Source organism: Halobacteriovorax sp. RT-2-3, assembly GCF_047085075.1.
Taxonomy (GTDB): domain Bacteria; phylum Bdellovibrionota; class Bacteriovoracia; order Bacteriovoracales; family Bacteriovoracaceae; genus Halobacteriovorax_A.
In genome coordinates, this window is the sequence record NZ_JBKIYF010000002.1 from 57,672 (window position 1) to 113,773 (window position 56,102).

The following is a 56,102-nucleotide window of genomic DNA, read 5'->3' on the forward strand; positions in this document are numbered from 1 at the left end:
GTTATTGAACTCCCACTTATTTACATTTAATGACGAAGCAAAGAAATGTGAGATCCCAACCAAGGCTTCACCACGAACAATTCGATTGGCCTGTATACTTGAAATAATTTTTTGAGCACCACTAGTAAACTCTTCTTGATACTTGTCACGAAGAAGTACTTCTCTTTGATGATATAAGAGCGCAAGGAAAGAGATTCCTAAGACAAGAATTGTTAATGAGATTTTTGACAGGCCAAGTTTCACAGTAAACAAATCGTCTATGTTTACTGCGAACTTAACTTAAGATTATGACCTGATATACGCCATTATTTTTAACCAAACTTTACCTACGACAAGATATATTCGTAACAGCACTTACTTGTGGGTATGAGCCCTCAATTAAGCCCTCTAAAGCTTTTGACTGAACTGGAAATTTGAAAACATTACCTAATGTTAATTGAATTTCAGTTTTACCAATACGTGCGTTTTCTAAGTCTCCACATTTCTCAATGGCCGCTTCAAAAATCTTATCCTTCAATTCAGCTTCCATATTAGAGAAAGAACCAACATATAAATTTATCGAACTTTGTGGAATAACAACAACCTCTGCGTAAACAGCTTTAGAAAAACACAGAACAACTGCAAGACCTAAAATTAACTTTTTCATAATACTCTCCTTAATCCAACCCCAAATCATTTTGAGTAAGAAGACTTTAGTTAATTCAATTTAATAAAAAAAATGAATAGATTCGATTGCTGGAATAAGAGTTTTTCATGATGCTTCGCAAACCACTGGATATTACATAAAAACAAAAAACCTATTAGATATGACTAATTTTAAATATTAGACAACTTAATACTACTACCTTATAACATTTATACACACACAATAATGAACACTTGGAGAATTGAATGTTTAAACTTTTAATTGTATCCGCACTTTGCTTATGCGCATACTCATCAAGCAACCTCGAAAAGGCCAAAGAAATCCTAGCAAGCTCAGGATCTTCTGATGGTATTCGCTATGAACTTGAAAGACTAACGACAAAAGGTCACACGAAGAACTCTTATAAAGTTGCAAGAAAGCACCTTTTTGGAAATCTTCACCTAGAAAGAGACAATGGAAATAGCTTATATATTCGCGATGTATACTGTGACGAAGTATATACAAACTCAACTCCAAGAATTGGAAAAATCGCTAAGGGCACAATCCCTAACCACGAGGTAGTAAATTGTGAGCACACTTGGCCACAATCTAAATTTGATCGTGGTGCTCTGGCAAAATATCAAGTAGGTGATCTTCACCACCTATACCCTTCTCAAAACAGAGCAAATAGTACGCGTGGTAATTATAACTTTGGAAAAGTAGACGCAAAGAACTCAAGACTAGACTACTGTCCAGCATCTAAATTTGATGGAAATACATACGAGCCACCAACTTACCACAAAGGTAATGTTGCAAGAGCAATGTTCTACTTTTCTATTCGTTACGACCGTAAAATCAGCACGGAAATGGAAGAAACTCTTCGCCAATGGCATGAGCTAGATCCTGTTGATGAAGATGAGCGTGTAAGAAATGATAGAATTGAAGACATTCAAGGAAATAGAAATCCTTTTATCGACGCTCCAGATTTAGTTTCAAGAATTACTGACTTCTAGAATTAATTTACATAGATAAAATACAAGGGCACTTATTAAGTGCCCTTTTTTATTTTTAAAAACTTTGTGAAAAACTAAATGCAAGGCCATCGAGCTTCGCTGTAGGAAGCACAGTTAACCAGTAAGGCTTATTATACTCCACATGATTAAAATAAATTCCCCATCCATAACTTAAGCCTATAGTCATTCCAGCAGTAACATCATGTAGATAGTGCCAACTATCATTTAAGCGACTAAAAGAAATAAAAATAGCGGCCAAGTGTGCTGCAGAACCCCAGCCCCAGCCATGTTGTGCAGTTACAACAGAAGCAAATGCAAATGAAGCAGAAGCATGACCAGAAGGAAACGAGTCATTTTCGTCGGGATATCCAGGTCTTGTTTCATGAACGGCAGTCTTTAAAGCAACTGTTGTTCCAACTGTGTAGGCAGTCGCTTGTAACATATGTGAAGCACGCTCTTTACCAAGCCTTCCGCCCCAAAAATATTGTCCAATAATATAGGCACCATTTAGAACACCATAACCAATATCTCCACCAAATTGACCAAGATCTTTAAGGTGGTTTTTCTGAGCAGCACGTTCTTGAATCTCATCAATTCCTTTATATTCTTTTAGCAAACGAAGTCCGAGTGTAATCCCTGTCCCGGTCCAAAAGATGTACTTAGCATCCGTACAAATAGGTGCCGTAAAATCAGAAAGAAAGCTGCCGCATTCATTGGCGTAAGTTTTTTGAAAACTTAATATCAAAATAAGTAAGATTAACTTTTGTTTCAGCTTCATTACTTATCAATGTGTAGAATTTTACTTCTTGTATAATCTCTTTCTTCTTTTGATAGTATCTGTGGTTCTACTTTTGGCAGACCAGAATCAAGATCAAAGAAAGAATTAGGCTTTGTTAATCTAAGAATTGTGCCCAAAGAAAGAAGTTTTAAAATAAAAAGTCCCGCAAGTTTTGAAAATTTTTCGAAGCCATTTTTTGGCCACTCACTAGATTTAAAAGAAGAAAACTTCATCATATTATAAGACTGGATATCCCCTAACGCTGACTTATCGCCTGTAACAAATGCACAAACAAGTCCATTAAATGGAATTTTTGCACCTAGAGTATTAACCATTGGAAAATTACAACATCCTGCATACCAGCGGTAGAGGCCTTTTGGAGATAACCTTAAACACGAAAGATGTTCTTGGCCTTTCGTGATTTTTATATAGCGAGGCGCAGTTTGAAAAAGTTCCGTACCATTAAACTTATCAAGAAGATCTTTTCGACCTAAATACTGTGCATACGTCTGGCAGTCATCACAACAGCAAACGACATGATTATTTAAGCTTTTATTTATTGTTAACTCACCTTCAACTGAGCCACACTCACACTTTAGAGAAATTAATTTCCTACCCACCTTTCTTATCCTTTTAGTAAATGCGTTTACAAGAGGCAGAGCAATCTTCAAAATTTTGAATATCAGCTCGTTGACTTAAGTGAAGCCCATGTATATTGGCCAAAAGATCTGCCCATTCAGCATGGCCACCACCAAAGAGATCATAAATCTCTTTTGCAACACCAATGACAGCAGAAGAGCTAACACCACATTCGATACCAACAATACATGAAACACTACAGTGTCTATACTTATCTACTTCTAAGTTTTGTGACTCAAGAACTCTCTTATAATATGTTGCTGATTCAACAGCACAAAGAAGTCCATCTAACCTTTTATTAGAGTTGGCCGAAGCGTAGGATAAATTCATCAAGAAAATTGCTAATAGCATTAATACGCATCGCATATAAAAACCTTTTGTAATTGAAGTTTAATTATAAGAACTTCAAAGACGTTCTGGCAAAAATCAAATTCAAAAACATAAATAAAAATTAAAGACATTAATAAGCATTTTTCATATATAATTTAAGAAAAAATTATTTACTCATCAAAGGAGCATTAATTATGTGGGGAACTAATAATAACGATTGGTGGCCAGAGCGCCTAAGACTTAACATTTTAAGACAACATTCTGAACTCGCAAATCCAATGGGAAAAGATTTTGATTACACAAAAGAATTTAGCTCACTTGATCTGAGTGCACTTAAAAAAGATATCTTTGCATTAATGACAGACTCACAACCATGGTGGCCTGCAGATTACGGACACTACGGTCCTCTATTCATCCGCATGGCCTGGCACGCTGCCGGTACATATAGAACATCTGACGGACGTGGAGGGGCCAATACAGGTAACCAACGATTTGCACCACTAAATAGTTGGCCAGACAATGGAAATCTAGATAAGGCCAGAAGACTTCTATGGCCAGTGAAACAAAAGTACGGAAATAAAATTTCATGGGCAGATCTATTTGTACTTGCAGGTAACTGCGCTCTAGAGTCAATGGGATTTAAAACATACGGCTTTGCTGGAGGACGCGAGGATATCTATCAACCAGAAGAAGATGTTTACTGGGGAACAGAAGCACAGTGGCTTGGTGACAAGAGATACACAGGGGAGCGTGAACTTGAAAAGCCTCTCGCAGCAGTTCAAATGGGCCTTATTTATGTAAATCCAGAGGGACCAAACGCCAACCCAGATCCTGTTGCATCAGGAATTGATGTACGTGAAACATTTGCTCGTATGGCGATGAATGATGAAGAAACAGTTGCACTTGTTGCTGGCGGGCACACTTTTGGAAAGTGTCACGGGGCAGCTCCAGACTCAAACCTTGGACGAGAACCAGAAGCCGCTCCAATAGAGCAAATGGGACTTGGATGGAAAAATAACTTTGGTACAGGAAAAGGTGGTGACACGATTACAAGTGGTATCGAAGGTGCATGGAAGCCAAATCCGACAAAATGGGATCATGGCTATCTGACAACTCTATTCAAATACGAATGGGAAAAAGTTAAGTCCCCTGCAGGTGCATGGCAGTGGCTTGCAAAAGATGTTGCTGATGAAGATATGGTAGTAGATGCACATGATCCTTCAAAAAAACACAGACCAATGATGACAACAGCTGATCTTTCTTTACGATTTGATCCTGCTTACGAAAAAATTGCTAGACGCTATATGGAAAACCCTGAAGAGTTTAGAGAAAATTTTGCAAAAGCATGGTTTAAGCTTACACACAGAGATATGGGACCTAAAGCTCGCTACCTTGGGCCAGAAGTACCAAGTGAAAGCCTGATTTGGCAAGACCCAATTCCAGCTGTTAACCATGAGCTTATTAATGAGATTGATATCGCTGAATTAAAAAATCAAATTCTAAACTCACCTCTTACGATCTCTCAAATGGTAAGAACGGCTTGGGCATCAGCTTCAAGCTTTAGAGGTTCAGATATGCGTGGTGGTGCCAACGGTGCACGTATTCGCCTTGCTCCTCAAAAAGATTGGGCAGTAAATATGCCAAGCGAGTTAAGTGAAGTTCTAGCAACACTAGAAAAAATTCAAAAAGATTTTGATAAAACCGTTTCCCTTGCAGATGTTATCGTTCTAGCAGGTTGTGCAGGTGTTGAAAAAGCTGCAGCTGCCGCAGGAGTAAAAATGGAAGTTCCATTTACACCAGGACGTATGGATACAACACAAGAAAATACTGATGTTGAATCATTTGCAGTTCTTGAACCAGAAGCAGATGGTTTTAGAAACTACTTAAAAACAAAGTTCACAGTAGCAACAGAAGAGCTTCTACTTGATAAGGCGCAACTATTAACTTTAACTGCTCCAGAAATGACAGTTCTAATTGGTGGGCTTCGTGTACTTGGAGCAAACCATGACAATTCAAAGCATGGTGTATTCACTAATAAAGTTGGTGTCCTTTCTAATGACTTCTTCACAAATCTTCTTGATATGAAGTATGAATGGAAAGCAAAAGATAGTAATAATGAAATTTTTGAAGCTATCGAACTTTCTTCTGGAAAATCAACTTGGACAGCAACTCGTGCTGACTTAATCTTTGGTTCTAACTCAGAGCTTAGAGCAATTTCAGAAGTATACGCTCAAAATGATTCAAAAGAAAAATTTGTAAATGACTTTGTTACGGCCTGGAATAAAGTGATGAATCTTGATCGATTTGAATTGAAAAAATAAATATACTGAAGGTCTGCCTAACTAGGTAGACCTTCTAATTTTAAAATGCTCTCTAAGTTATCATCCCAATTTGCCTTACTTTTAATAAAAAGATGTGCTCTAGGTTTAATATCAACAAGAGTATCTAGGCATCCGGCCGGAATGACCACAAGCTTCCCTTCGCTAAAAACTCCTGGAACGGCCGAGCCACAAGTCTTACAAAAAGATTTAGAGTGTCTCGTCTCAGGTAATTGGTAAGATTGAATATTATCTTCCCCACTAAGCCAGTTAAACTTCAAATTACCTGCAAAAAGATTTGCAGCATGTGCAGATCCCGTATCTTTTTGACAGTACTTACAATGGCATAGAAAGAAATTATCAAAAGCCCCTTCCGCTTCAAATTCAATGGTGCCACATAAGCATGAACCTTTATGTAAATTACTCATTTAAACTCTCCCTTGGACTAATGTAGACGTGCTCCATTTGGCACATCTTTATCCAGGTTAAATAGGACGATATCGTTATTTGAATCTGAGAATCCCATAACAAGAACTTCCGACATGAACTTTCCAATTTGCCTTGGAGGAAAATTAACAACGGCCAAGACCTTCTTTCCAATCAGCTCTTCCTTCTTATAGTGGACAGTAATTTGAGCACTTGATTTTTTAACACCTACACCTGGGCCAAAATCAATTTTGAGTTTATAGCTAGGCTTTCTTGCTTCTGGAAAATCTTCAATCTCAAGAATCTCCCCTATTCTCATATCAACTTCTAAAAATTTACTAAAATCTATATCAGTAAGCGCCGGCGCGCTCGGCTCAAAATCCAAATGCATAAGTATCCTTTCTTTTATTACTATTTAAATTATACAAGAAAAATAAGTGGTCACCAAATAATTAAAATTCACACAAAATTGACAAGGTACTAACCACAGAATTTTCATTTGAAAAATACAATAGATGTAATGAAAAAATTTAAATTAAGCTTAATCATCTCTTTCTTACTTCATACTCTCTTGCTCTTTTCATATTCAAAGAATGATCAAATCAAAAAAATTACACAAAGAGAACCAATCAAAATGAAAGTAAAATCCTTAAAACAAAAAAAGAGCTCTATACAAAAGAATTTCTCAAAAAACTATAGAGCAAAGGGATTAAAGCTTTCAGACTTCTCCATTAATCCAAAACACCTAAACATAGACGATGCCAAGATTTCAACGAACTCGAATATTGGAATAGCAAAAGCAAATCAAATATTTTCAAAAATTGAACAAAACTTAACCTACCCAGAAGAACTCGTTGAAATTGAGGCCCAAGGACATTTTCAAGTCACATTCTATCTGGATAAGAACGCACAATATGAGGAGAAGCGAACTAAAATTTCAGTTGGTTCGAGATTCTTGAGGGCCTATATTGCTAAAGTGCTAAGAAAATCACTAAAGAATATAGATCAAAAAGATTTGAAACTTCAAAAGCTAACAAAATTTAATGCTGTCTTTAAATTCAACCTAACAACATCAGCCACTGAACTTGGTCAGTCGCAACTCTTAAAAGATCGCTATTTCTTTTATCGTCAAAGGTATGGTGTCTCTACTGGCAGAGATAGAGTTATGAATGGTGTCACAAAAACGCTTACAGGAATTACAAATATTCTTAGTCTATTAGAGTATTTACCAGATAGTGATGCAACAAAACTTAGAAAGAAAAGAGTCTTAGAAACTTATATCAAAGACCCATTCTATTAAAGATTTTTTTCAAGAATTAACTGCTCTATTTGATTTTCCTTGATTCTCGTATCAACTAATCTAAAACCAAACTTTTCATTGAGTTCAATCATTTCTGGATAGCGAGCATCAGTGTGAGTACGAACCTTTGTGAAGCCTTGCTCTTTGGCCCACTCATGTTGCCTCTCCATCAATTTTGTCGCTAATTTTTGACCACGATAAAATGGCACAACACCACCTACCCAGCTGTAGAAATAATCACCACAATCATAGCCAACTTTAAAGGCGATTGGCTGGCTGCCATCAAAGTAAAATTGTGCAAGAAACTTAGTGCAGTCTTTTGTTTTTGAGTACATTCTGTCGACACAATACGGCGTACTAAAGATCTGTGAATTCGTCTGGGAAACGATTTCGAAGACCTCATCAGAGATTTGCGAATATTCTTTATACTCATAATGATTCATAAGGACGCAGAATATATCATAAAATTTTAAAACGTACACATTTAGATTGTTAAATTTCAATACTTTACAATCAAAACCCTCTAGGCCCTTGTAAGTAAATATTATCTAGTATCTTTGCACATCATGTCACTTTCGCTATTTAAACAAAAAACAAAAATTTCGCAGGGAGTAATAAATGAAAGGTCTTCTATCTTTTCTAGTTTTAATTTCACTATCAACAGCTGTCTCAGCTCAGTCTGATTTTCTATCCAAATCAGAAGCAAAAGATATCAATGACTACATGGGTGATATTTGTATGGATACATACTGTGGTGGCGATATAAATTGGTATACACAAGGGATGAACTGCAGCGGTGATCAGTGTACAATTTCATACGAGGCCTATACTTGGAAAGATTCAGCTGATTCATTTGATGCAGATCTTCTGAAAGCACTAGATGGAAAGACTAAAGATTATCGTCATTTAAACTCATCGCTTAAATTTGAAAATTTCCAACTAGTTAGACAAGGCAGAGCATTTGTAAATATCTCATGTACTATGTACGGACTTAATAATGAAACTCTTGCTGAATACGATAATGACAAACAAGAATATCTATATATGACTATTCTCGAGTCATGTATTGATCCTGTTGAATCACTAATTCTTGCTTACTAAGAATATATAGGGCCAATTAAGTTGGCCCTTTTTATTCTTCATTTTTTTACGACACACCAACGTTTGCTACCAATACACTTTTGCATCTCAACACGATATCCATCGGGACAACTTTTACCATCTTCAAGAATGATAGATTCAGATGACTTGGCATTTCGTACAGAGCTTTCGCAGCAACTATTACCATTGCACTTTTTTATGTACTGATCGTAGTATTCTTCAGAATTCGATTGGCAACTTAGACTAAGAATAAGTGTCGCTAAAGTAATGAGATATTTCATGACCTAATTGTAGCATAACCCTTTCAAAATATAACTGCCATGAGTCCAAATCAAGGCTCCACCAACACTATCAATTACTTCAGCTGTAAAATTAGAATTTCTTTGAGTAAGAGTCTCTCCAAAATCTGGTGAATGAACTGGGCTATAATCATGTTTCCCATATAGATGGAATACGTCTGTTGTAACTTCTTCAAGATTGAAGCCCCAAGGAGATAAGCACATAAATAGGTCTTGATAATAAGACTCAAATGAACTTCCAATCCCTTCTTGAAGACATTCGCCATACATCTTCTTATATGAATCTTGCGTATAGACCTTCTTATCGACTTCAGAAGATGTTCCAATAACGAACTCTATAAAACCATCCAGATTGAAAGTTTTTTGAAATTCATCGCATGTTAATTGGCCACTACTTACAGAGTTAACAAAACCTTTCGTATTCTCATCAAGTAACTCATAAGTACTTTTATAATGTAGATCATCTTGACCAGAAACTATGACGGCCTTTTTAACAATCCCATGCAAGCACATATGGTACAAAAAAGGCGCACCTTGAGAGAATGCGATAGCGTCAATCTGATCTAACTTAAGCTCTCTTAATAACAATTCTACTGATTCAGTGATACTAGAAAAAGACTTATCTTCATTGAAGTCCGACAGACCAAAGCCTGGCCTATCAATCGAATAAAGCTTGATATTATTATCCAAAAGGTCTTCTTGATAGAAATTTAAACTTCCACTCATCCCTGCACCATTTATATAAAGGACAGGTTTCCCAGATTCTGCTCCACTTACCCTAAAGCATGTCTTTAAATTATCTTTTAAAATATATATGTCTTTCAATTATTAATACTCCATACCAATTTATTTGATATTTGTGACAAGCCAGTTGGAAAAATCATCCACTTCACTATGATGATCTTGAAAGTCCTCTTTAAGTTTATTCAAGGTATCTTGAACAGCATTAACATCATAAGCAATGCCTTTTAGTTTTTCAGCAAAAGACTCAATTAAAGGTGGGTGTAAGCAGTCACTAAAGATTGTCACTTCTTCCATTATTCCTTTATTTGAATTTATATGAACTTCAACACCACCCCAGTCAAAGCGTTCATCAAATTGATGATTAAACTTCGGCGTTTTCCCGTAAAGCCAATTCCAATCCTTTAATTCCTCATAGTATTCATTAACTTTAGGAACAGACTTTAAGAAGTCGTAGTTTAAAACCTCTATCTGTGTTTGGGCATCGTAGAAACGACAAAACTCTTCAACAATGGCCTTTGAAAGACTCTCATGATTGATTTCAGAGTTAAGTTCTGAAAGGTTCAACACACGTGCACGTGCTGACTTGATCCCCTTTGACTCTAGTTTTTTCTTATTAGGGTTTAAGTAGTTAGCAAGTTTACTTAGATCAGCATTAATTAGAAGTGTTCCATGATGAAAGCTTCGATCTCTCTTTACCTTAAAGGCCGAACCAGAAATTTTTCTTGATCCTTCTTCTTGTGCAATTTTCACTTCAATATCATTTCTTCCATTAGCAAAGGCTTCAACCCCAAACGTTTTTAAAGCATTTGTAATGATCTTATTATTGGCGTCCTTATCGTATGACTCTTTAGATGACATGAAAGTGAAATTAGTATTTCCAAGATCATGAAAAACCGCCCCGCCACCACTTTGGCGTCTAGCAAGTTTCACCCCGTCTTCTTCCATCTTACTTGTAATACACTCTGTCCACGGGTTTTGGTGCTTTCCAATGACAACAGTTTCATCATTTTGCCAAAGAAAGAGAACATGAGAATCCGTGTCCATATCGTTAAAAATCCAATTCTCTGTCGCGAGATTAAAATATGGATCATATTGTTCAGCTACAAAAATTTTTACTTTCTTACTCATATTATTCCTATTTATAAATCTGTTTTCTCAAATCGCAGGCCATTACAATCATCGTAGTAATCTTTCTCGATTTCAGTTTGTTTAAAACCAAATTTCTTATATAAAGCAATTGCCGAATAATTATCTTCTCTAACAGTCAAAGACAAAGGCATTTGAGCATGATTTTTTAAACATTCTTCAAGTAACGTTGAGCCATGACCCCTTCCTTGAAAATCTTTTGAGACTGCAATATCAACTAGCTCGATATTTCCGTCCTCTTCCACGGTACAATAAAATCCGATTACCTCTGAATCTACTAGTACCTTAAGGTCATAGCCGATATAGTCTTCTGGAAATTCAACTAGGGCCTGAAAAGTTTCTTTCTCAGTCGCCTCTTGCTCACCATAGTTTTCTAATTCGATTTGAAATAACTTATCTACGTCTGACAGACTAGGCGTTCTAATATTCATTGTGGCCTCACTATATCTAAAAAATTTTAATTATTATAGTTTAGACCAAGAAAGATTACTATAATGATAAGTAAAACCAGTATTTTTACTCTTAGAATTATCAATTATTCGAAGTTCTGAATTTTCTGAATCAAAAGATATCGTCGAATTAAAGCTACGATAGAATTCCTCTTTAGTAGGATGATCATCGCAAACCAGATTAAAATCTTCATTACTAATATTGTGACCAATTGCGTAGTGTAAAAATGCAGCAACATCACTTGTGTGAACTAGATTAACATTAGTTTTTGACTTTGATAGCTTTGACATTTTCTTAGAAAAGAATTTTGGATGGCGTTTACTATCAATAAGGCCACCTGGCCTGACAATTACATAATCATCCAACTGTGATATCAATTTTTCGCACTCAATAAGCTCTTTAGCATTTCTTGTATGACCAACTTTCATACTATCTTCATTTATCTGGCCTGTGCCGAAAACCGAAGTCGAACTAATAAAAATAACTTTATTTAAAGGCCTTAAATCATCTAATAGTTTTTGAAGTTTAAGAGAGTATTCTTCGACAGGTGGAAATGAAATGATAATAACATCAAAGTCCTTTGAAGCTTTCCAGCTCTCACCTAAAGAGAATTCGATGAGATTAGTTTCTAATTCATCTGACTTTCTTCTTGTTCCAATAACTTCGTGTATTTTATTTTGGGAAAGAAAGTGCTGTCCTAAATGTCCAAGTCCTAAAAAGAGAATTTTTTTCATAAGTTAATTATAGTTAGATATAATTCGCTATAAAAAGGCAAAAATGCACTTAAACGCAGTAAATATGATTAAATTAAAGAAATTACTTAGATTAGTGCGTCGTTTAACGTATATTGATTGCTATGACAAATAATATACCATTTGAAGACTTTAATTTAAGCGCAGGCCTCCTTGAATCCATCAAAAAATGTGGATTCACAACAGCAAGCGCCATCCAAGAACTAACAATAGATCCAATTTTAGAAGGTAAAGACATACTTGCTCTTGCTGAAACAGGCTCTGGAAAGACTGCATCATTTGCAATCCCGATCATCGAACATATCATTCATGATGACCTCGTGGAAGTTGATGAGGTTCATTACGTTGTCCTTTCTCCGACAAGAGAGCTAGCGCAACAAACTGCAAAGGTCTTTAAAGATCTAGGTAGTGACTCTGGAATTAAAACAGTTTGCGTTATTGGTGGTGAAAGCCTCGAAAAGCAAAAAGAGCAAATAAAGAAGGGTGCTCATATCATTATTGCAACCCCAGGACGTTTAGTAGACCTACTTAAGCAAAAAGCCGTCCTCATTGATCGCACTTACGGAATCGTATTTGATGAAGCTGATCGATTATTTGATATGGGCTTCCAAAGAGATATTGAATACACACTTGGCCAAATGCCAGATGATAGACAATTAATCATGGTATCGGCCACGACTAATATGGCAGTTCTAAATACGGCCTACAAGTTCAACTCAACTCCAATTGAGATCAAGCTAAATGAAGACAATATGGTTGTTGATCACATCGATCATAAGCTAGCAATGATTAATGAAAATGAGAAGATGGGACTTCTTGTCAACCTCATACGAAATCATGAAGATGCATACGCCCTAGTCTTCTGTAATACTAAATTTCAAACACATTTAGTTGCTGAATGGCTGATCGCAATGGATTTCAAAGCAAAGGCAATTTCAGGTGGCCTTTCTCAAGTTAAGAGAACAAAGCTTATCAAAGACTTTAAATCGAAAGAGACGACAATCCTTGTTTGTACAGATGTTGCAGCAAGAGGTCTCGACATAAAAGATGTTAATCTTGTTATCAATTACGATCTTCCACAAGATGCCGCAAATTATGTTCACCGAATTGGTCGAACTGGTCGTGCAGGCTGCGAAGGAGAAGCAATAAGCTTTTGTTCATTTGATGACTGTGAATACCTAGACCCTATTCAAGATTTTATTGGTGATAAAATTCCAAAGTTAGACGTTGGCCCAGAAGATATATCGAAAAATCTTTCAAAGAAGCCATTCATTGACCGCAAAACTTTTAAAGTTGTCGATAGAACAACTGGCAAACCATTAACACAAGAGCAAAAAGATCAGCGCAAGAAACCTCAGCGCCAAAGAACTCAAAAGAAAACTCAAGAAAGAGTTAAAAAGACAGTTCAAAGAACTGATGCACCAGTAACAAAACCGATTAAGAAAATAGAAAAGAAACCAAATACACCAACGTTTACGATTCAAGCAGACTCTCAAGAAAGTGCGAAGGCAGCCGCTCTTGCATTCTTTAAGATAAAGTATGATTCACAACTAAGCCTTGATGAATCGACACAGGGACGCAAGAAGTTCTTCTTATTTGGAAAGAGGCTTACAAAGTTCACTTATAGCCTTAGGCCAACGTATAAAAAAATCGTGATGCCATTTCTAATTAATCTTATTAAAAAGGCAAACTTGAAGCTATTTGCAAAGTTCTCATTTAATGGAAAGGATATTAAGATCTTCTTTTCTGGAGCAGATGAGAAAATGTTAACAAGAGATAATAATGAACTACTCCAAGCTCTTGAGCACCTGACAAGACTTCACCTTTACAACAGTGTTGAAGTTCCTAGAGAAGTTAGACTAAATTTCAAGTGTAAGGGTGTAAAGAGTCAGGAAGACAGTCTTATTAAGATGGTTGAGCGTGAGACAGCTAAAGTTCTAGACTCTCGCGAGCCAGTAACACTAAAAGCATTAAACGCATCAGATCGCAGACTTGTTCATCAACACCTTGATAAGCATAAAGAAGTTAAAACAGTCTCAATTGGTGAAGGCCGAATGAAGAAGATTAAAATAACATTGGCCTAATCTTTTGTTCCAGGTACTTTTCACTTGCCGTACGTAAAGGAAGAACACCTGGAATGCATATTCTATAAATAGGGCCTTTGATTCTTTTTATTCCATCATGAGGCTTTTCAATAGACTTTCAACCCATTTCGATTTTTTGCTTCTATATTCATCTTCATTAAGATGAGAAGAACTTCGTTTGAGCTCATTATATTCTTCGACGAGAGAAGGTTTGGTAGACAATAATTTTTTAAATTTCAAAAAGTCTTCAAATTCACTTCCATTCTCCACTAACTGTATTGCTACATCATGATTATATTTTTCTGTAACCAGCATGCAAAGCTGAGGAGTTCTTAAAGTGCCCTCTTTCTCAACGTAGCCAAGGTTCTTAATTGTTACTAAACTTGATTCGAAGTCTTTCTTATCCACTCCAACAAAAACATCTAAGTCTCCTTTAGAGACAGCACCAGGGATTGATGATGCTCCAATATGAATAATTCGAACATTAACAAGATGTTGAGATAGCTCAGACTCCAAGTCTTTAAAAATTTCATTCACTTTATCTTGATAGTCTTGTGCTTCATAAAATTTCATACTACTTCTTTCTTACAAGATAAGACATATCCATTTGTTGAATATTTCCATTTTTCCATGTTTCTCTATGAAAAACATACTTATCTCCCATAGTATAAAGCCTAAACTTAAAAATCATATCCTCATGCTTCCCCTCTAGATAATATACATTCCCCTTAACAATCCCCTCTGCTCTGAAAGGTCCTTGTGACATGATAACTTTTTCACCTTTAACTTCTAGGCACATATCCTTAGTTAAATCTTTTCCGTCTCTAAACCCATGCGCCGTGATAGTAATGACATGCTCACTCTTACCAACCATCGTTTCAGGATAAACTTCTCTTTTGACTTCTTTTCCATTTGAAATTTCAAAGCTAATATTATCCCACTCGCCAATAAGAAAACCCACCAATGGGTTATATAATTCTTTTGTCCTCATAAAGTGAACTCCTTTCTTTATATGCCTCTTCTAATAGCTCTGAGATAATCTCTGTTTTTGCATTTGAGTATTCACTTCTTGGTATATCCAAAGATTTTTTAAGCTCTTCATATCTCAATGCTGCACTTGGATTGGAAATAAGATAATCTTTAAAAATAATATGGTCTTTAAATTCCTTACTACCTGATTCAAAGATGTGAAGATGACAAAAGCCTTTTGTCTTTTCGAAGTTATAGAGAACAGAATATCTCCTACCTTCGATCCCATATTCACCTTTATATTCGTAACCGAGCTTCTCAAGTAACTCTTTCTTTTTGTCTAACTCCTCTAAACAAGAAGTCTCACCAACGATATCGATTATTGGTTTTGCGACAATATTTGGAATTGCAGTGCTTCCGCAGTGGTGTAATTTTAACGAATTAATATTTAATGAATCAGCAATTCGTTTAGATTCAAACTTGAAGACATCACGCCATTTATTATTATGATCAACAAGACGAACTTTGTTATCCCTTTCCAGGCCCAGGCCGTGCTCCTCAAAAACGGTAAAAACTTTTTGCATGAACTTATTTTAGTACGATAAGGTGGAAAAAAGGCAAAAAAAAAGCTACTTCAAAGAAGTAGCTTTTTTATGGTGCCCCGACGCGGATTCGAACCACGGACACAAGGATTTTCAGTCCTTTGCTCTACCAACTGAGCTATCAGGGCATAAATGATTTGGTTCCATTAAATTAATGGTTTATGTTTCTTTCGTCAATAGAAAATTAAAAAGTTTTTTAATTTTAATTTGAGATATCTTTAATTATTATGTTTGCTATGAATGAAAAGTTTTTAAGCATCGATAAAATTATTTTAACTCAAGGATCAACAACGGTTAATGCCCTACTCTTTAGACCTCCTAGTGAGAAGCTAAAAGATACGGGATACGCCATTTTTACTCATGGTTACACATCTCACAAGATCAGTATTTTCTCATGGGCACAAAAGCTTTGTGATGACGGAATCCCAACAGTAATCTTTGACCAACCAGGTCATTTTACTGGCTCATTTCATGACGTGGCATCTTTTGATGACTTTAAAAATGACGCGCTGATGTTATTTATCCATGCACTAAATAAATTAAAAGAAGCTTACCCTTCTCAACAAAATAAACTTCTCGTTGGAGGTCACTCTTTAGGTGCCCTGACTTCGATTCTTGCGGTTCAAAAGAACTATTTTGAAGGCTTTGATGTACACCACTGTGGCGTTGGCTTTGGTGTCACACCAGAAGGTGTCACACACGTTTTTGATACGCCATTTTACCAAGCGACAGTTAAAGCACGAGCGGAACTTGTCTCAAAACACTTAGCACCAGAAATTATGTTTCCTTGGATCAAAGATCAAAAGTTTCACCTAACTCTAACAGGACACAAAGTGCATCTGATCTCAGGGGAAGATGATGTGGTTGTTGGAAAAGAAGGAATGGAAAACTTTGCAAAGATTTTAGAGAACCTTGGCAATATCGTTACAATGGAGAAGCCAGGTAAGCTTGGCCACCACCTTCCAGATATGGCCGGTAGTTTTATCAAGAAGCATGCAAAGAGGATTGGGCTACTTTAGCTTCAAATAAAGCCTTAGATTCTTAAGCATTCCCACTCTTCCAGTACGTTCAAGTGGAGTACCTTTGAAGATACGACGGTATTCACGATTACTCATTTCTTCCAGATCGCAGAAGATATCTTCTAGGGGTCTCATTAAAAAGAAGTCGATGAATTGTTTCCCATTTTCTTTGAAGGCAGTTGAGTCGGCCTCAAGCTTTCTTTCCAGTCGCCTATTCCATGGACATACATCCTGACAAATATCACAACCGAAGATTTCACCATTTGCATTTTCGATCCCACTTGGAGGAAAGACTTCTTTAAAATGTTCAATAGTGAAAGTTGAAATACACTTATCAGCAATAATCGTTCTTTTATCGATATCAATTGCACCCGTTGGGCATGCATCACCACAACGCGTGCACTGGCCACAGTGATCTGTTTCAAACTTCTCACTAGGTGCTTCTAATTCCTTATTTAAAAGAAGTGAGCCAATGATAAAGTAGCTTCCAATGTGGCGATTGATTAGCATGGAATTCTTTCCATACCAACCTAGCCCTGACTGATAGGCAAAGTCGCGCTCTAGAATTGGTTGGGTATCAAGAGAGAACTTAAAATCTAGCTCAGGATCTAGCTTCTGCAGTTCTTCTCCGATTGCTTGAAGCTTATCTCTCACTTCATAGTGATAATCGCGCCCCTTGAAGCCTACTACATAATTAGCTATTTTAAGCCCGTTGCTCTCACCACTCTCATAAAACTTCTTTGCACTACGAGCTATGTGAGAATAATCAAAAGCGATAACTAGTGTTGACTTAATATCAGGATAATAATTTTTAAGATCTTCTCTTTTGATAGCGCGTTCATCGGCGAGGTAGCCAAGAGCGCCATGAAGTCCATCTTTAATCCAAGCTTTGAAACGTTCTAATGATTTAGGTTTAGATTCTGTGACGACACCCCAAACTTCAAGATCTAGAGTTCTTAAAATATTTTGAATGTCGTCTTTTTTGATCATGACTTGTCGATAATCTCAATTGCACCAGTTGGACAGACTCGAATACATTCGTAATCAAGCGTACAGTGTCCAATTTGATCCTTATTAAGCTTTGTCAGTTTTGTCTTCTTATCTGCAACCCAAATCTCATGAGGGCAAATTGAAACACAATTCTGACAAGTAGAGCAGATATTATGATCTAGCAGGATTCTTTTTTTTTTATCTTCTGCAACTTCAAAAGTATCTTTATTAGCATCTTCGTGAGGAGCTTCTTTGATAATCTCAACCTTAACAGAGTTAGAATATCCTTTCGAGAAGATCTTCCCATCACCTAGCGTCACAACAACTTTGTCACCATTATAAAGACCCATTCTCTCTTTTGCCTGGTTAACAACATACTTAACGTATGAGCCAGTATCTTGTACCTCTTCATCAACAAGATATGGGTAAACTCCCCAGTATAAGCAAATACGTCTTGCTGTACGAAGGTTATGAGTTACACCAGCAACAGGAGTTTGCGGCCTAAACATCGAAACCTTACGACAAGAATTTCCACCTTCTGTTACGGCCAGAATTCTCTTTGCTTCAACTTTTTCTGCAATCATTGAAGCGGCAACCATTACAGATGAGTTCACTGAAGACAAGTCAATATTTCTTAACAGCGGACGCTCTTTAGGAGTCTTCTCCGCTTCAAAAATAATATCATTCATCATCTGCACGGCTTCAACAGGATACATCCCCGATGCAGATTCTCCAGATAGCATTACAGCATCAGTTCCATCCCAGATAGCGTTTGCAACATCACTTGCCTCTGCTCTAGTCGGAGTTGGAGCATCAGTCATACTCTCAAGCATCTGTGTTGCAGTAATAACTGGAATCATGCGGTCATTACATTTTTGAATGAGCTCTTTTTGGATTGAAGGAACTAAATGGTTTCCAACTTCAACACCCATATCTCCACGAGCTACCATAATAACATCAGTAACATCTAGGATTTCTCCAATATTATCTAATGCTTGAGGTTTTTCGATCTTAGAAATAATTGGCACTCTAACTTTTAATTTATGAAGTAAGGCCTTTACCGTCATAATATCTTCTTTCTTACGTACAAAAGATAGAGCGATATAATCAATATTATGTTTTAGAGCAAACATTAAGTCTGCTTCATCTTTGTCAGTAAATGCAGGAGCAGATACTTCACAATCAGGAAGATTAATCCCTTTATTAGACTTTAGCTCTCCCCCAACGATAACTTCAATTTTATAAACATCACGATCTCGTGTTATCGCTTTCGCAATTAGCTTTCCATCATCAAATAGAATTCTTGCACCATCGTGACAATCATCAACAAGTTTTTCATAGATAGTAGGGATATAGCAGTCTTTATATTCAGGGTAGTCCGCTTGTTTAGAAGATGGTCCAATAACCCAAGTTTCACCGTTTTTAAGTTGTAATCCATTAGGTAGTTTATCTGTACGAATCTTTGGACCTTGAAGGTCAATAAGAACAGCTACTTCTCTTCCAATATTTTTTGAAGCCTGACGAATATTTGAAATAAGCTGGGCATGAGCTTCATGAGTACCGTGACTCATATTTACTCTTGTTACATTTACTCCTGCAATGATTAATTTCTCAATCATTTCTACAGTATTTGATGACGGCCCTAATGTCGCAACAATTTTAGCACGACGGACTTTGCCCATTCCCATTATCTCTCCCTGAATTTTTATAAGCTTTTTCTTTTTTTAATAATTAAGCTTTACGAGACTCTTGTTGATCCGTAAACATACCGCCACGAATTTCACTCGATCTCTCTTCTAAAGCTTCAGCATTTGCCGCACGAATTTCTTCCATACGGTTTTCATACTGATTAATTAGATTTGATCTTTCAAGTTTTGAGTTCTCATAAAGAGTATTGTATTGATTCTCAAGTTCAGTAACTTTGGAAACATACTTTCTCTGTGACTCATCTCTTTCTCGAGCAATCATATCTTCATAATACTCTACCATTCTTTTAACTTGAATGTCTGCTCTTTGTTTAACCTGAGATAGCCTCTTATCGAACTCACCTCTCAAGTTAGCTAGGTTACTGTGATTTTCACGATCTTTCAATGCTATTGCATTTCTCGTTTCTTCTTTTAGTTGATTAGACTCTAGACTTTGAGTTAATCGAATTCTTTCAATCTCTTTTGCATTTGCTTTCTTAAGTCTGTTTAACTTTGATTCATAAGAAGAGATTAACTTATCGTTTGTTTCTTCTAATTGTTCGATCTTCTGTGTTAGTGACTTAGCAAGCTTATCCTTACTTTCAATAAAGTGTTCTTTTGCTTCTTGCATCTCTTGAGAATGCTTCATATGAGTATCTTGAATAAATTTCTTTGATTCATCCGCAAAGTCTGCCTGCATCTGAGAAACAGCTTCCGTATTTCGATCACTCATTTTTTGAACTGTCTCGCCAAACTGTGCTCTTTGTCTTTCAAGAATTTTCTTTGATTGCTCTTTATCATTATAAGCTTCTAGCTCTTTTTCTTTTACTTGGCGCTTGAAGTTACCTTGTAGCTCTTCAACATCTTTATTAAGCTCAATATTAATATCACTTAGAGTATCACTCTTAAACTTGGCCATATCTTTTTCAAGATCAGCAATATACTCAGATGATTTTTGTTTTTGAGAACGAAGTGCTTCTTTTGTTGATTGTGAGCGACGTCTTTCTTGGATATCAGCATTAAAGCGATCCGTATCAATTTGATCACGAATATTTTTAATACGTGTCTCATATCCCCTTTCCGTTTGCTCTAACTTATCGTTGAAGACATCTTCACGACTTCCACCAGATAACTTCTGATTCATCTCTCGTCTTGCTCGATATAATTCCTTCGCATGACGATTCTCAAGATCCTTTGCATTTTGCGAAGAATCTCTTTGCTCCACCTGTCTTTTTCTTGAGTTTCGATCATTGATCTCTTCAATAGAACTCTTGAAACTTTTTTGGTTTTCAGCAAGTTGCTTATCTTTTTGAGCAGTCATATCTGAAATGCGCTGCTCTTGATAGTCTTTAAGAGACTCTTCTCGACCCTTATGATTCTTTCTTAAGCTATCAACATCATCATTAAATCTTTCATAAAGACGTGCGCGTTTCTCACCACTTTCTTTTAATTGATCCCTGATTTCATTTTCATAATTTGATATCAACTGACGGCGATCTTGCTTTGTTTCTAACTCATGATCGTGTGCCGTATCACGAGCGTCACGGTAAACCTTATCAATTGTCTCATTGAAGTGGTCATTCATCTTGCCCATAGTTGAATCGAATCTTCTTTGTTGTGATGAGAGACGATGATCCATATTCGAATTTTCTGCCAATGTTTTTGACTCATAGGCTTCGCGAATATTTTTAAAACGTGTATCGAATTGATCCTTAATATCCTTACGATCGCGTTCGAACTCACGCTTATTTCCATCTAACTTACTTAGATAATTTTTTTGTTGTTCTTCAATTTTTCTTTTTGTATCTTCCGTGGCCGTTTCTCTGAATCGATCTTGCCTTTCTTCAACTTTATTAAGTGAGTTATCATAGGCTTGACGCTGCTTATTTAAGCGATATTCTTGAGTGTCTTTTAACTCACCTACTTCACGTTTATAATTCTTTCTCTGCTCATCAATTGTCTGCTGAAAGTTCTCGCGGTGTTGTGAAAGTCTCTTTGAATAATCTCTAACGTCCATATTTTTTCCGATTTAGATGCAATAAGATATTATATACCCCCTCTATTCTATCAATTATGCACAATATAAAAAGGCCGGGAATAAATGCCCCGGCCTCTTAATTATCTGTTTTTCCGACTATTTTTATAATGTATTATGCGAATTATTTACCTAATTCTGAATCAATAAGCTCTTTAAATACTTCAAATGGTTGTGCACCATTAATTAGCATACCGTTCACATAAAAAGTTGGAGTTGATTGTACACCAACGTCAATCCCTTCTTTAACTGTAGCATCAACTTCTGCTTTCATACGTCCAGAATCAAGACACTCATCAAATTTCTTTTGATCTAAACCAACTGTCTTTGCTTTAGACTTAAGTCCAGCAACAGAAAGTCCAGATTGATCTGCAAACATTGAATCGTGTAGTTTCCAAAATTTATCTCCAGCTTGCTCATTTGCACATAGTGCCGCTTCAGCAGCTTTGGCCGCATCTTTATGAAAGCTTAATGGGAAGTTCTTGAATACAATTTTAACCTTATTACCATAAGTCTTCTTGATCTGATTCATGATCTCAACACCCTTAGCACAGTAAGGACACTGGAAATCCGAATATTCAGTAATAACTACGGCCGCATCCTTTCCACCAAACATTGGCTCTTTTCCTGTCACAGGAATTTCAAAACGTGGTCTTTTAGGTCTTTCTAAGTAAATTTCAACTGGGCTATTCTTCGTTTTCTTAGTTAAGTATGCTTCGATAGCTTCACGCTTTTTCGAGTTTCTTAAGAAGTCTACAATTCTAGCTTTTAACTGAGGATTTACATCAGGAATATTTCTTTCTTTTGCAAACTCGTTAATTTCTTTATCAGATACTTTTACGTCCTTAGCAATAACAACATCAATGAATTGCTCCATTGTCATTGAACTTCTTGCAGGGTCTTCATTTTTAAAATTCTCTAAAAGATAGGCCTTAACTTTACCTAGTTTTAGTTCATATACTTTTAATTGGGCTTCATATAACTCTGCTTCTGAGCCTTTAAAAAGCTCATCATGACTAACTTCTTTGCCATTGAACTTAATCACTGCAGTGGCATTTGGTGCCTTTTTAAATAAGAAATTTGGTTTTGAATTTACTTCGCTCGTACATGCAACTAGTCCAATTGCAGAAATAGCAACTAGGCCAAGTGCTAGCTTGGATTTTTTAAACATAATGATCTCCTTACATCAATTTAAACTAATTATATGTAAAAAAGAGAAATAATGCATTAGTGTTCACGTCATTTTTTTGTCAATTCGATAATTGCTTCACAAAGAGATCATATTGCGGCGAACTATTTTTCAATTCTTCATGCACACCTTTTGCAATAATTTTTCCACCTTCCATAACAAGAATCTGTTGGGCATCAAGTATTGTTTCAACTCGATGGGCCACGATAATTGTAACGGCCTGCTTTTGAACAAAGAGAATCATTTTACGTAGAGCTTCTTCAAGATCACTATCTAATGAAGAAGAAATTTCGTCGAATAGAACAATAGGCTTCTTTAAGTAACAAGAGCGAATCGCCGATATAAGCTGCTTTTGACCAAGTGAGATTTCATTTTGATCAAGGACTGTATCAGGCTTTATTCCCCATCTCGATAGATAAGAAATCTGTTCACAAACTTCACTCCAGAAAGCATCAAAACTTCCAAAACCTGCTTGCCCCATCGTAATATTAAATTCAACTGTTTCTGAAAAGATATGCGAATCTTGCGAAACAATCCCAATCAATTCACGATACTCGTTGAAGTCATCAATATAATCAAAATTATACTCTTTCTTAACTCCGCTATGATTTTCAACAAATACCTTCCCTTCATCAGGAATAATATTAGCGGCCATGATATTTAAGAGAGTCGATTTTCCACTTCCAGATAATCCGACAATCCCAATAAGATCACCTTGGCGACAATCAAAAGAGATATCTTCTAAAGTAAAGGGTGTTGAATTCTCACCTTTAGCTGGATACGTAAATTTTTGGATTTCAATATGCATCTTTTCAACATCATACTGGCGTCTTTTTGTATTGATATCTGAAGACTTCTCCTTGTCTAAATCAACAAGAAATTCATTAATACGCCCTACTCCTGTTGCTGCTCTTTGAATATTTGCAACTTTCGAAGAGACATCTTTAATAGGATTAATCGAGCGCTGAATTAAATCAATTAGAGCAAAGATCAATGCGACTTGAGTAATACCACTATTTGGAATGATAAAGATTGCGCAAGCTAAGAAGACTGGAAAAAGAGACTCGGCAAATGAGTAGTATGATGCGTCCCAAACGTTTGAAGATAGGATCTTTTTAAGAAATTCATCAAAGACAAATAAGGATTTCTTCGATGTATACTGATCTGCAGGGTTGTAGTAATTCTCACGAACACCGCCAATAAGATCCGCAACAACGCGGTAAAGTTTTGCACGTGAATTTCTCACGCTTAAGAAAACTGCACGCATATACTTAGAACACCAAATTAAAATAAAGCAGGCTCCAAATTGGATTACTGCAAGATACACTCCGGCAATTGCATTTAAGCTTACAAAACTGATCAGAGAAGCAACTACGAAGAAGATATCAATGACAATTCCAAAAGTTCCAGAAGTAACAAGCTCCCTTAAGCTTTCCGTATCGCTCATAATACGCGCTAAGACCTCTCCTTGAGGGTAGCGATCATTGCGGTTTTCTTTCGATGTTTGAAGCTCCACACTTGAAAGCCACTTACCATAGCAATGAGTGCGGACGAATTGAACAAGGCCTACAACATAACGATTAATAATCAGGTTATAAACAGCACGGTTTATGGCCGTTGCCAAAAAGATAAATGTCATAATTCCAAGAGTCTGACGATAAACCTCTTCGACTTCATAATTTGCAGTAAGTTTTGCGATTAATTGTGGTAGTGCTGCACCAAGAGCACTTGAGATAATAAGACATACAACCATGCTTAATAAATATTTACCACTTCCTTTATATACTAGGAATTTAGATGAGTTGTTTTCTAAAGTGCTCATAAATTCCTCCTTCTTGTTTTTGTGTAAAATCGATAACACTTGACTCTTCTCTTAAGCCTTCACTTTCACAGATTAAACTTAAGTGATCACATTGAACCGCTGTCGTGTACCTGTGTGTCGACATAATGAGCGTGCGACCTTCAAAAATATTCATAGCATTGAGCTGATTCAAAATTTCTCTTTCAAGCACGACATCAACTGATGAGAAAGGGTCATCCCAAATAATAAACTCACTTTCAAAAAGTAATGACTTAATCAAAGAGACTCGCTTGATTTGTCCACCAGATAATCTCTTTCCGTTTTCTCCAACAACAAGGTTAAACAAACTCTTGCGATCTGAAGCTAAGTAATCGAGTCCAAAGATCTTCAGTAGATCATAAGCTTTCGCTAGTTGTTCTTCATTGAAGTCTCTACCCAGGGATAAGTTTTCTAGAATTGTTCCATTATAAAGATACGGATCTTGAGCGACATAACTCGTACTTTTTTCTTGGATCTTTAAAACCTCAGAAATTTTAACGAGTAACTCAGACTTTCCACATCCAGTTTTTCCGACAATTGCATTCTTTGTATTTTTCCAAATTTTTAAATTGATATCGTTGTCCCAAAATGGAAGCTGTAATTCAAAAGACTCTTCTTTTTCTTTAAAAGAAAATTCTCTTTTAAGCATTGTCTCAAGTTCACTCTCTTTATCAAGTACAGCAACAAGCTCTCTTACTCTTGCCCACGCTCCAGCAGAGCGAGTGAAGACAACTCCAATCCAAGCGAGGAACATAATTGGTTCTAAAAATAGATAAACAAAACCTGAGAATAAAATCAGTGAAGATGCACCAAGCTGTTGCGTAAAAATGATATAGGCACCCCAAATTAATGAAAGACCAACTCCAGTTGGCATAAGTGGGATAGAGATGCCAACACGCTTGCCTGCCTCATAAAAATTCTCAAGCTCTTCCATTGACTTCTTAGCAAAGAGATCAATAAATGCTTTTTCCGCATGGAAGTTTTTAATTGTCTTTTTACCTGCGTAAGTTTCAATAATGATATTTTGAACATCACCCTGAAGGTCTTGTGTTTGGCGATAGAATTTACGGTTCGTTGAAACAATTGCACTGAAGAGAACAAACGCCACAAGCATCGGTAGTAGCGCAATAAACAGCTCTTTATTGAAACTTAATAGCTTTGGAACAAGGATCGAAAGAGCAATGATGATATTAGCAATTTGTAAAAGAGCGAAACCAATTAATGCTCTTACGTGCTCAAGATCTCCACCAATAATTTGAAAGATTTGACCTTTCGGGTATTCTTTATAACGAGAAGGACTCACTTTTTCTAATTTCTTCATGAGATCAAAGCGTAAGATCTTTTGTAAGACACGGGCCGGATAGAAAAAGAGAAGTCGCGAAGATGTTCTAAAAACAATAATTCCTAAGGCCAATAAGAAAAGATGTCCCACTGGAATAGAAATTCCTTTTGAAATTTTCTCCGCTAAATCTTTTGCAATAAAAGGAAGTTCACTTTGAATCTTGTGAGTTAGATAGAGACAAATGAATGCCCCAATATAGTAGTACCAGTAGTGAACAAACTGCGTCATTACCAGCGATGTTAACTTTTTATTAAGATAGTCTTTCATTCCAGCAAGTCTACTTGAATTCCAATCATCAGTCACGTTTCTGTTTAAAGGAAGGCCCAGTGAAATGTGAAAAAACATTCTTAATTTAAGTTAAATTTACCTTCTCAAACTTGGTTATGAGAATAAAGCTAGCTAAAATCCTACAAAATTAATTGGTTTCATAAAATACGAAGTTTTAAGAAAAACGTTTTTTAAGGAAAGAAAGTGATCTATCTCGTAAGTCTGCTGATGATATTAATTCTCTGTTCTATTATGGTTATTACTCATCAGGCCATTAAGATTAAACAGCTTGAAGTTGAAGGTCGCGACCTTTCGCGAAGGCTCGAAGAAAAACAACATTTACTCTCCGTTTTATTTCACGATCTATCGAACTCAACAACTCTCCTTTCTCTACTAAGCGACTCTTCCCTACTTGCCATGAAAGACAAAGACGGTATCTTGCAAAACCTAGGACGTGTCAGCGGAGTTATCGAAAATATGGCAGAACTGATTCAACATATTCGAAAAATACAATCCATTGAGTCAGGCAAATCAAATATAAAATTAGAGCCTGTTCCATTAAAAGAATCTATTGAAAATTCAATTCAGCTTATCCGAAAAAGATTAGAAAAAAAGAGTCAACATATCCGTGTTGAATTTGATGACCACAGTATCCAGGCCATGGCAGAGCCTTCGTCACTATGCCACAGCGTCTTTAGTAACCTTCTAACTAATGCATCAAAGTTTTCACCAGAAGGATCTGAAGTTGTTGTCAGGGTAACTCATCAAAACTCAGTTATCCGTGTGGATATAACAGACCAAGGAATAGGAATCCCAGAGTCAATGATAAAAAGCCTCTTCTCATTCACTAATGAAACTCACCGCGAAGGAACTCATGGCGAAGAAGGGTCAGGTTTTGGCCTTCCAGTTGTAAAAAAATATATGAAATTCTACGGAGGAAATATAAAGGCCTTTAATAATATTGATGGTATTGGATCAACGTTTACAATGACATTCGTTAACGCATCAACGAGCAATCAGGATACAATTGAAAAAACAGAGTCTAAGCCTAAGAGAAGGCCTTTAAGAGAAGCGAATCAATAAATAGATTGAGAAAAAGATGGTAGGACTATGCAGATTCGAACTTTACAACCTGCGATCAAAAGATGCCCAAAGGCATGTTTTGGCGCTGAGTTGATATCGGTATCAGCAAACTAAATCATCAAGCAATGTAATTGAAAGTATCAAAGATGGTAGGACTATGCAGATTCGAACTGCAGACCTCTACCATGTCAAGGTAGCGCTCTAACCAACTGAGCTATAGTCCTACAAGTGTCTTAAAGTAGAAAAATAATATTCTAATTCACCAAACTCGTCAAAAGATAAAATTGACGCACAAACCTAAGCAACATCGTTGCAATTTTGCTAGTATAACTAAAAATCATGGAGGAATAATGAAAAATATTATTATGATATTAATTCTATCTAGTTGTGCTGTTTCAAAAACAAAACTAACTCCAGCTGGAGAGAAAGTAAAAGTAACATATCAAAAGCCACGTCATAAAAGCTGTAAGCCTTTTACAAATGTCGTTGGTGAAAATGAAAATGGTATCAAGGATCTTGCTGTTAACCATGCCGTCAACTTAGTTGCTGATGAGGGTGGAGACACTATCTGGATCAAAGAATCTGTAAACGAAGGAAACACTTGGAAAGTTTACGGACTTGGTTACCACTGCAAATAAGAGTAAGGAATTCGAATGATTATTTTAGATAGCGCAAAGAAAGCAATTGAGAATTTTTCAATGCCTGATCACGTGGGATTTGGAAAGGTCCTACTACCGATTATGGCGACTTGTGAGTATAAACGTGGAGAATGGGGAGAGCTTGAGATCAAGCCTTATGGTAAATTAGAACTCGATCCAACTTGTAAAGTTCTTCACTATGGACAAGAAATTTTTGAAGGAATGAAAGCCTATAATTTTAAGGGCAATGGCCCAAACCTTTTTAGGCCACTAGAAAACTTCAAACGCTTTAATCACTCAGCAAGACGTATGGCCATGCCAGAAGTACCAAAAGATATCTTTACTGCAGCTGTAAATACAGTCACAAAGATGGGTGAAAACTATATTCCGAAACGTGGTGGTGAATCTCTTTATATTAGGCCATTCATGATTGCCACAGAAAACAATCTAGGAATTAAGCCAAGTGAAGAATTTCTTTTCATGGTAATCGCCTCACCTGTTGAGTCTTACTTTTCAGGAGGAAGCTATAAACTTTTAATTGAAAGAAATATGATTCGTGCGTGCCAAGGAGGAATGGGAACGGCAAAGACTGGTGGTAACTACGCCGGTGCTCTTAACGCAGGTGTAAGAACACTAAAACTTGGACTACACCAAACACTATGGTTATCAGCAACTGATCGTAAATCGATTGAAGAATTAAGTGGAATGAATTTCTTTGCTGTAATTGATGGTGAAATTCACACTCCAGAATTGACTGAGACAATTCTAGATGGAATTACTCGTCGTTCACTCATCGATATTGCACGTCACAAGGGTTACAAAGTTGTCGAGAGAAAGATTAGCATTGATGAATTAATTGAAGATATTAAGTCTAAGAAATGTACTGAGTGCTTCTCTTGCGGAACGGCCGCAATCATCACCCCAATCTGCTCTTTACATGAAGAGTCTGGTGAATTTTATAATATTCAAGAAGAGTTTGGACCAGTGTCAAAAGAGCTTCGTGAAACACTTCTAGGTATCCAAGAAAAAACAATTGAAGACCCATTTAACTGGGTAGTTGATCTATAAAAAGGGCCTCAGATGAGGCCCTTTGTATTTCTACTTCGCTAAATTTGGAAGAATTTGAAACATAACCATTGCAAGGATTGTTGGGAAAAGTGCTCCAAGAAGAAGCTTACCTGGGTTAATCCCATCTTTTCCAAAAGTACCTTTAAGGATACCAAAACCAGCTGGGTTTGGAGCGTTAGCAATAACAGTTAAACCACCACCGGCAACAGCACCTGCAACTAGGTTATACTTTGCAGAATCAGTTAGATCAACAAGTGTTCCTAGATATGTAAGAGCAGCGTTATCAGTAATAGCAGTAAGTGAAGTTGCACCTACGAAAAGAACAAAGTCACCAAGTTTAGATAGAATTGGTTGTAGCCACCAACCTTGTTGTCCACCAAGTGTAACAAGACCAGCTAAGAAGAAACCTACAAGAAGTGATTCTTTTAACTTGATTTCGTCTTGGTACTCTTTTGTAACAGTTGTGAAACCTAGGAAGAATAGGAATAAACCTAGGAAGAAAACCATATGGTGAGCAGAGAAAACAACTAATCCCATGAAGATGATATGAATTAAAGTCATCCACCAAGTTGGTGCCATCCAATTCTCATGCTTTTGTTTAATTTCAAGTTTACCTTGTAGTTCATCTTTAAACATGAAAGCAATTATAAGAGTTCCAATAATGATCGAAATTGTTGCTTTGTAACCAAAGTTTGTAATCATGTGAACAAATCCCCAGTGCCATTTTGAAGCAACCATTAGAACAGGAGGTGCAGCAAAGTGAGAAAGAGTTCCACCGATTGAAACGTTTACAAAAAGTAGACCAATCGTTGCATACTTAAATTTTAAACTCATTTTCTCGTCTGAGAAGAAGTAGTCTAAAAGGATAAGAGCAGTAACTGTCATTGCAGCAGGTTCAGTAATGAAAGATCCTAGAATCGGCCCGATAATAAGAGCTGAAACGTAGAATGCCATTTTACCAGGCATTGGGATAAGTTTTGCAATCATCCCAATGATTTTTTCTGCAAGCATAATAATTGGTCTCGTCCCCGCCATACACATAATAACGAATACGAATGCGGCCTCTGTGTAGTTAACATCTTTCTCAAGATATTTGAGTGCTCCACCAACAACTTGGTGTGCGCTATCATAAACTGCAAATCCTTGTGTAGCACTATAGTACACAATAAATGCAGCTGCCCACATTCCGAATACCGCTTCTACTTCACCTAAGAAGTGAAGAAGGTTCTCCATCATTGATCCTTCTGGATACTTGTGAGCTAAATGTTGAATTTTAGAAACTAAGAATGTGTGCAAAATTGCACATGCAAATAGAATCGTCCCTACGAGCTGTAGATTTGTTGGATTCATGAAACTTCCTTTGTAAATGTGATCTACCTTATTTTATTCCTGTCGGCAAAGGTGCGCAAGTACTGAAATTTTAAGACACTTAAAATAATTTACCATTTTCGTAAACTTTTTCTAAACTGCCACCGATAAGAATTTGTGTTTTTATATAGATTTGCTATCTCTATTCTCACTTTCTCTGTCGTAGTCAATGCTTTGGCCATAGAGCCTAGTTTTTTTAAGGAAGAGATAGAAGTTAATGGCAAGCAAATCAAGGCCAAGGATCTTGTCAAAGATATCGTAAGAATTTCAAAATCAAAGTCACCTAAATATATTCCAGTTAGGCATGAAGATGCTGTTTCTGACGATATTCCGAGGCATAACAGTGGGGCCTCAGAGTTGTGTATCGAGTGTAGAGATATCGCCGAGCTCGCTTCTAATATTTCAGATATCGTGGCCAAGGCCAATGAAAATTCTCAAGAACCGAGTATTAAGGTCAAACAAAAAGCACTAAAACTTAAGGCCATCGCAACTTATATCGAAACTGTTGATAAGGTTGGAGAAATTAGCTGTCTTAAAAGTGATTTTGACAGCGGAAAAGAGCGCTATAACACAAGAGATTTTGATGACTTCGAACTAGTTTTTACTTCAGATATTGCTCTTAGTGAATTCTCTTCCCTATCAATTGCTCCTCGTTCAGGAACACTAACTAGAATAACTTGGTTTCGATCTCAAGACGAAGTTGGCGAAGATATTTTTATCAAAGTAGTCTTTATAAAAGATCAAGAACCATACTTTCAAATCTACTACCCACATGACACTTTTGTTGATCCAACAAAGCCTACAGATGTTGAAAGAAATATTCCTGAAGGTGTAACTCTTGAGACAAATTATGATTCTGAAATGAGTCTAGTTAAGGATCAAGAATACGATACCTTCATTGGAAAAGTTAAGATTAATAAAGCACTGCTACTTGAGCAGAGTTATTATGTTCCTACTTCATTAACATTAATTGAGATGGAGACAGAGAGTAAGCTTGGAGAAGAAACTAAACTTACAAGCAAGGTCGAGATTAATGACCAAAAGCAAAGAATAAACGTTAACCTCAACAGTAAGCTAACTGAAGACACAACGCTAAACGGTGAAATTAATATCAAGCCAAACAAGCAGCAATTAAACCTTAATCTTTCTAATCGCTACAGTGATGATATTACAATTGATGGCAATGCCGATATCTCTTCAGATAGCCAACAAATCAACCTAGACTTAAAACATCAAGGGAAGTCGACAGCAAGGGCCTTGGCCAAAGCTGATGGCTACTTTCTAGCAGGAGTAACTGTTGCCTCTCCAGAGTTTAGAAATTTTGATATTGAAACTGATATGAGTTACGACACTAATCAGACGGCAACGATTGCAAATGATTTCAGATTCCAAGGAAAAACGATAATTAAAACTGGAACTGTTATCAATGCTCAAGGTGAAGTTGACTTCAGTGCAAAAAGGTCATTTGGGGTATTTGAGAATGCTACTGTGACTATGGAGTTAAATCACTCAACGCAAGACAGAGGTATCGATTACAACCGCACCTCTGCCTATATTTCTTTTGATATGAAATTCTAATTAAATTAATTAGCCATCATTACCAATTGAAGCAACTGGACAAGCATCCATTTGCTCTTGGCATAGCTCTTCTTCTTCAGGTGTTGATGGTTGCTTAACAACGTATGCATTTCCATCTTCATCTTCAGCAAAAAAGTCTGGAGCACCTGTGTAACATACGTTACATGCAATGCATCCTTCGCCGTTATCATCATCTGGATCTGTGCAATACCACTTTCCAGCAACATTTTCTTTATGTTTCATTTCTTTATTTGCCATGTTAACTCCTTGATTTTATTAACACACAACACAATATTTCATTGATTATATTTTGCCTAAGTCTACTAGATTTGAGAATATAGCACAAGATACTCAAATATAAATTTCACAGGAGAATACTGAAATGACAACGAGCCTTGAAAAAGCAGCTCAATGGGCAAATAACTCATACTTTGATGAGGAATCACGTCAAGAGATTCAAAAGCTAATTGACGCTGATGATATGAAAGAGATCGAAGAAAGATTTTATAAAGATATCGAATTCGGAACAGGTGGGCTTCGCTCAATTCTTGGTGCCGGAAATAATCGTATTAATAAATATACAGTTCGCCGTGCAACGCAGGCCCTTGCTGGAGAAGTACTAGATCACAGCTCTAAAACTGGGATCACAAATCCATCAATTGCTGTAAGCTATGACTCACGTAAATTCTCTTTTGAATTTGCCAAAGAAGTTTGTAGCGTTATGGCGGCCAATGGAATTAAGTCTTATATCTATAAAAGACTAAATCCTGTTCCAATGCTTTCATACTCTGTTAGGTACCATAAGTGTCAAGCTGGAGTTATGGTAACAGCTTCTCACAACCCTCCAGAATACAATGGTTACAAAGTTTATTGGAATGATGGAGCGCAAGTTACTCCTCCAAACGATAAAAATATTATCAATCGCTACTATGATATTACTTCATACGATGCTGTGAAATTCATGGAATTTTCTCAAGCTGAATCAGAAGGATTTATCACATGGGTTGGAGAAGACGTTGAACAAAGCTTCTATAACGACATCCTCTCAAAAACAGTTAACCCTGAAATGTGTAAAGAATTCGGTAACGAATTAAAGATCGTTTACACACCTATTCACGGAACAGGATTAATTCCTTGTACGACAGCTCTGGCACAGCTTGGCTTTACTAATGTTGAAGTTGTTAAAGAGCAAGCACAACCAGACTCAGCTTTTCCAACAGTAAGCTCACCTAACCCAGAAAATGCTTCGGCAATGAAGATGGCAGTCGATCTTATGAAAGAAACTGGTGCAGATATAGCATTTGGCTCTGATCCAGACACAGATAGACTTGGAGTTGCTTTTGAGCATGAAGGAGAGATTCAGTATATCAACGGAAACCAAATCGGAATCCTAATGCTGTACTACATGCTTCACAATCTAAAAGAAAATGGCACAATGCCAGCAAACCCATATTTTGTGAAAACAGTTGTAACAACTCCACTCCAAGAATTAATCGCTGATAAGTACGGAGTAAAATCTTACTCGACACTAACAGGATTTAAGTGGATTTGTGGACTAATGAATAAAATAGAAAAAGAAGATCCATCGGCAAACTTCCTATTTGGAACAGAAGAGTCTTTTGGATATCTTCCGCATAATTTTGTTCGCGACAAAGATGGTGTTGCTTCAATTACTTTTATGTCTGAAGTAACTCTATACTTCAAAAAACAGGGGCTAAACCTTATTCAGGCCCTCGATAAAATTTACGAAGAATTTGGCTTTAGTGAGGAAACTCTCCTAAATCTTGTTTATCAGGGTAAAGAAGGGGCCGAAAAAATTACACGAATCATGAGTCATTTTAGAGACTTAGCTCCTACAAGCTTGTGCGGACAAGAGATTCAAGCTATAGAAGATTATCAAACAGGTATTGTGAAAAACCTTGAGTCTAATGAAGAGTCGAAACTGGATTATCCAGTAAGTAACGTAATTGGTTACCACTTCAAAAATGGAAACCGCCTCTACCTTCGTCCTTCAGGAACTGAGCCGAAAATTAAGTTCTATATTATGATTCAAGAAAAAGAAGGAAGTCTAGCTGAGAAAAAAGCAAAGGCAAAAAAAGTTACTGACGAAATCCTGGCATTTATTAACGAAACGGCCGAAGGACTATAAGTCAGTAGATTAGGAGTTATATTTTGAAAAGTGATAAACTTGCAGTTGTATTAGTTAGTGGTGGTATGGATTCGTTAGTTTGTGCTGCAATTGCAAATGAGAAACATGAAAACCTTGCGTTTCTTCACCTTAACTACGGACAAAAAACAGAAGAACGTGAATTGGATTGTTTCCAAAAAATCGCTGACTTTTACGGAGTCGATAAATCTCTACGTAAAGTAATTGATGTCTCATTTCTAAAGCAGATTGGTGGAAGCTCGCTAACTGATGATGGAATTGATGTAAAACAATATAAAGGTGATTCAGAAGAAATCCCTGATAGCTATGTACCTTTTAGAAATACTCACATCATCGCAATGGCCGTTTCTTGGTCAGAAGTTGTTGGTGCAAAGAATATTTATATTGGTGCAGTTAACGAAGACTCATCTGGATACCCAGACTGTCGCCCAAGCTACTACGCTGCATATAACGAGCTAATCAAGCAAGGAACTAAAGATGGTGATATTGAGATCATCACTCCTGTAATTGATATGGCAAAGAATGAGATTGTGCAAAAAGCGGTCGACCTAGGTGCACCACTTAAGTTTTCTTATTCTTGTTATGCTCGAGGAGATAAAGCTTGCGGAGTTTGTGATTCATGCGCTCTAAGGCTTAGAGGCTTTCAGAAGGCAGGAATTGAAGATCCGATTGAGTATGATCAAAGACCAAATTACTTATAAAAAAAGGCTCCGATAAGGAGCCTTTTTTATTTATACTATTCTTGTACTGCTTCTTCTTGAGTTTCTTCTACAGCAGGCTCTTCAACCTTAACAGCTGGAGCTGTAATAAGACCAGCATCTAGAAGAATTTTAACTTTTTCTTCTTTGTTTACGAACTTTCCATTTGCAGCTTTAACAGCAAAACGTCCCGATCTTTTTTTTACAATTGTGTACTCGCCTACTTTTTTAACAACTTCCATGAATTCTCCTATAATAATTCTTTGCGTTTGTTATCTTTTAAGTGTTGAACAATTTCTTTTACTCGTTGTGAATCATCTTTTGGCACAATCATTACGGCCCTATCATTTGAAACCACAACTAAGTCTTGAACATTAATTAAAGAAACATGCTTATTAGGAGCATAAATAATATTTCCTGTCGCATCCTTTAAGAAAGTTCCGTTACTATCAATTATAGTGTTTCCTTCGACACGGTCAACTACTTGTTCAAGTGCTTCCCATGATCCAAGGTCATTCCAATCAAACTCAGCTTTTACTAAACTGATTCGGCTTGATTTTTCCATAATGGCATAGTCAATCGAATCTTTTGGAATCTTATTATATACTTCTTCAAGCTTGGCCTCCTCGTCAAGAGATGCCTTTAATTCTTCATAGAAAGAAAACATTTCAGCAGAGTGGGCCGCGAACTCTTCTTTAAAAACACCAAGTGGTGCCATAAACATTCCCGCATTCCAAACATACTTTCCAGTCGATAAATACTCTTTAGCCTTTTCAAAATTTGGTTTTTCAACAAATTCATCAACCTTAAAGCCATCACCTACAGCTTCACTTGTTTTAATATAGCCATAACCAGTGTGAGGAAAATGTGGTGGTATTCCGATTGTTGTAATTGTTTGCGTATCACTTGATAGTTTAACGGCTTTATCAAAGCTGGATTTAAAGCCACTCTTATTTAAGATCACATGATCAGAAGGCATAACTGCAATAATGTCTTCATCTTTTGCCCCAGCTGCCTCAATGGCCGCAAGAGATAAGAGAATACAAGGGGCAGTATTTCGCCCCGCAGGTTCATAGATTATATGTTCTTCTAAAATTTGATTTTTTGAGCAAGAGATAGCTAGTTCAGATTGATCACGCGTTGTGATAATAAAGCGATTTTTCAAATCTACACTTTCCTCAAAGCGCTCAAGAGTTTGACCTAGTAAAGTTTCATTTCCAACCAGTGAAAGGTATTGTTTTGGTTTTGATTCTGTTGATTCAGGCCAAAGGCGTGTTCCCTTTCCACCGGCCATAATTAGTGTGTAAATATTCATAAAAAATGCCCTCAAATTGTATAAGGGCATCGTATCATAAAAAATGTAAATGTTCTAAATGATGAGTTAGTCGAATTTTGTAAAGAAATAATCACGCCCTGCAAAAAGAGAAGGATGCTTCTTAACATATTGCTTCGCTTCAATACTTCTCTCAAATGCCCCAAGGCTTACGCGAAAACGATTTCCCTTACCAGGTACTTCTTTTTCATTAACAATTGGGCTAAAACCAAGAACTCGAAAACCTTCTGCAAATTCCTTTGCGTCATCAATTGACTCAAATGAACCAACTACAATTGTGTATTTTCCAGTATATTCATCTGTCTTAGAAGCTGACTCTTGAACAGTCTCACTTTCAACTGCTGGTTGCTGAACAGGCTCTACAACCTTCTCTTCTACAACCTCTTGTACTTGCGTATCTTGAACACCAACATCATTGAAATCTTTATTTTCACTTGAAAACTCATTAACCATCTTCTGCTTTAAAGATTCTTCAATTCTCTTATTTAATTCTTCTTTAGAAACTTTCTTGGTCTCTTTATCTTGAACTATTTCTTTAACCTTCTCCTCTTCTGGAGATGTTAGCTCAATCTTCTGTTTTTCATCCAATGGCTCAACAATCGCCTTCTCTTCCTTATTGCTAAGGCCAGCTTTTTCAAAAGCATAATTAGATCCAATCTTTAGGCCAAAGAAGAATGAAGTAATGGCAACCAGGATGACAAAGATGACAACCAATAAGATTTCTTTTTTCTCAAATACGTAGAAGTTACTTTTATCGTTCATAAGGATATTTTAATCTCTCCACAATTATTAGCAACTTGCTGAAAATACTAGGAAAAATAATCCTTTATTTCATATGTGAAATATATCCCGACATTCTAACTCAACTTAAAGACTCTGCACTTTTTCTATTTTATAAACCCAAAAATCTTATGAACTAGGTTTAACAGGGAGAAAAATTATGAAGAAGATTTTAAAGAATAATAAAGGCCAAGGCGTAATGGAATATATGATCATCACAAGCCTAGTTGGAATTATTTGTATTACTGCTGTTAAAACACTCGGAACTAGAGTTCAAAAAAGACTTGAAGACGCATCCGATAAAATCACAAAGAGTATCAAAGTAAATTAATAAACAATCATGAAAATACTATCTTACGCTCTTAGCGTTACTCTAATTGTTTTTGTCTTTCTTGTGAGCAGTGCAGTTAGTGAAAAGTATCGTTGCAAAAATAGTATTGTTTTTCAAGCGTATGTACATTCATTAATAAAATCACATGATGATAAAAAATCAGTAAAAACATTCTCTTGTAAAAGTCTCCTCTCTCTTGAGAGGTGGCTTGATTCAAAAACACGGATTAAGTTTGTAAAAAATAAAAATGGAAAATACCTGAAGTATCGAAGAGAGAAGCATAGCTTAGGATTTTCAAATGGACTTAAATGAAAGAGGAAGTACTTCCTTAGTCGCTATATTATTTTTTATGGCCTTTATTGCCATCATATTCTCTAATATGGCCCGTTCTTATGAAGAGCTACAAATTATAAAATATTACAATAAGTCATATATCTGCTCAAAAAAAGTCATTGTTGAATATAAGTCATTTTATAAAAGAATTTCTTATATAAACGTAGGGCTTAAGAGTATCTTTTATGCACAGTTCTTCCCTTTAGCCGCATGGCTTAAGCCATTCATGAAATATGGAGCAAAAGGCTTGCAGTATATGCAAAGCGCTCTTCGATACTTTCTACGCTTCAAACTCTTAACGATAGATGAATGTGAGGCAACAAATATTTTAGCTCTTCTAAGAACAGATCCGCTAGGAAGCAAGCTCTGGAAGATCAGGAGAAGACTCGATACATCTGCAGTCTTTGAAAAGAAATGGAAGGCTTTTATGCCCTTTCACTATACTGGGAGCAACCTATCAGAAAATCATTCTTTCGTGATTACCCTAAAATTCAAACTAGAAGAGGGAAGACTTTTAGACGATTTCACTCTCTCGTCAAAGCACATGGCACCAAAGGGTATTCAACAATTGAAGGACTATTATGGACTTCAATTTTTGTAAGTACATTAATTCTTATGATTAACCTGGAGATAAAAATTGAAAATTCTAAACAACGAGAAATCCAAAACTTCATCAAAACCTGGAACTCAATCAAATAATGAGCCAACTTCCTCACCTCTGCTTTTTAACAAAGAAAAAGAAGAGAAGATGAAAAAGGCGCTTTATCTAAGATTCTGGGTTGCGCTAGTTCTAACTAATATATTTACATACATTCTTTCAATGCCATCGGTACAGGAAGTTCCAGAAAAGCATATTTCAGTAGCTAAAGATGAAAGACTTCTAAAACTTAAAATCAATGAAATGACTAATCTTGTAGGTAGTGAAGAATACGTGTCCCTATATGCAGGCGCAACACACATCACCAATAAGGCAAAGATCGTAAAAAAACTCAACGATGAGGAGATACCTATCTATCTCGTAAAAATTTCTATTTCAGATTTGAATAGAATTGCTCCATACAAGACTTTAGAGCTAGATTCCTATCCAGTTACTGATCTACCTAAATCCAAAGGAGGAGCTTATGAAATTGAAATTTAGCCTTATTACAATCCTACTAGTTACAAGTATTCAAGCACGTGAAGTAATTGTTTATACATATGACTCTGAAAAGAACCACATGTTTGAAGTTTTAAACGAGTTAATGGCAAAAAATGGAGTGAAAAAAGAAGACTTCCGATTTATTAAAAAGAAGAATCCATGTGAAGACATCTATAAGAGTGCCCTACTTCACGTATGTTTTAAAGGCGAGGAAGCTGAACCATTTATTGTTAGACAAGACAAAAGAGTTCTTCAGAATACCTTTGGACAATAAAAAAGGGCCAACGTCTTGGCCCTCTTTCTATATCTGAAAAATAATTAAATATTAATCTAGATGAATTTTAAACTTAGGAGTAGTTCCCTTGTTTCTGTTATGCGCTTTTCTTTTAGCACCCATTTTTGTTTTTTTAGCATTACGCTTGTTTCTTGTAATACGAGTTCTTGATACCATGATAAATCTCCTCAATATATTTAAATCTAAATTAAAAACAGTTTTCGAGTATAGGTTTTTACTAAGTTTCTTGCCTTTTGTCAAAGTCATTGGCCTAGTATCAGTCGTAAATTTCAATATTTACGCTACAGGCCTGAAGCAAATTACCCTAGGCATAGGCCAAGTAACTGAAATCTCATTAAACAATGTTTTAAACTACAGTATATCTAATAAAGAAGTTTTATCGAGCAAGTCGCTACAGGCCCAATCAAAACTCATTATTAAAGGTAAAATGCAAGGTCACTCAATTGTCACACTATGGTTAAACTCTGGCAACAAGAAGACCTTCGAATTCTATGTACTTTCAAAGTCTGGTCAATTTAAGGTGCTCGAAGCTCTAAATAATCTACGTCATTTCGACATCAATGGTGAAATCAAGGGAGATAAATTAATTATTACCCAAGATATTACAACACTTGATCAGTACCTAGTCCTACGACCGCTGTTAAGTAAAAATAAGAGTATTATCTTCAAAGGTGAACTAAAAGATCAAGTAGCAAAGAAAATCATCGCAGAGATACATCACCACTTTTTTCAAAACTACTATGACGATATACGCTGCCAAAAGAACAAGATCGATATTCACTGTTTCACCAACGAAGAGATATTGAAAGATATAAAATTTCTTAAACCACTTCAAAATAAACTTATGGTTAAGTTTTTTCTATCTCAAAGATTTGAGAATATTTTGAACCATAAACTAGAAATGAGAATCATCCAAATTGAAAGAATGGACGGAAAAGAAATAAATTTCGGACTAGATCAAGTTGACGTAGGCCTTGCAGACCTTCTTGACGAAGGAGCTTCAGCACTTGCAAAGAGTCAAAGTATTGTACTTAGAGATACAGATTATAATGTCTCAACACTTGCGACACAAAAAATTCTACTTCGTACAAGTAATAAAACAACAGTGCAAATGGGCTCTGATATCCCCTTTACGACAACGACTAATAACAACGGAAATAATACACAGTGGAGATTTGCAGGGCTTAAGATTGAGATACTTTTAGAGAAAATAAATAATCGCTATAAAGTGAAATACGCAACAAAACTTACTAGGCCAATGCGACAAATGAATGGGGATACGTATATCAATGGGAGTGCACAAGAATCAAGTTTTCTCATTGAAAAGGGAATTCCAATTCAAATGTTTGAAATTGACTTAACAACTGATGATAACGCAGGAAGAAGACTTCCTATCCTTGGCCAAGTACCTATTCTAGGAAAGCTCTTTTCATCTTCAACAAAGTTTAAAACATATAAAAGAATCATTGCAATTGCGAAACTTAAATAGGAAATAAAATGTCACAAATCAATCAGTATTTTTTCAATGAATTTAAAATGCTACTTAGTGAGAAAGCAAAGAAAACAATTCATCTGAACTTTAAAGAAATTATTCTAGAAACACTCGAAAGAAATAATCTTCAAGAAAGTGACTTAGATAATCTAAACGAAATCAAAGACTGGTTTAACAAGGTCTATCATCAAAGTTACATTGATGATCTTCTAAAAATGTATGATGCCAATGAGTTTATCATTCACTCTCCTAGTGATATCGAAGTACAAAAGAAGGATCATCTTAATTTAAAGGTTGAATTTCTAAGTAATGAAGACTTTGTCTTAAGCTTAGTTTTTCTAACTCAAAAACTAGGAATTGATTGGAACTTCAATAATCCATTTGCATCATTTAAGAATACTCGATTAGTTGACGGCAATGAGATTGACTTGCGAGTGAGTATCACACATCCATGTCTTTCCCCTAAAGCACAAGCAAAAGCATTTTTGAGAGTTCATGCAAAAGAGAATTTCAAAATATCCGATTTTTCAAAAGACAAAGAAACACATGAGATAGTGGAAAAGTTGGTTAGTGATTATAAGAATATTGTTATTGCGGGCTCTACGGCAAGTGGAAAGACTAGCTTTTTAAGAGTTTGTAAGGCGCTATGCTTTGAAAATGAACATCACGTTATTATTGAAGATGTTGCAGAGATCGAAGGAGATATTTCCAATTCAACTCACCTTTTATCACATCCTAGTGAGGGAAAGAGTCTAAAAGACTATTGTAGTTATGCTTTAAGGATGTCTCCAAAGAGAATTCTTCTTGGAGAGATTAGATCAAGTGAGGTTATCCCATTTTTATTAGCAATGAATACTGGGCACAAAGGTATGATGAGTACAATTCATGCTAACAGTGCCAAGGATACACTACTCAGACTTACTACATTATTTTCAATCTTCTCAGAGAGTAAAAACGGAATTGATTTCGATCAAATCTTACGACTGATCTGTCAAAGTGTTGATAACGTGATCTTTGTTGAAAATAAAGAAGTAAAAGAAATTATAGAGGTTCACGGTAGTGAAGCAGATCGTCCGATTTACTCAACACTTTATTCAAAGGCTAAGAAAATAACTGATCACCAAAGAGGTCTATCCACTCACGAAGATCTTGGCCATCAACTTCTAGCGTGAAGTAATCATCGTTATTTTCATCGACTTCAAATGACCTTTCCAACAACTTTGCATTTTCAAGAGGAAGGCCAAATACCGTAATAAAATTGCGTGAGGCTTCATCTCTTTCTGTTGAAATAGCACAGAAATGATCTTCCTTAGCATCACTAATACAGCTTCCAGCTTCATTCGGGTAGAATACACTTTTAACAATAAGGGGTAGATTTGCTTCGATTAAAGGGTTCATCGTTCGATGAAAAAGAATTTTAGCACCTTTATTAGTCAAAAGTTTTGTCTGTCGGTAGCTTAGGTTGTGAATTAAAGGTGCATTTGTAAGAACCTTTGGATCATGGCCGTAAACACCTTTAACGTCCTTCCAAATCACAAGCTCTTGTACATCATCTAATGCCCAAGCAAAGATAGCAGCGGAATAATCTGAGCCCTCTCGGCCTAGAGTTGAAGTTTGGCCATCGGTTGTTCGTGCGATAAAGCCTTGTGTGATAATTAGCGAGTGCTTATTTAAATCTTTGCAATTTGCCTTTGTATTCTTAAAGAGAACCTTGGCTTCATTAAAATTGCGATTCGTGAGAATATAGTCACGGGCATCTGCGTGAAAAAGTTCTCTTCCTTGTTGTTGAATATAACTAGCAAGGATTGATGTAGAGATACGCTCTCCAATACTGTAGATAGAATCGAGAGTCGAACTAGACTTGGGAAGTGTAAGATAGCTTAGCAACTCTTCTTTAAAATTGGAGAGATCAACTTGAAGGTTTAACTCTTCAATGATCACTCTATGCTTTGTGAAAAAGTCTTCAACTAATAAATTAGAGTCTTCACTAAAGTATATAGACTCCAGCTCATTAGTTGAATTATACGTCGCAGATAAAACAACAAGAGCATCATTTGGACACGCTAAAATTAAATCTGCAATCTGCTTAATGGCAGCAGCGCTTTTTATCGAACTGCCACCAAATTTATATACACTTCTCAAGCTTATAATCTCTTTTCTAATCTCTAGTAAGTTTCTTATAAGTGTAGCGCTTAGGATTCATTGCTGCATCTCCTAGACGTCTTCTCTTATCTTCTTCGTACTCGTTAAAGTTTCCTTCAAACCATACAACTTTCCCCTCGCCTTCGAATGCAAGGATATGTGTTGCTAAACGGTCTAAGAAGAAACGGTCGTGGGAAATGATAACAGCACAACCAGCATAATCAACAAGTGCTTTTTCAAGAGCTTGTAGAGTATTTACATCAAGATCGTTTGTTGGCTCATCCAGTAGAAGAACATTTCCACCTTCTTTTAAAACTTTTGCAAGGTGTACGCGATTTCTCTCACCACCTGAAAGCTCAGAAACTTTCTTCTTCTGGTCTTCTCCAGAGAAGTTGAATTTTGCAATATAGGCACGAGAGTTAACTTCTTGGCCACCAACATTGATAAACTCAGTTCCATCAGCAACAACATCATAGATTGTTTTTTCAGGATCTAAATCACGTCCCTGGTCAACGTAAGCAAGCTTAACAGTATCACCTACATCGAAAGTTCCAGAAGTTGGCTTCTCTTGACCAGTAATCATTTTGAATAGAGTTGTTTTACCAGCACCGTTTGGACCGATAATCCCAACGATTCCACCAGGAGGAAGTGAGAACTCAAGATTTTCATATAGAAGTCTGTCGTCGAATGCTTTTGAAACGCCGTGAGCTTCGATAACTTTATTTCCTAGACGAGGACCTGCAGGAATGAAAAGGTCATTTGTTTCATTTCTCTTTTCACTAGAGATTTTTGCTCTTTCTTCGTAATCCTTAATACGAGCTTTTGACTTCGCCTGACGTGCTTTAGGGTTTGAGCGAATCCACTCAAGCTCTTCTTTCATTGCTTTTTGTCTTTTCGACTCAGTCTTTTCTTCTTGAGCTAGACGCTTTGCTTTTGTCTCTAGCCAACCAGTGTAGTTTCCTTCGAATGGAATCCCTTGTCCACGGTCAAGCTCTAGAATCCAACCAGCAACATTGTCTAGGAAGTAACGATCGTGTGTTACTGCAATTACTGTTCCTTTATATTGTTGTAGGTGTCTTTCAAGCCACCATACTGTTTCAGCATCAAGGTGGTTTGTCGGCTCATCTAGAAGAAGAATATCAGGTTTTTGAAGTAGAAGACGGCATAGTGCAACCCTTCTCTTTTCCCCACCAGATAGGTTTCCACACTTTGCTTCAGATGGAGGACAATTTAGTGCTTCCATTGCAAGGTCTAGTTGACTATCAAGAGTCCAAGCATCTGCAGCATCAAGTTTATCTTGAAGCTTAGCTTGTTTATCAAGAAGATTATTCATTTCGTCATCAGACATTGGCTCTGCAAATTTTGCAGAGATTTCATCAAATTGAGCAAGAAGATCAACTGTCTCTTGGCAACCTTGCTGAACAACTTCTCTAACTGTTAATTCAGGATCAAGTTTTGGTTCCTGCTCAAGGTAACCAACCGAATAATTTTTAGCTAAGTGTGTTTCACCTAGATGGTCTTGATCAAGACCTGCCATAATCTTAAGAAGTGTCGACTTACCAGCACCGTTAAGACCAAGAACACCAATCTTTGCTCCATAAAAATATGAAAGAGAGATGTCTTTTAAAACGTGCTTTTGCTTATAAACTTTTCCAACACGGTTCATTGAATAAATAATTTGCTTATCATTTTGATAGGCCATCGATTGACTCCATTTGTTTTAAAATTACTCAAATAAAGTACCTATAAAACGATAGAATATCAATTACAGAGTGCCTGCAAACTTAAAGATTTAGGTGACTTATTAGACGAAAAAAGTTTGCGACATAAGGCACAAAGAAGAAGACTACAAGCCATATAAATTTGAAGATTTTTAATCGTTGTAAAAAAACTTCATTTTCACTTCGGTAATCATCCCAAAGATTAATCTCAATGGATTCAAGGTCTTCACAAATATCCACACCTTGGTGTTTCTTTACTTCAATTAGTGCAGCGAGCCTTCGAAAGAGATCCTTGGCCAGGGCCTGATCTAAATCTACAATTGAGTTGATTGATGAACGATGAATGAGTTGATTGATCGGAGTTCCAACATCGTACATAAGCTTAAATATGAGATATGAATTTAGAATCTTACTAATAGGGGCCAGAAATTTTCGCTTTAGTTTCTTAATAAGCATGATGAAACTAAGAATACCTACAAGATTATAGATTAGGGCCAAAACGAGGAAGGTATAGTCGGTTGCGAGGCCAAGGATATTTGTTGCAAAGATATTTAGGGCAAATGTAAGTCCCATTGCCATAAGAAATTGAAAGAGTGTTTCATTAATTGTGCCTGCGGCCTTCTTCTCAATTTGAAGATCATTGGAGAGAGCGTGGCGCATTTTTGCAAGAGTTCGACTTGTTGCAGCGCCAAATTCTTTTGCAATCTGAGCAATCTCACAAATTAATGAGTCGTAAAATTTGTAATTTGAAAGTTGCGTTAAGTCCCCCATCAAATTGAGCTGGGATACTTCTATTAACAAGTCCTTGCCTCTTTGATATTCAGATCGAATTCGAAATTTCAATGAGTTAAACCTTTCAATTAAGGTTTCAGCAGGAATAAGTAATGCTAAGAGAGTGATTGATAAAAAAGATATTATTGCCAAAATAGACCTCCTATCTTGACGTAACGCTATGTATCTGAAATAACAATACTCCATGGAAAATAAAGAAGAGTTATTTCACATTCGAAATGAAAACCACGCTTTTGATAAGCAATCAGAGGATATTAATCACCCTGATTTCTATCTCAATGATGAACTATTAGAAGAGTTAAAACTCTTTTGCCAAAATTTTGATCCATATCGTGACATGGACCTTGAAACAAAGTTTCGTTTACAAGAATTTGGTGTTCTCGAACTCTCAAACCCTTTTGAGATAACAAATAAACTTCTTCTCTTACTAGAGAACAACCTTCAATATCGTATTAAGTTAGAAAAAGAAAAGTAACAATGAACAAGAAAACCGCAGGTCGTCCACGCATTCGTACACCTAGGGTAGAACTACACCCTGCCAGTATCAAATATCTCTTCAAAGGTCATCCTTGGATTACTAAAGATAAGTACTCTCTTAAGTTTCCTAAGGGCTCTCCTTTTATTACGGCAAAGCTTGATGAAGTTAAGAACGACGATGCGAAGTTTGTTGTTATGCTAAATGATCCGACTCACGATAGTGTGCTAGCACGAATCTGGCGTATTGGTGAAGGTTCATCTCACATTGGCCCAAAAGAGTTCTACTTTGAACTTAGAGAGCGCATGCAAGCAAGTTTTGAAGCACGTGGGAATATTGATACTCGTGAAAACTACTACCTTGCTTTTGGCGAGTCTGATTATCTGCCAGGTCTTTTTATTATTCGCTTAAAAGATAGAATTCTTATTCAATTTTATGCAAACTTCTGGAACCACTTTGAAAATGACGTTCTAAAAATAGTTAAAGACTTTTTTCCTAAAGATACTCTTTGGGTTCAAAAAAGAAATCTAAAGCGTAAGAAAGAATTTTATTGCGCGACAAATAAGCAACTAAAAGAAGATAACTTTATCGTTGAAGAATATGGAGTTAAGTATCAAATTAAGCTTAACCAATTCTATGATATTGGAATCTACACAGATATGGCGGCAATTAGGGACCGCGTGAAAGAAGACTTTGAAGGAAAGAGTGTTTTAAATCTATATAGCTACACTGGAGCTTATTCTCTGTTTGGACTGAAACAGGGGGCAACAGATGTAACAAGTGTGGATCTTTCTCAAAAGTATCTTGATTGGCTACAAGAGAACCTTGTTCTTAATGAAATGAGTGAAAATCATGAATCACTTTGTATGCCAACAATCAAGGCACTAGAAAAGTTTAAGGCAGAAGGTCGTAAGTTTGATTTAATTATTTGCGATCCACCAAGTGCATCAAGTGATGGAAAGAAAGTTTCGAAAGCTATTGATGCATATAAAGATATGATTCCTCTATTTGATATGATTCTAAATAAAGGTGGAAAAGCACATATCTTTTTAAATACACATTCAATTACACGCAAGAAATTTGAAAATAAAATTAAAGAGTACATTGGTACCCGCAAGATTAGTATCACTGGATCACTAAAACTTACTGGTGACTGTCCGTCACTTAAAGGCTTTATTGAAGGCGACTACCTTAAAGGACTAACTCTTTTAAAGAAATAAAGGAAAAAATAAATGACAAATAACCTGGCCATAATTGTTCCCCTATTTATTGGTTGTATCGGAATCCTTCAAGGTGCCATAAACCGATTAATGACAAATGATATCGGTCTTACATGGATGGCCCTTCTTGGTAACTTTGTTACTCTAGTTGTTTGTATTGGTTTCTTCTTCTTTGTTAAATATAACCCAGAGTTCTTTCCTGAATTCGTTCGCTTAAAGGACTTCCAATTTAAGTGGTGGTATGTCATTCCTGGGTTCTTCGGCTTCTTATTTGTTGTGGGTCTTCCGCTTGGTATTTATGAAGTTGGTGCCGTAAAAACAACTGTCGGACTAATCGCTGCACAGATGGTGACAAGTGTTCTATGGGATGTATTCGTAGAGAATATCTCTCTTACTGTACCAAAAGGTCTTGGAATCTTAATGGCAATTGGCTCAGTAATTTTAATTACACTATTTTAACAGTTACTCTTAAATAGCGTTAAAAACACTTTAATTTTATAGTCTGACACCTATAAATCCTATGCTATAAAGTAAAAATGCTTTTAATGTATTTTCGTCTATTCATTGCTGGATTATTCTTAGTTATTGGAACACTAATTTGGATTCCAATATGCATGTTTCGTCCTGCAAATCGTGGCAACACATACATGATTGCTAAGTACTACTCGTGGCTAACTCACCTTTTTTTAAATATAAAAATTGAAGCAAGAGTTAAGAAGAGTCACAAGGATATTAGAAATTCTGTTATCATTTCTAATCACCAATCAAATCTCGATATTTTCTTTGTAGGGCCGGCCCTGCCAAAAAGAACAGTCTCTCTTGGGAAGCAGTCTCTTGTCTGGATCCCTATTTTTGGTCAAATGTACTACCTTGCTGGAAATATTCTGATTAATCGAACAAATAGAACTAAGGCCTGGAAGGCCATGGCCGAAGTTGCTCGAACAATTAAAGAAGACAATTGTAATGTCTGGATTATGCCAGAAGGAACTCGCTCAAAAGGACGAGGATTACTGCCATTTAAAAAAGGCCCATTCGTTGTTGCTATCCAAGGCCAACTTCCAATTTACCCTGTTGTATTTTCTGAATATGATAAGTCATTTGATCTTAGAAAACTCAAACCTGGAAAGGTTATCATTGAAGCACTTGAGCCTATTTCGACACAGGGTTTAACAATGGATGATATTGGAGAGCTCATGGACAAGACTCGTGAAATGATGCTTGCCCATATCAATAAATTATCTAAAGAAGTTTCCTAATAAAGTCTTTTATTAGAAGATATTTACTCTTGTCATGTAATCAACTTTTCTAGCATCAGCTCTCCTAAGTGGACCTTGTGTTCCTGGAGCAGTAGTTCTTCTTCCATCATTTATGGCCGCATTACTTGTTGGACACTCCATTCCTAACCCACACATATCCTTCTTATTAAGAAAAAGTGCCGCTTCAATAAAGCTATACTTTTTACCCTTGTAGATTAATTTTAGATCTTCGATTTTACCTGTTTCATTTGGAAGAATAACAAAGTCACCTTTTTCTAGAATATCAAAAAAGAATTCCTTGTACGGTGCATATTCCTTCGTAACTTTGAAAAGAACATCATTATAATCATTTCCGTTTGGATCTTTAGAATAAGCACTTACTGTATCACCATAGACTCTAATCGATCTAATATCTTGATCACCATAGTACTGACTTCTAATCTTTAGATCACCTGAAGTTGCAAAAATTTGCTGGTATGAAAAAGCATTTAAAGTGATAAATAGTGCAATTGTAACTTTAAGAATCATTTTCATTATTCCCTCCAGATACATATATAGTTGCACTTTGTGTGCCAAGAATTTAACGGAATATTAAGTAGTTAGATTGTAAATATCTTAAACAGTGTCTATTGAAGTGACGACACACCGTCCGTCCTGGACATGCGTCTTTCGGTTATATGAAGAAGATTTTTGCGCTGAGGAAACATCAAATAGCTGAAGCTATTTGAGTTTATTGAGAATAATCATTTCAAGCGTCTGCGCATAGAAATAAAAAAGGCTCCATTAGGAGCCTTTTTTATTTCTATTTTACAATGCGTTCACGCCATTTTTTGATATCTGGTGCTAGATAGTCGTACTTCATCTCATCAAGAGTATATTGAGAGAATTCATAGTCTGTCGTGTGAGTTAGACACTCAGTAGGACAAACAGTAGTACAAAGACCACAGTAACAGCAAAGAGCTGTATCGATTGTATATTGAAGAAGATCTAACTTAATTGGTGTTCCACCACTTGTCTTAAGTACTGGAGCATCTTTTTCTCTTCTAACAGCTGTAATGTAAATACAGTCAACTGGACAAGCAGTTGCACACTGGTAACAAGAAATACAGTTTTCAACGTCGTTGAATAGACGTGAACGAGAGTTTGCTGGAAGCTCTTCTCTTACTTCTGGGTATTCAATTGTTACAGGTTTTACACCGTACACATATTTAAAAGTAATACCAAGACCTTTCGTTACAGTAGTAATACCAGTCCAGATATTCTTAAACCATTTTCCTAACGTTAGTTGCTCACCTGCGTGGTAAGTTGTATCAGTGCTCATCGGTCAACCTCTCCTAGAACAATATCAATACTTCCGATTGTAGCAACGAAGTCTGCAATCATCTGACCTTTACCAAGCTCAGGTAGCATTGAAGTGTGTGTAAAACATGAAGACTTAACTTTAACTCTGTAAGGAGTTTTTCCACCATCTGAAACGATGTGGTAACCAAGTTCTCCACGTGGACACTCAGTTTTTGTATAAATCTCACCTTTTGGAAGCTTAATGATTTTTGGAACTTTACCCATAACAGGTCCAGCTTCAATTCCATCAAGAGCTTGACGAAGGATTTTGATTGATTCAAAGATTTCGAATACACGTACATAGTAACGATCCCAACAGTCACCAACAGTTCCCATTTCACCTTTACCAGTAACAACATCAAAATCAAACTTATCGTAGTAACCATATGGCTTCTTCTTACGAAGATCCCACTCAACACCTGAACCACGAAGAACAGCACCAGTTGCACCGTACTCATAAGCCATCTCAGGAGTTACAATACCAACATTAGCAGTTCTGTTACGGAAGATTGCGTTCATACCAACTAGATCGTGGTACTTCTTCATGCTTTCTTCCATCGTTGTACAGAATTGATCGATACGACGAAGTTGATCGTCATTAATATCATTCCAAACACCACCAATCCAAATGTAATTGTATAGTAGTCTGGCACCTGAAAGCTCTTCAAAGATTCTTAGGATTTGCTCTCTATCTTGGAAAGCGTATAAGAATGGAGTGAAGGCTCCAAGGTCGATTGCGTAAGTACCAAAGTACATTAAGTGAGATGCGATTCTTTGAAGTTCCGCAACGATGATTCTGATATACTCTGCTCTTTCAGGAACTTCAGTTCCAAGCATTTTTTCTACACCGTGAACATAACCCCATTCCATTCCCATAGCACCAAGATAGTCCATACGGTCAGTGAAAGGAATAATCCCACGATAGTCTAAGTTCTCGCTGTGCTTTTCCATACAACGGTGTAGGTAACCTAGGTATGGAGTCGCTTCAACAACGATTTCAGAATCTGTTTTAATCTCAACACGTAAAACCCCGTGAGTGGCAGGGTGCTGAGGCCCCATATTTACTGTCAGTAGATCAGTATGTAAGGCTTCTTGTTCTTGTTTTAATGTATTATCTTCCATTAAAAATATCCTTAAAATTAATTATTTAGCTTCTTCCATCTTCTTACTTAGAGCTGCCTCTAAATCAGTAGAAATCTTTCCATCCCATGAACCAGAGATTTTCTTTGGTTCAGCAGCATCAATTCTTGCCTTAGCAAAGAACTCATGATCTGCAATATTCATTTTATGTTCAGGATTTACTTCGAAACCTTGCCAAGCTTTTTGAACTTCGTAGTCTTTACGAAGTGGGAAACCTTCCCAATCTTCAGGACAAAGAATTCTTCTATGATCTGGGTGTCCAACAAATTCAACACCATTCATATCGTACACTTCTCTCTCTAAGAAGTTAGCTGACTTCCAAACATCACAAACAGAATCAATCTTTGGAACATCATCTTTGTTTGCTTTTGGAAGTTTTACTTTAAGTATTACATCATCAGAGTTCGTGATGAACGAAGCTAGCATATAGTTTACTTCGATTTCATTTTCGTAATCAACACCAGATACAACTTGAAGAACGTTGAATTGATATTCTGAGCTATCTCTTAGTGCATAACAAACATCTTTAATCTTTGAAGCATCAATTAAGATTGGCTTATCACCTGCTTCATTTTCAATTAAAGAAGCATTTGCACCACTCACTTTATCATTAATAAAAGTTACTAATTCATTAAGCATGCTTCACCCACTTATCTTTAAGAAGTCTTTCGTTGGCAACTTTCTTTTGAAGTGTCATTAAACCTTCAATTAAGGCTTCAGGTCTTGGAGGACAACCTGGAACGTAAACGTCAACAGGAACGATCTCATCAACACCTTTAAGAACGTGATAACCGTGTTGCCAGTAAGGCCCACCTTTGTTAGCACATGAGCCCATCGAAATAACATATTTCGGCTCGGCCATTTGTTCGTAAAGAGTCTTAATTCTTGGGGCCATTTTAAGTGTTACAGTACCTGCAACAATCATTAAGTCCGCACGTCTTGGTGTCGCCATGAAAGCACCACAACCAAATCTTTCTAAGTCATACTTAGATCCACCAGTTGCCATCATTTCAATAGCACAACAAGCAAGACCAAACGTCATTGGCCATAGAGAGTTCTTTCTTCCCCAGTTAAGGAAGTCATCAAGTTTTAATAAAACAACACTATCTTGCATTGCCAGCAATCCTTTTTATAGATGTATAAAATTATGAAATTCTTAGGTTATAAATTACCAATGCTTAGCTTTGTAGTCAATTAAAGCCGAGGAAAAAAGAGAGTTTTTTGTAAGTGATCATTGGTGCATAGAGACATTATTGAGTTCAGTCGTCAATAAAATTTAGTCTAAATATGAACGACAACGAGCATTAAATTTCGACTCTACTTGGCCAACTTTCTTATTAGCACTCGCTATTGAACGGGTTTGGCTCTCCCTAAGGTAGGTCATACGCTTGAGATCATTTTGACAGACCTTAGTCATAATGGTCCCATACTCCTCAATAACTGCTACTGGGTATGGCTTTGACCAAGCCGAAGATATTAGGCTTGAATCCTCACGAGAACTAAACTGGATAATCTCATCAGAGATGCCTAGTTTACTTGCCTCATGCTTAAATTGATCATAATGAACGCCTAATTTATAAAATTCCTTTATGGCAAGATCCCTTGAAAACTCCTCTCCATCTAAAATATTTAGGCACTGTGGAGAAATTGCCTTAAGGCCATAGATTTCACGTCCAACACGGCACTCGACCATAAAAGCATCCACTTCCCCGCCTTTGCCTTGAATAGTATCGCTAAGAAAGGAAGAAACTGAGAATTCACTTAAATAAGGGTTGAAAGGTTTTTTATAAATATAGTGAGTGAGCTCATGGATAAGGTCTAAAACGGCATTTTTAGTTGAATGTGACTTATCAATATAAACAGTTGATCTTGTTTCAAAACGCACGCTCTCAGGAGAGCTTGGATTAAATTTTCGAACAAGGGTTGTGTCGGTTACCGATACATCTCCACTATCAATTACCTCTTCTAGGCGCTTACGATCCTTGGCAGCTCTTAAACGGGCCTTGTCAATGAGCTGAATTCCTAGCTTTGAAGTTGAGACAATTTCGATAAGCTGCTCGATACTGCCTTCTTGAGTGGAAGAAAGCTTTCTCCAATTTCCACTATACTTATTAGTAGCCGAGCGAATTACTCCACCACGTTCTGCCCAACTACTTGCCGCAACGCTAGAACAAACAAGAAAACTCGTTAAGATTGAAAAAAATAATGTAGGTAGACGGCCAGGCAAATGCATTACCTTAAAATCGACATCTAAGTTAAATTCTTGAGTAAAATTTGAGGAGAATTTCCAAAGGGCAAAAATAATTTCTATAACTTATTGCGTTTTGCACTTAAAGAACAAACGCATTAGAATGGAGCTGTTCAAAAAACATTTTAAGAATCTAGAATTAAGGAGAAAAGAATGGAACATAAACTTCCAGAACTACCATGGGCAAAAGACGCTCTAGCACCTCATATCTCAGCTGAAACAATTGAGTACCACTACGGAAAGCACCACAATGCTTACGTAACTAAGCTTAACGCAGCTATTCCAGGAACTGAATTTGAAAACATGACTCTAGAAGAGATCATAATGAAATCAAGTGGTGGATTATTTAACAATGCTGCTCAAGTATGGAACCACACTTTTTACTGGAACTGTCTTGCTCCAAACGCAGGTGGTGCGGCAACTGGTGCAGTAGCTGACGCTATCAACGCAAAATGGGGTTCATTTGATAAATTCAAAGAAGAATTCTCAAATGCAGCTGCAACTAACTTTGCTTCAGGTTGGACTTGGCTAGTAAAGAGCAAGGGTGGAGAACTAGAAATCGTTAATACTGACGATGCTGAAACTCCAATGACAGATGGTCACACAGCACTAATGACAATCGACGTATGGGAACATGCTTACTATGTTGATTACAGAAATGCTCGTCCAGATTACATCAACGCATTCTGGAACCTTGTTAATTGGGATTTCGTAAACTCAAATCTTTAATTATTTAATTAAATGAAAGGCCTCTTATGAGGCCTTTTTTTCTTCTTCAATATAACTTAAAACTTTCACTTCAAAGCCAAATTGATTTTCTCTCCTCAAAAGTCTGAAGCGAGATTTATCCTTAGTTGGATGCAGATGCTTAATCTGGCCTAGAGTTTCTTGTAGTAATTTTGCCGACTCAATTGAGTGGCACTCAATTTTATATTGGTCACCTTTCCTCTGTTCAACAGGCAGAAGGTAGAACTCATCTTCAAATAAATTTACATCAATCAAAAACATTCTCTTTCCCCAAAGTATAAGTACTTATTATTTCGGATGTTTTCGAAAAATATTAATGATTTTTTTTATTATGTCGATAGGTACATGGAATAATGGAGATATTTATGAAAAAAATTATTTTTGCTAACTTACTTGTTCTAATCGCTTTCACAATCAAAGCTGGTCGTGAATTTAAAGATCAAGATGCAATCCAATTTGAAAAAAATCTAAATGCTCACATTAGTCAGGCGGTAGAGATTGCGAATCTAAAGCAAGAGGTCGCTCGCCATAAAGAAACGATTCAAGAAATCAAAACAGAATATCAAGCAGCACTAGATAATATGCAAACCCTAGTTGCTGCAAATCAACAAGCCAAACAATATATTGGTTCACTTAAAACTGGTAATGACAAACTCGCAACGGCCTTAGATAAGGGTGGGCTTGTAACACCAGAACTTGCAAAGTTTATCACTAGAGAAAGTGGAAGATTGCCAGCAAGCAGCCAATCTAAAAAGTAAGAAAGCTATAAACAACAGAAATATCAAATTGAAAAAGAGAGAAAATTTCTTTTCCAGAATAGAAGTTCATATCAGTACGTACACGCAATTGATTTGAAAGCGGTATATTAAATCCCATTCCTAAAATAACTGAGCTATACGTACGATTAACTAAACCTGTCAGTACTTGCCCATTATAAACAGAAGAGCTTCCCTCCACCATTGTCCAATGTCCTCCCAAGTTCATATCAAGCCATTCTTCAGGAGATAGACGTAACATAAAACCAAATTGGTTTGTGTCCAAATCGATCTTAAAGCCTTGATGATCATTAGAAAGTGTCCCCTTTCTAAAAAAACCTTCAATGGCCAAAGCACCAAATTTCACTCCAACATTGGCAGATGGAAAAATTGCGGTAGCGCCGTTATAGTAATCAGATTCAGAGATAACACCACTTAAGGATGCTCCACCTCCAGCATATAGCTCTGATGCATTCCCATTAGAGACCAACAAGAAGATTGTTAATATAATTATGGATAAAGTCTTAGAGAATGCCACTCATTACCTTTTTTAATAAATTGAAAACGATCATTTAAACGGAACTCTCCGTAAATAAAGAAAGTAATTTCCTGGATATCAACTAGGTACCCACCCCAGTTTTCAGGATAAGGAACTTCATCCTTATAGCGATCTAGACCAGCATTATATTCTTGCTCTAATTTACTTCTGTCTTCAATTGAAGAAGACTGTTTAGAAATGAAGCTGGCCACTTGGCTCTCGAGAGCACGGGAATGAAAATACTTCTTCGAAATTTGCGAATCACACTTAGAGATTGAACCTCTAATTCTGACTTGTTTTCCAAGACGATGCCAATAGAAAGTCATAGCGACTTTTGGATTATTCTCTATCTCGCTGGCCTTAACAGAGTCATAATTTGTGAAAAATAATGGTTTAAAATCTAAGACTTCTTTTAATAAGAGAGTTCTAGCATTTGGAAGCCCGTCACTATCGACAGTTGAAAGTGTAAATGCAGGTCCATTCTCTTCTGTAGCAACAGCTTCTTTAAACCATTTCTCAAAAATCTCAACTGGAGAATCTTTGTACTCACCTATAAATTTTTTGTAATCACTCACAACCTACTCCGTAATAATTTGAAAGTCTCTTTTTGAGTCGTGAAAGTCGCGGTTAATATCTAAAATCTCATAATATATTTTAGGAAACTCATGCTCTCCATACTTAAAATGTACAGGCTGAGTACGGTTACCTAAGATATCCAACTTAAAAAACATTAAGTTTGGCAGATCATCAACAGGAACAAGACTTTGCACAACACGATAAAAATACTTACGAAAATTATTCTTGTCGATGTTATCGATCACCTTTTCCAATTTAATATAGATATTTTCGACATCTGAGTTAAGAATTTTTTGAATTCTCCTAGCAACGTGACGAGTATGCGCCCTTTGCCAAAAGAATATCTTACTTATGATATGGTCACCTTTTCCATTTCTTGAAACAACTCGGTAGCCACGATCTTTTTTGATCTTGTTAACTTCATCAATTATTCGATCAAGAGGTACATCTTTAATATAGTCAAAAATCTCTTTTCTAAGTACAAGACGATACTTAACTTCGGTTGTAATATTAGTCTTGATTGAATCTAATTCCTTGAAGTCCATTTTTAAAAAGATAAATTTAGGAACCAAGGCCTTGATCTTTTTCTTCGTTGATCGCCACTCTCCACTTGTGAAATATCGATCCTTTCTAATGTAGTTAGTTCCGAAATCAACAGAAGTTTCAGTCGCCCTATCTTTTGGAATGAAAGAGAAGTAAGACTCCTCGATCCTATCCTTTCTTTTATGAATAAGGATATTAAACTCTTCACTGTACTTGTAGACTTTGTTTGGAAAGAAATACTCTCCTGCATCAGGGCCATTTATAATAGAAATATTATTCTTATAATAAGTCCAGTCATAATCAACTTCACTAATAAAGATACCAAGCTTAAAACCACGACGCTTGAACTTATACTCATTGAAT

The 56,102-nt window shown here is 36.4% G+C and carries 64 protein-coding genes, 2 tRNA genes and 1 pseudogene (2 of these 67 cut by a window edge); 24 read left to right on the forward strand and 43 right to left on the reverse strand.

Going from position 1 to position 56,102, the window contains the following annotated elements:
- Both ACMAYX_RS06035 and ACMAYX_RS06040 read right to left on the reverse strand, forming a co-directional pair.
- Nucleotides 1-243: the start of an ATP-binding protein gene (locus ACMAYX_RS06035; protein ID WP_412471917.1), read on the reverse strand. It extends 1,734 nt beyond the left edge of the window; the window shows 243 of its 1,977 coding nt (coding positions 1-243); the start codon lies at nt 241-243; its stop codon lies off the left edge, out of view.
- A 79-nt stretch (nt 244-322) separates the two neighbouring features.
- On the reverse strand, nt 323-646 hold the full coding sequence (locus tag ACMAYX_RS06040) for a hypothetical protein (RefSeq protein WP_412471916.1): 324 nt from the start codon (nt 644-646) through the stop codon (nt 323-325).
- 245 nt (nt 647-891) lie between these two features.
- Between ACMAYX_RS06040 and ACMAYX_RS06045 the strand changes: the two genes are divergently transcribed.
- Nucleotides 892-1,638, forward strand: coding sequence for an endonuclease I family protein (locus tag ACMAYX_RS06045; RefSeq protein ID WP_103219111.1), 747 nt, complete (start codon nt 892-894; stop codon nt 1,636-1,638).
- Between the two features lie 55 nt (nt 1,639-1,693).
- Here the strand turns inward: ACMAYX_RS06045 and ACMAYX_RS06050 are convergent, their stop codons facing one another.
- The 3 genes from ACMAYX_RS06050 to ACMAYX_RS06060 are packed head-to-tail and all read right to left on the reverse strand — an operon-like array spanning nt 1,694 to nt 3,385.
- Nucleotides 1,694-2,416, reverse strand: a complete 723-nt coding sequence (locus ACMAYX_RS06050; RefSeq protein ID WP_103219110.1) for a phosphatase PAP2 family protein — start codon at nt 2,414-2,416, stop codon at nt 1,694-1,696.
- A complete protein-coding gene (locus ACMAYX_RS06055) occupies nt 2,416-3,036 on the reverse strand; it encodes a DUF6151 family protein (protein WP_103219109.1) in 621 nt (206 codons plus the stop codon). The genes ACMAYX_RS06050 and ACMAYX_RS06055 overlap by 1 nt, the downstream gene beginning before the upstream one ends.
- 13 nt (nt 3,037-3,049) lie before the next feature.
- Complete coding sequence (locus tag ACMAYX_RS06060) at nt 3,050-3,385, reverse strand: hypothetical protein (protein ID WP_146037915.1); 336 nt, start codon at nt 3,383-3,385, stop codon at nt 3,050-3,052.
- Between the two features lie 194 nt (nt 3,386-3,579).
- On the opposite strand from ACMAYX_RS06060, the gene katG reads away from it, so the two are divergent.
- Nucleotides 3,580-5,706, forward strand: a complete 2,127-nt coding sequence (gene katG / locus ACMAYX_RS06065; RefSeq protein WP_412470095.1) for a catalase/peroxidase HPI — start codon at nt 3,580-3,582, stop codon at nt 5,704-5,706.
- 17 nt (nt 5,707-5,723) lie between these two features.
- Here katG and ACMAYX_RS06070 read toward each other — a convergent pair whose 3' ends face one another.
- Nucleotides 5,724-6,131, reverse strand: a complete 408-nt coding sequence (locus ACMAYX_RS06070; protein WP_103219106.1) for a GFA family protein — start codon at nt 6,129-6,131, stop codon at nt 5,724-5,726.
- Nucleotides 6,132-6,148: 17 nt separating this feature from the next.
- A complete protein-coding gene (locus ACMAYX_RS06075; RefSeq protein ID WP_103219105.1) occupies nt 6,149-6,520 on the reverse strand; it encodes a tRNA-binding protein in 372 nt (123 codons plus the stop codon).
- Between the two features lie 129 nt (nt 6,521-6,649).
- Here ACMAYX_RS06075 and ACMAYX_RS06080 point away from each other — a divergent pair, with 129 nt between their 5' ends.
- Nucleotides 6,650-7,429: a hypothetical protein gene (locus tag ACMAYX_RS06080; RefSeq protein WP_392992440.1), complete on the forward strand. Its 780-nt coding sequence runs from the start codon at nt 6,650-6,652 to the stop codon at nt 7,427-7,429.
- Here the strand turns inward: ACMAYX_RS06080 and ACMAYX_RS06085 are convergent.
- Nucleotides 7,426-7,872 carry a GNAT family N-acetyltransferase gene (locus ACMAYX_RS06085; protein ID WP_393092226.1) on the reverse strand — a complete coding sequence of 149 codons (447 nt, stop codon included), beginning with the start codon at nt 7,870-7,872 and terminating at the stop codon, nt 7,426-7,428. The two genes, ACMAYX_RS06080 and ACMAYX_RS06085, sit on opposite strands and share 4 nt — an antisense overlap.
- A 175-nt stretch (nt 7,873-8,047) precedes the next feature.
- Here ACMAYX_RS06085 and ACMAYX_RS06090 point away from each other — a divergent pair, with 175 nt between their 5' ends.
- A complete protein-coding gene (locus ACMAYX_RS06090; RefSeq protein WP_412471915.1) occupies nt 8,048-8,530 on the forward strand; it encodes a hypothetical protein in 483 nt (160 codons plus the stop codon).
- Nucleotides 8,531-8,568: 38 nt separating this feature from the next.
- On the opposite strand, the gene ACMAYX_RS06095 is transcribed toward ACMAYX_RS06090, so the two are convergent.
- Genes ACMAYX_RS06095 through ACMAYX_RS06115 form a run of 5 tightly spaced genes read right to left on the reverse strand, consistent with a single transcriptional unit; the run spans nt 8,569 to nt 11,903 of the window.
- A complete protein-coding gene (locus tag ACMAYX_RS06095) occupies nt 8,569-8,811 on the reverse strand; it encodes a hypothetical protein (protein ID WP_412471914.1) in 243 nt (80 codons plus the stop codon).
- Nucleotides 8,812-8,814: 3 nt separating this feature from the next.
- On the reverse strand, nt 8,815-9,654 hold the full coding sequence (locus tag ACMAYX_RS06100) for an alpha/beta hydrolase (protein ID WP_412463140.1): 840 nt from the start codon (nt 9,652-9,654) through the stop codon (nt 8,815-8,817).
- A 21-nt stretch (nt 9,655-9,675) separates the two neighbouring features.
- The gene (locus tag ACMAYX_RS06105; protein WP_412471913.1) at nt 9,676-10,701 is read right to left on the reverse strand and encodes a lipoate--protein ligase; all 1,026 of its coding nucleotides are present in this window, start codon (nt 10,699-10,701) and stop codon (nt 9,676-9,678) included.
- An 11-nt stretch (nt 10,702-10,712) separates the two neighbouring features.
- The gene (locus tag ACMAYX_RS06110; RefSeq protein WP_412471912.1) at nt 10,713-11,150 is read right to left on the reverse strand and encodes a GNAT family N-acetyltransferase; all 438 of its coding nucleotides are present in this window, start codon (nt 11,148-11,150) and stop codon (nt 10,713-10,715) included.
- 33 nt (nt 11,151-11,183) lie between these two features.
- Nucleotides 11,184-11,903 carry a hypothetical protein gene (locus ACMAYX_RS06115; RefSeq protein ID WP_412471911.1) on the reverse strand — a complete coding sequence of 240 codons (720 nt, stop codon included), beginning with the start codon at nt 11,901-11,903 and terminating at the stop codon, nt 11,184-11,186.
- A 122-nt stretch (nt 11,904-12,025) separates the two neighbouring features.
- On the opposite strand from ACMAYX_RS06115, the gene ACMAYX_RS06120 reads away from it, so the two are divergent.
- Nucleotides 12,026-14,005 (forward strand): DEAD/DEAH box helicase, encoded by a 1,980-nt coding sequence (locus tag ACMAYX_RS06120; protein ID WP_412470100.1) that lies wholly within the window; start codon nt 12,026-12,028, stop codon nt 14,003-14,005.
- A gap of 87 nt (nt 14,006-14,092) precedes the next feature.
- Here the strand turns inward: ACMAYX_RS06120 and ACMAYX_RS06125 are convergent, their stop codons facing one another.
- The 4 genes from ACMAYX_RS06125 to ACMAYX_RS06140 form a co-directional block, all read right to left on the reverse strand.
- Nucleotides 14,093-14,578, reverse strand: coding sequence for a GrpB family protein (locus ACMAYX_RS06125; RefSeq protein ID WP_412471910.1), 486 nt, complete (start codon nt 14,576-14,578; stop codon nt 14,093-14,095).
- A 1-nt stretch (nt 14,579) separates the two neighbouring features.
- Nucleotides 14,580-14,996 carry a hypothetical protein gene (locus ACMAYX_RS06130; RefSeq protein ID WP_412471909.1) on the reverse strand — a complete coding sequence of 139 codons (417 nt, stop codon included), beginning with the start codon at nt 14,994-14,996 and terminating at the stop codon, nt 14,580-14,582.
- Nucleotides 14,974-15,558: a GrpB family protein gene (locus tag ACMAYX_RS06135; protein ID WP_412471908.1), complete on the reverse strand. Its 585-nt coding sequence runs from the start codon at nt 15,556-15,558 to the stop codon at nt 14,974-14,976. Before ACMAYX_RS06135 ends, ACMAYX_RS06130 begins: the two co-directional genes overlap by 23 nt.
- A 70-nt stretch (nt 15,559-15,628) precedes the next feature.
- Nucleotides 15,629-15,704: transfer RNA gene (locus tag ACMAYX_RS06140), tRNA-Phe, on the reverse strand.
- Between the two features lie 108 nt (nt 15,705-15,812).
- On the opposite strand from ACMAYX_RS06140, the gene ACMAYX_RS06145 reads away from it, so the two are divergent.
- A complete protein-coding gene (locus ACMAYX_RS06145; RefSeq protein WP_412471907.1) occupies nt 15,813-16,595 on the forward strand; it encodes an alpha/beta hydrolase in 783 nt (260 codons plus the stop codon).
- On the opposite strand, the gene queG is transcribed toward ACMAYX_RS06145, so the two are convergent.
- The 7 genes and pseudogenes from queG to ACMAYX_RS06180 form a co-directional block, all read right to left on the reverse strand.
- Nucleotides 16,587-17,585 carry a tRNA epoxyqueuosine(34) reductase QueG gene (gene queG / locus ACMAYX_RS06150; RefSeq protein WP_392992465.1) on the reverse strand — a complete coding sequence of 333 codons (999 nt, stop codon included), beginning with the start codon at nt 17,583-17,585 and terminating at the stop codon, nt 16,587-16,589. The genes ACMAYX_RS06145 and queG overlap by 9 nt on opposite strands.
- Entirely contained in the window at nt 17,582-19,273 is a 1,692-nt protein-coding gene (gene pyk / locus ACMAYX_RS06155; RefSeq protein ID WP_412471906.1) for a pyruvate kinase, read from the reverse strand. The genes queG and pyk overlap by 4 nt, the downstream gene beginning before the upstream one ends.
- A gap of 43 nt (nt 19,274-19,316) precedes the next feature.
- Nucleotides 19,317-21,287: a hypothetical protein gene (locus tag ACMAYX_RS06160; RefSeq protein WP_412470108.1), complete on the reverse strand. Its 1,971-nt coding sequence runs from the start codon at nt 21,285-21,287 to the stop codon at nt 19,317-19,319.
- Nucleotides 21,288-21,429: 142 nt separating this feature from the next.
- Entirely contained in the window at nt 21,430-22,476 is a 1,047-nt protein-coding gene (locus ACMAYX_RS06165) for a DsbA family protein (RefSeq protein ID WP_412471099.1), read from the reverse strand.
- 79 nt (nt 22,477-22,555) lie between these two features.
- The gene (locus ACMAYX_RS06170; RefSeq protein ID WP_370446912.1) at nt 22,556-23,302 is read right to left on the reverse strand and encodes an ATP-binding cassette domain-containing protein; all 747 of its coding nucleotides are present in this window, start codon (nt 23,300-23,302) and stop codon (nt 22,556-22,558) included.
- Between the two features lie 228 nt (nt 23,303-23,530).
- Nucleotides 23,531-24,316: pseudogene (locus ACMAYX_RS06175) on the reverse strand (ABC transporter transmembrane domain-containing protein); the annotation flags it as partial.
- Nucleotides 24,288-26,021 (reverse strand): ABC transporter transmembrane domain-containing protein, encoded by a 1,734-nt coding sequence (locus ACMAYX_RS06180; RefSeq protein WP_412471905.1) that lies wholly within the window; start codon nt 26,019-26,021, stop codon nt 24,288-24,290. The pseudogene ACMAYX_RS06175 and the gene ACMAYX_RS06180, both read right to left, overlap by 29 nt.
- A 126-nt stretch (nt 26,022-26,147) precedes the next feature.
- Here ACMAYX_RS06180 and ACMAYX_RS06185 point away from each other — a divergent pair, with 126 nt between their 5' ends.
- A complete protein-coding gene (locus tag ACMAYX_RS06185) occupies nt 26,148-27,026 on the forward strand; it encodes a sensor histidine kinase (RefSeq protein WP_412470110.1) in 879 nt (292 codons plus the stop codon).
- Nucleotides 27,027-27,173: 147 nt separating this feature from the next.
- Here the strand turns inward: ACMAYX_RS06185 and ACMAYX_RS06190 are convergent.
- A tRNA-Val gene (locus ACMAYX_RS06190) sits at nt 27,174-27,250 on the reverse strand.
- Between the two features lie 126 nt (nt 27,251-27,376).
- Here ACMAYX_RS06190 and ACMAYX_RS06195 point away from each other — a divergent pair.
- Both ACMAYX_RS06195 and ACMAYX_RS06200 read left to right on the forward strand, forming a co-directional pair.
- Nucleotides 27,377-27,664, forward strand: a complete 288-nt coding sequence (locus ACMAYX_RS06195; RefSeq protein WP_103218005.1) for a hypothetical protein — start codon at nt 27,377-27,379, stop codon at nt 27,662-27,664.
- Nucleotides 27,665-27,679: 15 nt separating this feature from the next.
- Complete coding sequence (locus tag ACMAYX_RS06200; protein ID WP_103218006.1) at nt 27,680-28,732, forward strand: branched-chain amino acid aminotransferase; 1,053 nt, start codon at nt 27,680-27,682, stop codon at nt 28,730-28,732.
- Between the two features lie 30 nt (nt 28,733-28,762).
- Here ACMAYX_RS06200 and ACMAYX_RS06205 read toward each other — a convergent pair whose 3' ends face one another.
- On the reverse strand, nt 28,763-30,082 hold the full coding sequence (locus ACMAYX_RS06205; protein ID WP_103218007.1) for a putative Na+/H+ antiporter: 1,320 nt from the start codon (nt 30,080-30,082) through the stop codon (nt 28,763-28,765).
- Between the two features lie 135 nt (nt 30,083-30,217).
- On the opposite strand from ACMAYX_RS06205, the gene ACMAYX_RS06210 reads away from it, so the two are divergent.
- Complete coding sequence (locus ACMAYX_RS06210) at nt 30,218-31,678, forward strand: hypothetical protein (RefSeq protein WP_103218008.1); 1,461 nt, start codon at nt 30,218-30,220, stop codon at nt 31,676-31,678.
- Between the two features lie 9 nt (nt 31,679-31,687).
- Here ACMAYX_RS06210 and ACMAYX_RS06215 read toward each other — a convergent pair whose 3' ends face one another.
- On the reverse strand, nt 31,688-31,936 hold the full coding sequence (locus ACMAYX_RS06215; RefSeq protein ID WP_103218009.1) for a ferredoxin: 249 nt from the start codon (nt 31,934-31,936) through the stop codon (nt 31,688-31,690).
- 124 nt (nt 31,937-32,060) lie between these two features.
- Between ACMAYX_RS06215 and ACMAYX_RS06220 the strand changes: the two genes are divergently transcribed.
- On the forward strand, nt 32,061-33,827 hold the full coding sequence (locus ACMAYX_RS06220; protein WP_412470112.1) for a phospho-sugar mutase: 1,767 nt from the start codon (nt 32,061-32,063) through the stop codon (nt 33,825-33,827).
- A gap of 23 nt (nt 33,828-33,850) precedes the next feature.
- On the forward strand, nt 33,851-34,546 hold the full coding sequence (queC, locus tag ACMAYX_RS06225) for a 7-cyano-7-deazaguanine synthase QueC (RefSeq protein ID WP_103218011.1): 696 nt from the start codon (nt 33,851-33,853) through the stop codon (nt 34,544-34,546).
- Between the two features lie 35 nt (nt 34,547-34,581).
- On the opposite strand, the gene ACMAYX_RS06230 is transcribed toward queC, so the two are convergent.
- The 3 genes from ACMAYX_RS06230 to ACMAYX_RS06240 form a co-directional block, all read right to left on the reverse strand.
- Nucleotides 34,582-34,785, reverse strand: coding sequence for a hypothetical protein (locus ACMAYX_RS06230; RefSeq protein WP_103218012.1), 204 nt, complete (start codon nt 34,783-34,785; stop codon nt 34,582-34,584).
- 8 nt (nt 34,786-34,793) lie between these two features.
- Nucleotides 34,794-35,858 carry a mannose-1-phosphate guanylyltransferase gene (locus tag ACMAYX_RS06235; protein ID WP_412471904.1) on the reverse strand — a complete coding sequence of 355 codons (1,065 nt, stop codon included), beginning with the start codon at nt 35,856-35,858 and terminating at the stop codon, nt 34,794-34,796.
- Between the two features lie 66 nt (nt 35,859-35,924).
- Nucleotides 35,925-36,638, reverse strand: a complete 714-nt coding sequence (locus tag ACMAYX_RS06240) for an SPOR domain-containing protein (RefSeq protein ID WP_412463158.1) — start codon at nt 36,636-36,638, stop codon at nt 35,925-35,927.
- A gap of 178 nt (nt 36,639-36,816) precedes the next feature.
- On the opposite strand from ACMAYX_RS06240, the gene ACMAYX_RS06245 reads away from it, so the two are divergent.
- The 6 genes from ACMAYX_RS06245 (at nt 36,817) to ACMAYX_RS06270 (ending at nt 41,417) form a co-directional block, all read left to right on the forward strand.
- Nucleotides 36,817-36,987 (forward strand): Flp family type IVb pilin, encoded by a 171-nt coding sequence (locus ACMAYX_RS06245; protein WP_021268293.1) that lies wholly within the window; start codon nt 36,817-36,819, stop codon nt 36,985-36,987.
- A 298-nt stretch (nt 36,988-37,285) separates the two neighbouring features.
- A complete protein-coding gene (locus ACMAYX_RS06250; RefSeq protein WP_103218016.1) occupies nt 37,286-37,921 on the forward strand; it encodes a hypothetical protein in 636 nt (211 codons plus the stop codon).
- A 36-nt stretch (nt 37,922-37,957) separates the two neighbouring features.
- Nucleotides 37,958-38,458 carry a hypothetical protein gene (locus ACMAYX_RS06255; protein WP_103218017.1) on the forward strand — a complete coding sequence of 167 codons (501 nt, stop codon included), beginning with the start codon at nt 37,958-37,960 and terminating at the stop codon, nt 38,456-38,458.
- The gene (locus ACMAYX_RS06260) at nt 38,442-38,732 is read left to right on the forward strand and encodes a hypothetical protein (protein WP_103218018.1); all 291 of its coding nucleotides are present in this window, start codon (nt 38,442-38,444) and stop codon (nt 38,730-38,732) included. Before ACMAYX_RS06255 ends, ACMAYX_RS06260 begins: the two co-directional genes overlap by 17 nt.
- Before the next feature lie 247 nt (nt 38,733-38,979).
- Nucleotides 38,980-40,242, forward strand: a complete 1,263-nt coding sequence (locus tag ACMAYX_RS06265; RefSeq protein ID WP_412471903.1) for a hypothetical protein — start codon at nt 38,980-38,982, stop codon at nt 40,240-40,242.
- An 8-nt stretch (nt 40,243-40,250) separates the two neighbouring features.
- Nucleotides 40,251-41,417, forward strand: coding sequence for an ATPase, T2SS/T4P/T4SS family (locus ACMAYX_RS06270; protein WP_412471902.1), 1,167 nt, complete (start codon nt 40,251-40,253; stop codon nt 41,415-41,417).
- On the opposite strand, the gene ACMAYX_RS06275 is transcribed toward ACMAYX_RS06270, so the two are convergent.
- The 3 genes from ACMAYX_RS06275 to ACMAYX_RS06285 form a co-directional block, all read right to left on the reverse strand.
- Complete coding sequence (locus tag ACMAYX_RS06275) at nt 41,347-42,387, reverse strand: aspartate kinase (protein WP_412470113.1); 1,041 nt, start codon at nt 42,385-42,387, stop codon at nt 41,347-41,349. The genes ACMAYX_RS06270 and ACMAYX_RS06275 overlap by 71 nt on opposite strands.
- 16 nt (nt 42,388-42,403) lie before the next feature.
- A complete protein-coding gene (gene ettA, locus ACMAYX_RS06280; RefSeq protein WP_103218022.1) occupies nt 42,404-44,089 on the reverse strand; it encodes an energy-dependent translational throttle protein EttA in 1,686 nt (561 codons plus the stop codon).
- An 82-nt stretch (nt 44,090-44,171) separates the two neighbouring features.
- Nucleotides 44,172-45,032: a hypothetical protein gene (locus tag ACMAYX_RS06285; RefSeq protein WP_412463161.1), complete on the reverse strand. Its 861-nt coding sequence runs from the start codon at nt 45,030-45,032 to the stop codon at nt 44,172-44,174.
- Nucleotides 45,033-45,084: 52 nt separating this feature from the next.
- Between ACMAYX_RS06285 and ACMAYX_RS06290 the strand changes: the two genes are divergently transcribed.
- The 4 genes from ACMAYX_RS06290 to ACMAYX_RS06305 all read left to right on the forward strand — a co-directional run bounded on the left by ACMAYX_RS06290 (nt 45,085) and on the right by ACMAYX_RS06305 (nt 47,851).
- Entirely contained in the window at nt 45,085-45,375 is a 291-nt protein-coding gene (locus ACMAYX_RS06290; protein ID WP_103218024.1) for a hypothetical protein, read from the forward strand.
- 2 nt (nt 45,376-45,377) lie between these two features.
- Nucleotides 45,378-46,595: a class I SAM-dependent rRNA methyltransferase gene (locus ACMAYX_RS06295; RefSeq protein ID WP_103218025.1), complete on the forward strand. Its 1,218-nt coding sequence runs from the start codon at nt 45,378-45,380 to the stop codon at nt 46,593-46,595.
- A 12-nt stretch (nt 46,596-46,607) separates the two neighbouring features.
- Complete coding sequence (locus ACMAYX_RS06300; protein ID WP_103218026.1) at nt 46,608-47,054, forward strand: DMT family transporter; 447 nt, start codon at nt 46,608-46,610, stop codon at nt 47,052-47,054.
- Nucleotides 47,055-47,131: 77 nt separating this feature from the next.
- Nucleotides 47,132-47,851, forward strand: a complete 720-nt coding sequence (locus ACMAYX_RS06305) for a 1-acylglycerol-3-phosphate O-acyltransferase (protein WP_103218027.1) — start codon at nt 47,132-47,134, stop codon at nt 47,849-47,851.
- 12 nt (nt 47,852-47,863) lie between these two features.
- Here the strand turns inward: ACMAYX_RS06305 and ACMAYX_RS06310 are convergent, their stop codons facing one another.
- The 6 genes from ACMAYX_RS06310 to ACMAYX_RS06335 form a co-directional block, all read right to left on the reverse strand.
- Complete coding sequence (locus tag ACMAYX_RS06310; RefSeq protein WP_103218028.1) at nt 47,864-48,385, reverse strand: hypothetical protein; 522 nt, start codon at nt 48,383-48,385, stop codon at nt 47,864-47,866.
- Nucleotides 48,386-48,653: 268 nt separating this feature from the next.
- Complete coding sequence (locus ACMAYX_RS06315) at nt 48,654-49,172, reverse strand: 4Fe-4S binding protein (RefSeq protein WP_103218029.1); 519 nt, start codon at nt 49,170-49,172, stop codon at nt 48,654-48,656.
- A complete protein-coding gene (locus tag ACMAYX_RS06320) occupies nt 49,169-50,314 on the reverse strand; it encodes an NADH-quinone oxidoreductase subunit D (RefSeq protein WP_103218030.1) in 1,146 nt (381 codons plus the stop codon). The genes ACMAYX_RS06315 and ACMAYX_RS06320 overlap by 4 nt, the downstream gene beginning before the upstream one ends.
- Nucleotides 50,315-50,335: 21 nt before the next feature.
- Complete coding sequence (locus tag ACMAYX_RS06325) at nt 50,336-50,971, reverse strand: NADH-quinone oxidoreductase subunit C (RefSeq protein WP_412471901.1); 636 nt, start codon at nt 50,969-50,971, stop codon at nt 50,336-50,338.
- Complete coding sequence (locus ACMAYX_RS06330; RefSeq protein ID WP_103218032.1) at nt 50,964-51,446, reverse strand: NADH-quinone oxidoreductase subunit B; 483 nt, start codon at nt 51,444-51,446, stop codon at nt 50,964-50,966. The genes ACMAYX_RS06325 and ACMAYX_RS06330 overlap by 8 nt, the downstream gene beginning before the upstream one ends.
- Before the next feature lie 162 nt (nt 51,447-51,608).
- A complete protein-coding gene (locus ACMAYX_RS06335) occupies nt 51,609-52,565 on the reverse strand; it encodes a hypothetical protein (protein ID WP_146037853.1) in 957 nt (318 codons plus the stop codon).
- 168 nt (nt 52,566-52,733) lie between these two features.
- Here ACMAYX_RS06335 and ACMAYX_RS06340 point away from each other — a divergent pair, with 168 nt between their 5' ends.
- Nucleotides 52,734-53,309, forward strand: coding sequence for a superoxide dismutase (locus tag ACMAYX_RS06340; RefSeq protein ID WP_412471900.1), 576 nt, complete (start codon nt 52,734-52,736; stop codon nt 53,307-53,309).
- Nucleotides 53,310-53,333: 24 nt separating this feature from the next.
- Here the strand turns inward: ACMAYX_RS06340 and ACMAYX_RS06345 are convergent, their stop codons facing one another.
- Entirely contained in the window at nt 53,334-53,588 is a 255-nt protein-coding gene (locus tag ACMAYX_RS06345) for a hypothetical protein (protein ID WP_103218035.1), read from the reverse strand.
- Between the two features lie 104 nt (nt 53,589-53,692).
- Here ACMAYX_RS06345 and ACMAYX_RS06350 point away from each other — a divergent pair, with 104 nt between their 5' ends.
- The gene (locus tag ACMAYX_RS06350; RefSeq protein ID WP_103218036.1) at nt 53,693-54,085 is read left to right on the forward strand and encodes a hypothetical protein; all 393 of its coding nucleotides are present in this window, start codon (nt 53,693-53,695) and stop codon (nt 54,083-54,085) included.
- On the opposite strand, the gene ACMAYX_RS06355 is transcribed toward ACMAYX_RS06350, so the two are convergent.
- The 3 genes in view from ACMAYX_RS06355 to ACMAYX_RS06365 are tightly spaced (at most 17 nt apart) and all read right to left on the reverse strand, a layout consistent with a single transcriptional unit that may run on beyond the window.
- Complete coding sequence (locus ACMAYX_RS06355) at nt 54,075-54,575, reverse strand: hypothetical protein (RefSeq protein ID WP_146037854.1); 501 nt, start codon at nt 54,573-54,575, stop codon at nt 54,075-54,077. The genes ACMAYX_RS06350 and ACMAYX_RS06355 overlap by 11 nt on opposite strands.
- 17 nt (nt 54,576-54,592) lie before the next feature.
- On the reverse strand, nt 54,593-55,195 hold the full coding sequence (pdxH, locus tag ACMAYX_RS06360; protein WP_103218038.1) for a pyridoxamine 5'-phosphate oxidase: 603 nt from the start codon (nt 55,193-55,195) through the stop codon (nt 54,593-54,595).
- A 3-nt stretch (nt 55,196-55,198) separates the two neighbouring features.
- Nucleotides 55,199-56,102 carry the 3' end of a hypothetical protein gene (locus ACMAYX_RS06365; RefSeq protein WP_392992493.1) on the reverse strand. 989 nt of this gene lie beyond the right edge of the window, so 904 of the gene's 1,893 nt are visible here — the last part of the coding sequence; its start codon lies beyond the right edge, outside the window — the gene reads right to left on this strand; its stop codon occupies nt 55,199-55,201.

Coding starts and splice junctions, on each gene's coding strand:
- ACMAYX_RS06040 (WP_412471916.1), bottom strand. CDS start 646: ATGAAAAAGTTAATTTTAGGTCTTGCAGTTGTTCTGTGTTTTTCTAAA.
- ACMAYX_RS06045 (WP_103219111.1), top strand. CDS start 892: ATGTTTAAACTTTTAATTGTATCCGCACTTTGCTTATGCGCATACTCA.
- ACMAYX_RS06050 (WP_103219110.1), bottom strand. CDS start 2,416: ATGAAGCTGAAACAAAAGTTAATCTTACTTATTTTGATATTAAGTTTT.
- ACMAYX_RS06060 (WP_146037915.1), bottom strand. CDS start 3,385: ATGAATTTATCCTACGCTTCGGCCAACTCTAATAAAAGGTTAGATGGA.
- katG (WP_412470095.1), top strand. CDS start 3,580: ATGTGGGGAACTAATAATAACGATTGGTGGCCAGAGCGCCTAAGACTT.
- ACMAYX_RS06070 (WP_103219106.1), bottom strand. CDS start 6,131: ATGAGTAATTTACATAAAGGTTCATGCTTATGTGGCACCATTGAATTT.
- ACMAYX_RS06075 (WP_103219105.1), bottom strand. CDS start 6,520: ATGCATTTGGATTTTGAGCCGAGCGCGCCGGCGCTTACTGATATAGAT.
- ACMAYX_RS06080 (WP_392992440.1), top strand. CDS start 6,650: ATGAAAAAATTTAAATTAAGCTTAATCATCTCTTTCTTACTTCATACT.
- ACMAYX_RS06085 (WP_393092226.1), bottom strand. CDS start 7,872: ATGAATCATTATGAGTATAAAGAATATTCGCAAATCTCTGATGAGGTC.
- ACMAYX_RS06090 (WP_412471915.1), top strand. CDS start 8,048: ATGAAAGGTCTTCTATCTTTTCTAGTTTTAATTTCACTATCAACAGCT.
- ACMAYX_RS06095 (WP_412471914.1), bottom strand. CDS start 8,811: ATGAAATATCTCATTACTTTAGCGACACTTATTCTTAGTCTAAGTTGC.
- ACMAYX_RS06105 (WP_412471913.1), bottom strand. CDS start 10,701: ATGAGTAAGAAAGTAAAAATTTTTGTAGCTGAACAATATGATCCATAT.
- ACMAYX_RS06110 (WP_412471912.1), bottom strand. CDS start 11,150: ATGAATATTAGAACGCCTAGTCTGTCAGACGTAGATAAGTTATTTCAA.
- ACMAYX_RS06115 (WP_412471911.1), bottom strand. CDS start 11,903: ATGAAAAAAATTCTCTTTTTAGGACTTGGACATTTAGGACAGCACTTT.
- ACMAYX_RS06120 (WP_412470100.1), top strand. CDS start 12,026: ATGACAAATAATATACCATTTGAAGACTTTAATTTAAGCGCAGGCCTC.
- ACMAYX_RS06125 (WP_412471910.1), bottom strand. CDS start 14,578: ATGAAATTTTATGAAGCACAAGACTATCAAGATAAAGTGAATGAAATT.
- ACMAYX_RS06130 (WP_412471909.1), bottom strand. CDS start 14,996: ATGAGGACAAAAGAATTATATAACCCATTGGTGGGTTTTCTTATTGGC.
- ACMAYX_RS06135 (WP_412471908.1), bottom strand. CDS start 15,558: ATGCAAAAAGTTTTTACCGTTTTTGAGGAGCACGGCCTGGGCCTGGAA.
- ACMAYX_RS06145 (WP_412471907.1), top strand. CDS start 15,813: ATGAATGAAAAGTTTTTAAGCATCGATAAAATTATTTTAACTCAAGGA.
- queG (WP_392992465.1), bottom strand. CDS start 17,585: ATGATCAAAAAAGACGACATTCAAAATATTTTAAGAACTCTAGATCTT.
- pyk (WP_412471906.1), bottom strand. CDS start 19,273: ATGGGAATGGGCAAAGTCCGTCGTGCTAAAATTGTTGCGACATTAGGG.
- ACMAYX_RS06160 (WP_412470108.1), bottom strand. CDS start 21,287: ATGGACGTTAGAGATTATTCAAAGAGACTTTCACAACACCGCGAGAAC.
- ACMAYX_RS06165 (WP_412471099.1), bottom strand. CDS start 22,476: ATGTTTAAAAAATCCAAGCTAGCACTTGGCCTAGTTGCTATTTCTGCA.
- ACMAYX_RS06170 (WP_370446912.1), bottom strand. CDS start 23,302: ATGCATATTGAAATCCAAAAATTTACGTATCCAGCTAAAGGTGAGAAT.
- ACMAYX_RS06180 (WP_412471905.1), bottom strand. CDS start 26,021: ATGTTTTTTCACATTTCACTGGGCCTTCCTTTAAACAGAAACGTGACT.
- ACMAYX_RS06195 (WP_103218005.1), top strand. CDS start 27,377: ATGAAAAATATTATTATGATATTAATTCTATCTAGTTGTGCTGTTTCA.
- ACMAYX_RS06200 (WP_103218006.1), top strand. CDS start 27,680: ATGATTATTTTAGATAGCGCAAAGAAAGCAATTGAGAATTTTTCAATG.
- ACMAYX_RS06205 (WP_103218007.1), bottom strand. CDS start 30,082: ATGAATCCAACAAATCTACAGCTCGTAGGGACGATTCTATTTGCATGT.
- ACMAYX_RS06215 (WP_103218009.1), bottom strand. CDS start 31,936: ATGGCAAATAAAGAAATGAAACATAAAGAAAATGTTGCTGGAAAGTGG.
- ACMAYX_RS06220 (WP_412470112.1), top strand. CDS start 32,061: ATGACAACGAGCCTTGAAAAAGCAGCTCAATGGGCAAATAACTCATAC.
- ACMAYX_RS06230 (WP_103218012.1), bottom strand. CDS start 34,785: ATGGAAGTTGTTAAAAAAGTAGGCGAGTACACAATTGTAAAAAAAAGA.
- ACMAYX_RS06235 (WP_412471904.1), bottom strand. CDS start 35,858: ATGAATATTTACACACTAATTATGGCCGGTGGAAAGGGAACACGCCTT.
- ACMAYX_RS06240 (WP_412463158.1), bottom strand. CDS start 36,638: ATGAACGATAAAAGTAACTTCTACGTATTTGAGAAAAAAGAAATCTTA.
- ACMAYX_RS06245 (WP_021268293.1), top strand. CDS start 36,817: ATGAAGAAGATTTTAAAGAATAATAAAGGCCAAGGCGTAATGGAATAT.
- ACMAYX_RS06250 (WP_103218016.1), top strand. CDS start 37,286: ATGGACTTAAATGAAAGAGGAAGTACTTCCTTAGTCGCTATATTATTT.
- ACMAYX_RS06260 (WP_103218018.1), top strand. CDS start 38,442: ATGAAATTGAAATTTAGCCTTATTACAATCCTACTAGTTACAAGTATT.
- ACMAYX_RS06270 (WP_412471902.1), top strand. CDS start 40,251: ATGTCACAAATCAATCAGTATTTTTTCAATGAATTTAAAATGCTACTT.
- ettA (WP_103218022.1), bottom strand. CDS start 44,089: ATGGCCTATCAAAATGATAAGCAAATTATTTATTCAATGAACCGTGTT.
- ACMAYX_RS06290 (WP_103218024.1), top strand. CDS start 45,085: ATGGAAAATAAAGAAGAGTTATTTCACATTCGAAATGAAAACCACGCT.
- ACMAYX_RS06295 (WP_103218025.1), top strand. CDS start 45,378: ATGAACAAGAAAACCGCAGGTCGTCCACGCATTCGTACACCTAGGGTA.
- ACMAYX_RS06300 (WP_103218026.1), top strand. CDS start 46,608: ATGACAAATAACCTGGCCATAATTGTTCCCCTATTTATTGGTTGTATC.
- ACMAYX_RS06305 (WP_103218027.1), top strand. CDS start 47,132: ATGCTTTTAATGTATTTTCGTCTATTCATTGCTGGATTATTCTTAGTT.
- ACMAYX_RS06310 (WP_103218028.1), bottom strand. CDS start 48,385: ATGAAAATGATTCTTAAAGTTACAATTGCACTATTTATCACTTTAAAT.
- ACMAYX_RS06315 (WP_103218029.1), bottom strand. CDS start 49,172: ATGAGCACTGATACAACTTACCACGCAGGTGAGCAACTAACGTTAGGA.
- ACMAYX_RS06320 (WP_103218030.1), bottom strand. CDS start 50,314: ATGGAAGATAATACATTAAAACAAGAACAAGAAGCCTTACATACTGAT.
- ACMAYX_RS06325 (WP_412471901.1), bottom strand. CDS start 50,971: ATGCTTAATGAATTAGTAACTTTTATTAATGATAAAGTGAGTGGTGCA.
- ACMAYX_RS06330 (WP_103218032.1), bottom strand. CDS start 51,446: ATGCAAGATAGTGTTGTTTTATTAAAACTTGATGACTTCCTTAACTGG.
- ACMAYX_RS06335 (WP_146037853.1), bottom strand. CDS start 52,565: ATGCATTTGCCTGGCCGTCTACCTACATTATTTTTTTCAATCTTAACG.
- ACMAYX_RS06340 (WP_412471900.1), top strand. CDS start 52,734: ATGGAACATAAACTTCCAGAACTACCATGGGCAAAAGACGCTCTAGCA.
- ACMAYX_RS06345 (WP_103218035.1), bottom strand. CDS start 53,588: ATGTTTTTGATTGATGTAAATTTATTTGAAGATGAGTTCTACCTTCTG.
- ACMAYX_RS06350 (WP_103218036.1), top strand. CDS start 53,693: ATGAAAAAAATTATTTTTGCTAACTTACTTGTTCTAATCGCTTTCACA.